The organism is Hyalangium sp. (assembly GCF_045802625.1).
Classification (GTDB): Bacteria; Myxococcota; Myxococcia; order Myxococcales; family Myxococcaceae; genus Hyalangium.
Genome location: NZ_JBJMQP010000007.1, coordinates 115,344 through 171,873, shown reverse-complemented (window position 1 = coordinate 171,873; position 56,530 = coordinate 115,344). Strand labels below are relative to the sequence as shown.

The following is a 56,530-nucleotide window of genomic DNA, read 5'->3' as shown; positions in this document are numbered from 1 at the left end:
CCCTCGGGGAAGCTCGCCTCGGGGCTCGGGGTGGGAAAGCTCTTCAAGGTGGATGATCCGGCGGAGGACATCTATCGCCCAGTCGAAGGCCGCATCGTGCTGCCGGATGCGCCAGGGCTCGGGCTCTCTCGATGATGAACACGTGTCCCGTCCGCGAAGGGACCGCGCGCTGGCCCGAGGCGGAGGCCCTGACCTTCGCTGGACGAAGCTGGACCTACCGTGCGCTGGATGGGGAGATCAGCCGCTGGGTGGCCGCGCTCCAGGCCCGTGGCATCGGAGCGGGGGACCGGGTCGCGCTGCTCTCGACGAACCACGCGAGCTGCGTGTTCCTCTTCTTCGCGCTCGGCCGGTTGGGGGCGTTGCTCGCGCCATTGAATGCCCGGCTCACCGCCTTGGAGCTGGCGCCGCTCAGGGAGGACGTCGCTCCACGCGTGACGTTGGCCTTGGGCTCCTTGATGGATCGTCTGCCGGGCTCCGAACGCCTGGAGACCTGGGCTGACGGTGTGAAGGAGCCCTCGCTGGCCTGTGAGCCGCTGGAGGACTCCGCGCCACGCGTCGTGCTCTTCACCTCGGGCACCACGGGTCGGCCCAAGGGAGCGGTGATCACGGAGGGCAACTTCCGTGCTTCAGCGCGGTGCTCGGCGGCGAACCTCGGGGCCTTCCCGGCGCCGCGCTGGTTGGGCACGCTGCCGCTCTTCCACGTCGGCGGGCTGGCGATGCTCACGCGCTGCGCCTACGAGGGCGGCTGCCTCATCCTGCACGACCGCTTTGACGTGGAGGCCGTGAACCGGGCCATCGACGTGGAGGGCGTGACGCACGCGAGCTTCGTGGCCACCACGCTGGAGCGGGTCCTCAACGCGCGGCGGGATCGCCCTATGCCCGAGTCTTTCAAGCTCGCGCTGATCGGCGGAGGCCCGGTGCCGACGCCACTGCTGGAGCGGGCTCGGGCGGCGAGGCTGCTGGCGCTCCAGACCTATGGGCTGACGGAGTCGTGCTCCCAGGTGACGACGGAGCGCCCCTCCGAGGCGGACGGGCGCACGGCGGGGCCGCCATTGCCCGGGCTGGAAGTCCGCATCACCGGGCCCGAGGGACAGGTGCTGGGACCGGGGAGGGAAGGGGACATCGAGGTCCGTGGCCCCACGGTGATGGCGGGCTACCTGAACCGCCCGGAGGCCACGCGCGAGACGCTGCGAGACGGCTGGCTGCGCACCCGGGACATGGGGATGTTGGACGAGCGCGGGCGGCTGACGGTGCTCTCCCGCCGCACGGACCTGATCCTCCGGGGAGGAGAGAACCTCTACCCGATGGAGATCGAGACGGTGATCGCCTCACACCCCGCGGTGCAGGAGGTCGCGGTGGTGGGAGTGGCGGACGCGCGCTGGGGCGAGGTGCCCGTGGCCTTCGTGGTGCTCCGCTCCGGGCACGCGTTCCCAGAGGATCTCGACACGTGGTGCCGGCGCTCGCTGGCGGGCTTCAAGCTCCCGGCGCGCTTCCTGGCCATGGAAGCGCTGCCGCGAAACGCGATGGGCAAGGTGGAGCGCACGGTGCTCCGTCAGCGCCTCGTGGCCTCCTGAGCTTCGCGGCCGGGCTCGGAGGACTTCAGAAGCAGGATGCCCTGATCCACGAGGAGCTGGAGCAGCGACTGCACCTGTTCCCAGTCATAGGCCGCTCCCGCGGTGCCCCAGCGCAGGGCCTCCTCGGCCTTGAACTGGTGCTGGGAGACCAGGTGCTGGATGAAGGGCCCGGCTCCGGCACCGAGCGTCAGCTCCTCCTCCCCGCAGAAGAGGTGCACGCTCTCCTCGCCCAGGGTGTTCTTGCCCGCGGCGTAGCTGAGCGGGCGCCCGGCGTCGATGCTCAACATGTCCTGGCGTTCGACGGTGCGGGGAGCCGCGCCGGCCTTTGCCATGCGGGGCGGAGGGCCCTGGGCGATGAAGCGCTTCCACACACGCTGAAGAGGGAGCCCACCGGGATCGAGGTTCTCCAGCCAGCCCCGCAGCTCGGCGAGCCGATGCGCGAAGTAGTCCCGGACCTCGGGCGGCATCTGGCCATTCTGGGTGCTGGCCGACAGGACCGCCGCGGGGGGACCGCTGCGCCACTCGGGATGGCTCTCGCCCATGAGCCAGAGGGCCTGCTCCAGGAGGTTCGAGAGGGGCAGGGGGCTGAAGTACAGCACGATCCCCATCGAGCTCCCCGCCGCCTGGGTGGAGTGCCACGTCCCCGCGGGGACATAGAGGACGTCCCCCGGCTCGAGCTTCGCCTCCGCGAAGGAGCCGAGATCCGGCGTGGGCACCTCCTCGAAGGGGACATCCCCCTCGGCCTCCTCGGACCACTCGACCGTTCCATCCGGCAACAGCAGCCCGTTGGCCGCGGGGGACTGGACGGCGGGCTCCTTCGAGAAGAACCAGGTCTTCGAGCCTTCGAGCTGGAGCGCCATCACCGCCTGCGCGTCGAAGTGCGGCTTGAGGCCATGCCCATCCGGCGAGACATAGCAGCTGAAGCGCATCTCTCCCGGGAAGTGGAGCTGCTGCTTCAGGGCGTAGGCGAGCGCCGCCAGCCGCTCATCCCCATCGGAGATGTCATGCGCGCAGACGTTGGCCCCCGCCTCCAGCATGGCGTTGGCCTGGTGAGGCTCCACCTCGACGACGTTCATCCATCCTCCTCCCTGGGAGGGGAACATCGCTCGGATGTGGAACTGGCTCTGCCGCTGCGAGCGCCGCTGCTGCCCCTGCTTCAGCGCGCGGTGGAACGAGTCGCGATCCATCAACCCCTGAACCCAGGCGCGCTTCTCCGGCGTCGCCTTGAGGAAGAGCGGCTTGCGTCCCCAGTGCTCGCGCAGGAAGGTCTCCGGGGACATGGGGGCGAGCAGCCGTGACAGCTCGGTGCTCGCTTCGGTGGACAGGGGCGCACCGCTCTTCGGATCCGGGACAGCGCTCTGCGGGGGCACGGCTCCTCCTCGGGTCTAGAGATTGTGGGGGGGAACAGGGACGGTCTGCTCAGGGGCCGGGTGGCTCAAGGCCTGGAGGCGCTGGCCGGCGGACCGGAAGGCCAGCATGGCGGGAGAGACGCGCTCGACTTCGATCTCGAGCGTGCCCGGCAGCCCGTGCTGCAGCGGGATGGCCGAGCTGGAGCCGGGCGTGATGGCCAGCTCCACGCGGATTCGCCCATCGCGGACCTCTCCGGCCACCTGTGACACCGTGGCGGCCAGCGTTCCGAATTGTGTCCAGGGGAAGGCATCCAGCCGCAGCTCGCCGCGCTGCCCGACCTGGATCCGCCCCAGGGCCGCTGCCGGCGTGAACTCCGCCACGATTCGGAGGTCGCCTGGGGGAATGATCGTCGCGAGGCGATCTCCGGCGCGAACCACGGCGCCCACTTGCAGCGGGGAGAGGTCCGCCAGCGTGCCCGCGCTGGGGGCCCGCAGGGTGCGGCGCTCGATCTCGTAGCGCAACCGAGCCATCTCCGCCTGGCTGGCGAGCTGCTCACCCGGGGAGAGAGTCGTGAGCCGCTGTTGCCGCTCCTCGAGCTGGAGTTGCTCGGCGTGGCTGTCGAGCTCGAAGAGGGGAGCTCCCGGCTGGAGCTGTTGCCCCATCTGGGCGTGGATCGCCGCCAACCGCCCGTCCAGGGGCGTCTGGATCGCGAAGGCCGCGGCCTGGGTCTCCAGGCGGGCGGTGCTGCTGGAGGCGTAGACGGAGACCCGGGCGAGCAGCAACCACGCGGCCCACGCGCCACACACGGCCAGCCCCAGGATGATCCAGAGGGCCAGGTGGCGGAAGCGCTCGGAGCGGAGGGACTGCATCACGCGAGGGAACTGGCTCAAGGGGGCTCTCTTCGCCGCGAGCCGGCGGGGGCTGGCAGGGGCCAGGGCGTCTTCCGGCCCTGGAATATTAGGCGCCTTGGCCAGGCCCCTCAAGCAGGGGCACTCCGTCGGCCAGCAGCGTCGCCCCTTGCAGGGCATGGTCCTCGTTCAGGGTGGAGGCGTTCGCTCCACCCAGGTAGCGGTTCTCCCCGAGCGCGAGGAAGACGGCACCGTGCACGTGCTCGTCCACCAGGGTCCACCCCAGCGGCTGTGGGATCAGCGGATTCAGCCCGATGCCCAGGTGGCCCACCCTCCGCGGCTCGCCTTGATGACGGTCGAGCCTGGCGAGGAACTCCTCGCCTCCCGAGGAGGCCTCCGCCCGAGTGATCCGGCCGCCCTCGAAGGTCAGCACCACCTCGGCCGCCGGGCCCGCTCGCGGCAGGAACACGGTGCCCTCCGTCCGCTCCTCGAGCACGGTGGTGTAGATCGAGCCCGCGGGCAGGTTGGAGACAATCGCGCCCCGCTCCCGGTCGATGGGCTGGATCACGCCGTCATCATCCAGCCAGGGGCGGCCCGTGCGATCCAGGGTGAGGCGGCAGGCTCCGCCCCGGGTCACGAGGGTCAAGGTTCGCGCCTGCCGCGCCGCCCGCAGGAAGGCGTCGATCTCCCCGCGGAGCCTGTCCTCTCCCAGCAGGATCGCCGGGAGCACCCGGGCCTCGAGTGTCTCCAGGGGCAGTCCCAGGCTTCGGGCTCGCGCCTCGTTCGGGATGGCCACCACCATCCAGGGGATCCGCCGCGCTTCCTCGGTTCTCGTGAGCCGGGCCACCGCTCCGGCCCACGCGGACAGCGCGGGCTCCGGGACGCCCTGGGGATCGAAGTCTGCCCCATGGAGCGCCAGGCACCGGTCGATCCGCTCCATCCACCCCTGGCGATGGCGATCCCAGCTCTCCAGCAGCGACGGCTCCACCTGCTGGAGCATGCGGCGCCGGTGCTCGGAGGTGCTGAGCTCGATGAGCGGCGTGGCGCCACGGCGCTCCAGCGCGAAGACCATCTCCTGGAGGACCTCCCAGCGGCCCGCTCCGTCCCGGACGTAGATCAGCTCCCCGGGTTGGACCCCCAGCCCCTCGACGGCCCGCCGGGCCACGTCTGTCCAGCGCTCGTTCATCATGGGTGGGCAATCACCAGGAGCGTGGGAGCGCGTTTCAAGACGGTGTCCAGGCACTGCTGGAGGCTCAGCGGATCCAGCGCGCCGAGGCTCTCGTCCAGGACCAGCAGCTGCGCTCCCTGGAGCAGGGCGCGGGCCATGAAGACGCGGCTTCGCTCGCCATGTGAGAGCTGCCAGCCGGACTCTCCCACGATCTGGAGGATCCCTGCCGGCATGGCCTCCAGCAAGCGCCCCAGTCCCAGCTGGCGGCAGAGATCTCGCGCCGCCTCGTAGTCTTCATCCCGCGGGGGCCAGCGGTGCCCCATCAGCAGGTTGAAGGCGAGGGTGCCCGTGAAGAGGTGGTTCTCGTGGAACTGCGGCACCAGCACCACGTTGCGGCGCCACTTCAGCCCTCCCACCGTCTGGCGATCCAGCCCTCCCAGGAGCACGACTCCCGAGGCGGGCTGGCGCAGGCCCGCCAGCACCGAGGCGAGCGTGGACTTGCCGCTGCCGGAGGCGCCCTGGAGCAGCACGCGCTCCTGGGCGTGGACCTGGAGGTTGCACCCCTGGAGGATCGCCGCGCTCCGGCCCCGGTGTTGGTAGGTCAGGTTGTGCGCCTCCAGCACGGCCGGGGCGGCTCCTGGGGCAGGGGCGATGGTGAGCGGCTTTCCGTGCGCGAGCGGGCGGGCGGCGGAGTGGAAGATCTGCGAGACCTGCTTCCAGGCCAGCCCCGCCCCGAGCAGCGCCGAGAGGGAGTCCGTCAGGTTCGTCAGCCCGCGCAGGCCAAGAAGGATGCCGCCGAGGCTGATCGCGAGTGCGCTCAGGTCCACCTCGCCCCAGACGAAGCCGGGAGCCAGCCCCAGCAGCGCCACGACCAGCCAGCCCCGAGGCCCCACCGCGCGCAGCACCGTCTCGACGGCGTCCATGCGCCGGGCCACGCCCAGGTGGCGCTCCAGCGCGGCGTCCTCGTGCGAGTGCCAGCGCGCGGGCGCTTGCTGGGCCACCCGGGTCCGCTGGCCCACCATCTGCTCGACGAGATCATGGGTCAACTCCATGCGGGCATCGGTCCACCGCTCGCGCTGGCGCAGGCTCACCCCGATCAGGCCACAGGTGGCCGCGATCCACCCCACCAGCAGCAGGGCATGCCACCCGCCGCCAGCGCCCGCCCGCAGCACCGCCACGGCCATGCCCAGCTCGACCAGGGCGAGCACGCCCACGAAGCCCCCTGCCAGCGAGAGCGTCTCCAGGGACTCCGACTCCATGACCCGGCCGAGGAGTTGCCCGATGCCTTGGTGCCGGATCTCGTCTGGATCGAGCCTCAGCGCTCCCGCGAGCAGCCGTTGCCTGAGCAGGCGCCCCGCCTCGACCGACAGGCGGGCTTGAGCCCACAGGGCCAGCAGGCGGAAGGGGATGCTGGTGAGCAGCAGCAGCGCCCAGCCGAGGACCCAGCCGCGCTCCAGGTGTCCGGCGAACGCGCCGCCGCCGAGCACCCACCACGAGAGGACGAAGAGGCCCTCATGCGCGAGCTGAGCCAGGACGAAGGCCAGCAGCCAGCGCCCCGCGCCCGCGTTCTGCAACTGCTGCCGGAAGCGGGTCTCCGGGGCCAGGCGCAGCGACCAGAGCCCCGCCACCTCTCGCGCGCCAAGGCTCGCCCCCAGCAGCGCGGCCCGGGCCCGCTCGCGCAGGGGAGCGGTGACGGCGGCTGTCTCCAGCAGGGCCTCCAGGCCAGGCTGTGCTTCCGAGGGACCGCGGAGCTCCACGGCGAGCCGCTCCAGGGAAACCCGGTGGACGGTGCCGTCCTGTCCCAGAAGAGAGGCGGTGCGCCCTCGGCAACCCAGGAGCAGGTGGAAGCGTTCCCCCTCCGCGGAGCCCATTCGCAACAGCGCTGGGGCTGCTTCCCCCAGCGCGCGCTCCAGTCCGTCATGGCGAGCCTCGACGTGATCCAGGTCGAGTCCCAGGGACGCGGCCACCTGCTCCATCCAGGCATCGAGGCCGTCCTCCCGGGATGGCGGCGGAGTGAGCTCTGGTGAGCCCTCACCCCCGGGCTCCAGCCCCAAGCGTCGTGCCAGCAGCACCAGGGCGTCTCCCAGCCGCGCCGCCGGCCAGGCGGACTCGAGCAGTGCGTCTGTCATGACGCCTCCCGCTGGCGAGGAGCGGCGGGCGGCCCATCTTCTACCCTCAGCTGCCCGCCTTCGACGTGGATGCGAGTCCAGGTGGAGCTGGACCAGACCGTGTCCATCGTGGCCTCCACCTTCAACAGCTGACCGAAGCGCGTCTGCTCCGACTTCACCAGCTCCGAGGGGATGCCGTCCTCGATGACGCGCCCTTCTTCCAGGACGATCACCCGATCAAATGTGAGGGCCTCGTGCACGTCGTGGGTCACGCACAACAGGGTGGCCTGAGCCCACCGCTGGCGCGCGGAGGCCAGCAGGCGATGCCGAGTGGTGCGATCCAGGCCCCGGAAGGCCTCGTCCAGCAGGACCAGCCGCACCTGCTCGCGCATGACGGCCCGGCCGAGCCGCACCCGCTGCCCCTCGCCTCCAGAGACCAGGCCGCCCCCCTCGCCAAGCTCGGTCTGGAGCCCCTCCGGCATGCGCTCCAGCACGCCCTTCAGGTCCGCGCCTTCCACGGCCGTGGCCAGTGGGATGGGCTGCTCCGGGGCTCGGCCAAAGGTGAGGTTGTCCAGCAGGGAGCGGTTCCAGAGCTGGACGCTGGGATCCACCCACGCGGTGACGCTCCTCAGCCAGGTGAGCCGCTCCGGGCTCAGCGGTTCTCCCGCGATCCGCACCACGCCCTCCACCGCGGGGTGCCACCCCAGCAGCAGCCCCACGAGGCTGGACTTGCCTGCTCCCGAAGCGCCGACGATCGCCACATGGCTCCCCGCGGAGATCGACAAGGAGAGGTGCTGGAGCAGCGGGTGGTTGCCCGCGCGGACGCTCACGTCCTCGAGCGAGAGGGACACTCCACCGGGCGGCGAGTCCTGCCCAGGGGCCGGGACAGCCGGCACGTCGCTGGAGGTCCACTGCGGTGCGTCGAGCGGCTCGAGCAGCCGCAGCGCGAGGCTCCGGTTGCGGGGCGTCTCGCGGAGCACCTGGGCCAGTCCCTGTCCGAGCCTGGGCAGGTTGAGCGCCAGGTAGGCCAGGAGCAGCGCCCCGCCGATAGCCTGCGGCCCTTGTTGCAGGTGCCACAGGACGAGCAGCGCCGCGAAGCCGTAGCCGATGAAGGACTGGAGCCCCTCGGTGGCCATGATCGTGCCCTGCAGGGCGTACTGGGCGCGGACCCAGTCGCGCATCAGCAGCCGCTGTTCGTGCCGAAGGCTTCGCTCCGCGCCGTGAGCCCGGGTGGCCACCAGGCCCTGCAGTCCATCCAGGAAGAAGCGGCTGAGGTTGCTAGCCAGTGTCTGCACGCGCAGGTCCCGCTCCCGCATCACCGGCTGGAACACCGCGGGCAGCACCACGGCGCACACCGCCGCCAGTGCCGCCCAGGGCCAGAGGGCTGGGCTCAGCCATGCGATGGCCAGCACCGTGAAGCCCAGCTCGAAGCACGATTGCAGCACCCGCCGCCCCAGATCCGGAAGGAGGCGGAGCCGATGAACGAGGTGGCTGCGGTGGGCCAGATCCGAGGTCAACCGGCTCTGCAGGTAGCGATCCGTCAGCCGGGGCAACTTGTGAAGGAAGGCCACCCGGAAGCGCGTCTCCAGGCGGCGGCCCAGCCAGAGCACTCCCGCCACGACGGGCGCCTCCAGCGCCAGGAGTGAAGCGCAGAAGGTCGCCAGCGCCACCAGAGAGCCCAGCCGCTGGGTGCCCAGGCGTATCTGCTCCAGGACCTCGAGCAGCCCGCGCAGCAGGAGGGTCTCGAGCGTCACGCCGGCCGAGATGAGGAGCAACGCCCCGAGCAGCAGCACCGGCCGCCAGGGACCATCCTCCTTCAGGAACCCGAGCAGGGCCCGGCCCAGCGCGACGGGCCGCTCCGTCAGGGCGCGCTCGATCTCGGGGGAGGCCTCGCGAGGCGGGGAGTCCGGCTCGTGCGCCGCGTCGGCGTGGCGCTCGGGAGCGGGCCCCTGGATGCGCAGCACCACCGCTCCGCGCAGGGCGACCCGCGGCGAGCCATCCTCGGAGGGCTCGGCGGGCACGGCCGACCAGAACCGGCTGGGGATGAGGGCCTCCCCGGAGGGCTGGAGCGCCTGCGTGTAGAGCCGCTCCACCGCCCGGAGCGATTCGCTTCCACGGCGCAGGCTCTCCGCGCCAGCGAGCGTCTCGACCACTCGCACCGCCGCATCCAGCGCCGCCAGCGGCCGCCACTCCGAGCGGCCCAGCGCATCCGCGAGCAGCCGCTGACACTCCCTCCGTGGTAGCCGCAGCGCCCGTAGGCGCCGCTCCAGCGGGGCCCGGAACTCCACGTCTCCGGCCCATTCACGCCAGGCCTCCGCGTCCACGGGCATCTCATGGAGGTAGAGATCCTTGAGGAACTGCTCGCGGGAGGGCCAGGCTCGCCCGCTGTTGGGATCCATGATCTGCAGCAGCGGCCCGTGCCGGCGCCAGACAGTGACGAAGTGCGCCTCGCCGATGGGGCTCTTCACCACCACGATGGCCGGCAGGAGCTGGGCCTCGTCCAGCAGCAGGTGCTCCACCGGGACGATGGCCTGCTCCGCGCCCAGGCCAAGCCGGTGGAGGATCTCCTCCAGCGAGTCGATGGAAGTCCCATCCAGATCGGTCTGGCAGAGCTCGCGCAGGGCCTCGTACCCCACGTCGAGCCCGAAACCGCCCAGGATGCTCTTCAGGGACGCCGGGCCGCAGTCCGTGGTGGAGGTCTGGATGACTTCCGGGATGAGGAGCTTGCGGCGCTGGCGCCGGCGGCCCATGTCGCGCTTTTCCTCGTCGCTCACGTGGGGACTCCGTGGCGGAACGTGGCTCCCCACAGGCGGCTGCCGCCGGCGCTGTCGGAGGCCCGCTGGTGGGTCGTCAGTCCGGGGATGAGGACCCGGACGGCGCTCCACTCCAGCACAGGGCAGGGCAGCTCCGCGACGAGCAGCGGCAGCCGCTGGTCGGCCAGCACGGACAACAGGTGGGCCAGCAGGGCTTGCTCCGAGTCGAACTCCCGCGGCGGGGTGGAGGCCAGCGGCTGGGCCTCGAGGTAGCGAACCAGGGGCTGAACCACTTCCTCGCGCTGCCAATCGGCGTAGGCGTCGTCATCCGCGCTGGCGCCGTTCTCCGCGACGAACTGGTGCTGCACGCGCGTGAGGAGCGCCTCCAGCAGCGCCTTCTCCGCCGCGATGGCCAGGCGCGGCCCCGAGCCGCTCCCACGGCTCAGGTGCCCCCCCTGAGGATCCAGCACGAAGGCATGGAGCACCGGGGCGGCGAAGGCATCTGGGTAGTGGAGCCACCAGCACCTCAGGCCCAGGCCCGCGAGGTGGGCGTACAGCTCCCGCGCCCAGCAGCCCTCCGGCAGCATCTCGGGCGTCAGCAGCACCCCGGGGCGCTGATGAAGGAAGGACGGGTAGAAGTTATGCCGCTCCAGGGTCTCCAATGTGCCCCGGAGCACGGCGCCCTCGCGGGAGGGAAACGCCGCCAGCCCGCACGTGTCGCTCGCGCCGAACTGAAGCGCGGGCGAGGGAGCGCGGTACGGGAAGGGGACGAGGCACTCTGGAACCTCCGCCCAGACCCGGTGGACTTCATCCCAGACGGGGCGCATGGGCACCCGGGGTAGCCCCTGCTCCCGGCAGCGCAGGCAGCCCGCCTGATCCGGGTGGAAGTCGAGCAGCCCGTAGGTCCGCTGGGGAGCGCCGCCGGGGGGCGGCGGGACGTGGTGGGCCTGCCAGGCCGCGAACCGCTCGATGGCCTCTCCTCGGGCGATGCGCTCCGCGTCCTCACGCGTGCGCCCCTTGCCGAAGTTTCCCTCCAGGAAGCCGATGCCTCCCGAGGGCGTCAGGCACGAGGCGATGAAGCCCGCGGCCGTGTCGGCGAAGGGCTCCACCGTCAGGCCGTTGAAGATCCCCTTGGACCAGCGCTGGGAGGCAAAGAGGCTGTCAGGCGCGAGGGGTTGCTCCCTCAAGGAGGTCCACAGCCGCACCTGGCGCTCCTGTTCGAGCAGGAAGCACGAGCCTCGGGGGGCTTGCGCCACCTGGAGGACGGCCCGGGCCACCGCTTGGGGAGCTCGCGCCACGTGCGACATCAACCCCAAGGGCCATTGCGCGCCGAACCCCATGCCGCGCAGCTCGCCCATCGAGGCCCACCCCTGGGTCGCCTCGGTGTAGTCCCGCGCATCCGCTGGGGTCTCCAACAGCGGACCCACGTGCGTGCCCTCGAGGCATTCGCCACACCACACCACCCGTGCGGCCTCGAGCCAGGGGGCGGACGCCTCCATGGGGGAGCCGGGCTCGAGATCTTCCATCAGCAGGACGAGCGGCCGGACGGGGAGGGCAGGGAGCTGTCGAGGCGAGGTGATCAGCTGGACTTCACTGCCCAGCTCGCGGAAGGCCAGCGCCAGCGCCAGGGGCTCCGGACGTGAAGGCTCCGCGCTCACCAGCAGGATCAGGGGGCCAGCCGTGGCAGGGAGCGGAGAGGCAGAGGGCGCCGACGCGATGAGAGCCGGGGAGGGGGGAACCAGAAACCCGCTCTTCACCAGGGTCGCCACGTCCTCCGCGGACAGGCGCTGCCATGCCTCGAGGGGCTCTGCGGTGTGGAGCAGCTCGAACCGGGCGCCGAGGAGCAGGAAGCCATCCCCGCTGGGAGACGGGCGCTGCACCACCGAGCGCGCCACTGTCCACTGACTCATGCCGCGTTTCCTCACCGGCCGTCCGAGCATGGAGCGGCACGCGAGGCTTATCAGCTTTCGAAAGCAACGGTGATGCGAGCCAGGGAGGTACGGCACTCTCCCTGGTTCGCTCGAAGTCGAGCCGGCCTTGGCGCCGGCCCAGGCTTATCAGCCAGCGTAGGGCTTGGACTGAGCGGCCTTGATGTGGGTCTTGAGCTGGAGCTTGCGAACCTTGACCTCCTTGACCTCGAGCTTCGCCTGCTCCTGCTTCTCTGCCTTCTGGATCTCGACCTTCTTCTCCATGGCGCGACCTCGCATGTGCAGCCAGTCTCCGGGCTGGAGCTGGTTCCTGGGCAACCCAGGATGACCAATAAGTAACGTAAAACCGGTTTTACTGTCAATATTGATTTCGCAGCCTGTGCTGATTTTTCATGTGGGCCTGGAAATGCGGACTTCATGCCGCACCCGCGGCGCTGCCGCGTGCAGGGGGTCTCCTTGGAACTCGACGAGCTGGTTCTCAATCCGTACATGGACATCGTGGCGCCTCCGGGAGAGGAGGGGGCGGCCCGGATCACTGTCCAGGCGCCCGTGAAGGGGTATGGCCTGCGGGTCCATGAGATCACCGCCGCGAAGGAGCCCCTGCTGTTCGAGGTGTTGAGCGCGCTGGTGAAGGCCGGCGGCGAGCTGGAGCTGGATGCGGGCCCGGAGGTGGTGGAGGCGCTCCACCGGATCGGGCTGTTGGTGAAGCCGGAGGAGCTCAGCGAGTGGCCTCGCTACCGGGTGGCGGCCGAGCCTGCCGCCGAGCTACTCCCTCTCCGCGTTCGCGAGTCCCGGCCGGAGCGCGCGGACGTCGAGGGGCTGATCGTCGCGCCCTCGTTCCTCTTCCAGCGAGAGTTCCAGCTCCGTCCCGACATCGCCTGGCCTCGGGACTTCGAGCAGGAAGGGCGCCTGCGGTGCTTCGCGGAGGGGCCGGCATTCTGGGTGGAGTACGCCCCCACGGGAGTCCAGACGCCGTTCTGGGTGGAGCCTCGGGATGCCGAGGCGCTCGCGGCCCTCCGGCCGGGCCAGCCTCCGCCCGAGCTGGAGCCCCGGCTTCGAGCCCTGCTCCGCGCCACGGGCGCGCTGATCGATCCCGCCACCCAGGCTCAGGCCGAGCACTCGCGCCAGGCGCTCTTCCGTACGCTGAAGGCCGGTTTCCACGGCGAGGGGTTCTCCGTCTGCCGCGACTTGCTTCACCCCTTCGAGATCGCGGCGCTGCGCATCTACTTCCGCGACCTGCTGGCCGCCGGCCTCATCCAGTACGGAGATGATCCCACGGAGAACCGGTACATCGCGCACAACGAGCCCGTCAGCCGCATGCTGCACGCGCGGCTGAGGCATCTGATGGATGCCGTCGTCGGCGAGCCGGTCAAGCCCTCCTACTCGTTCCTCTCGTATTACCAGAGCGGGGCAAGGCTCAAACGCCACATTGATCGCGAACAGTCGCGCTACAGCATCTCGCTCCAAGTGGACTACCTGCCCGAGCCGGCGGGGCCCACGGGCTGGCCCCTGGGGTTCATCACGGTGAGCGGCCAGGAGGGACTGGCGGACCTGAGGCTGGGAGACGCCGCGGTCTACCGAGGCGTCGAGATCCCCCACTTCCGGCCGGGGCAACTGCCGGCGACGCACTCCTCCTCGCACCTCATCCTGGAGTACGTACTTCGGAGCTTCACCGGCATCCTGGACTAGAGCATCCTCACGTCCGGCACGAGAGCGGGTTCATGGACGACACCATCAGTCTGGCCAGGTTGATCAAGCCGTTGAGCGTCAAGCAGTTCATGACGGAGGTCTGGCCCCATCGCATCCATGTCTCCCATGGGGCCATGGATCGCTTCCCGGAGCTGCTGCGCATCCCGGAGCTTCAGAACCTGGAGGCGCTGGTGCGGGCCTACCCGGAGCGGATCCCCGTCTGGTTCCCCAAGGACTCCATGCGCGACGAGCAGGGGCGCACCTCCTACGGGACCTACTTCGACCCTCGGGATGCGCTGAACCTGTACGGCGTTGGGGCGACCCTGTTCTTCCAGAAGCTGGATACCTACGTGCCGCAGATCCGCGCCATGGCGCGACGCCTGGAGGAGGATCTCGGCTTCCCGCCGGGCAAGACGTTCTGCAGCGGCTTCGCCTCGCGGCGCAGCGCGGGAGCGCTCCCTCACTTCGATCCGGAGCTGAACTTCGCCGTCCAGCTGCGGGGCAGCAAGCGCTGGCGGCTGGCGCTCAACGAGCACGTGAGCTGGCCCCCCGCGGGCTACGGCGTCATCGACAAGACCGTGCCCGAGACGCTGCGCGCGGCCTTGAAGCAGGACCTTCCCAAGGAGATGCCGGAGAACGTGCAGACCGTGGAACTGCGCCCGGGCTCCGTCCTGTTCTTCCCGCCGGGAGCCTGGCACGCCACCGAGTCCGGGGAAGAGTCGTTCCACATCGTCTTCGGGATCTGGCCCCACTCCTGGGCGGACCTGGTGCTGCGCCACCTGCGCACGCGGCTCATGGCCCAGGAGGCCTGGCGTGAACCGGCCGCCGGGATGCTGGGCCCGCGCAGCCAGCGCAAGCAGGCCTCGCAGCACTTGGCAGGGCTCCTGCGCGAGCTGCCGGAGGTGCTGGGCTCGCTTCAGGTGGAGGAGCTCCTGGGAGGGGAGGCCGCTCAGCGCAGCTACCAGCGCAAGGCCACGGCCCGGATTCAGCTCAAGCAGCGCGGCAAGGGGGCAGAGCGCGAGTGGCTGTTGTCCGTCCAGCACAAGGGCGAGCGCTCGGAGGTCTCCGTCGTGCCGGAGCTGCTCCCGCTGGTTCGCTGGGTGCTCGCGCGCCGCCAGCCGTTCGTCGAGGGGGAGGCGCTCTCCGCGGCCCGAGTCCTTCCCCCGCAGGATCTCCGCGAGGCGTTGGACATCCTGGTGGAGACCCACGTCCTGGAGCTGAGTGACGGGCCGGCCTCCAGGGCTCGAGGCTGAGCGCCGTCAGCTCTCCGCGCTCGGGTGCCCCCAGGGGTTGGTGGCCGAGTGCCGCCGCAGCATGGACTGCAGGTGATAGGCCTGCGTCGCGGTGACCTGCTGCTTGGGCAGGCGCTGGGAGACCTCATTCAGGCGGGCGGCCTGGAGCGCCAGCCGCTTGTGCACTTCCTGGGACCACCGGTTGAACTCGAGCCATTCCATGGACGCACCCCCGTTTGGGAACCTTTGAGGCGCGCCATGATGAACTCCGGATCTCCGGAAATCACGACGCCGCGCGTTGAGCCGCCAGAGGGTGACGCCTTCCGGACGTTGTTGATGCTCTGGATGCGATAAGTCAGGCACCCTTGGTCGCTGGCCAAACAGCTTGACTGGAGGGAGCGGGTTCCGGACTATCCGCCCCCCCCGCATACACGGTCACACCTATCCAGGAGCTCTCCCCGATGGCGCCTCCGTCTGGCCAGAAGATCACCCTTCAGAACGGCAAGCTGAATGTTCCGGACAACCCGATCCTCCCCTACATCGAGGGCGACGGCACGGGCCGTGACATCTGGCGCGCCTCGCAGGCGGTGTTCGATGCCGCGGTGGAGAAGGCCTACGGCGGCAAGAAGAAGATCGCCTGGTACGAGGTGCTGGCCGGCGAGAAGTCCTTCAAGCAGGTCAACAACTGGCTGCCGGACGAGACGGTCGAGGCCTTCCGCACGTACCTGGTGGGCATCAAGGGCCCGCTGACCACGCCGGTGGGCGGCGGCATCCGCTCGCTCAACGTGGCGCTGCGCCAGTTGCTGGATCTCTACGTCTGCCTGCGTCCGGTCCGCTACTTCAAGGGCGTGCCCAGCCCGGTGAAGGCGCCCGAGAAGGTGGACATGGTGATCTTCCGCGAGAACACCGAGGACATCTACGCCGGCATCGAGTTCGAGGCGGGCACCGCCGCGGCGGAGAAGTTCCTGGCCTCCTTCCAGAAGGAGTTCGAGAAGGAGTTCAAGAAGATCCGCTTCCCGAAGAACGTGGGCATCGGCATCAAGCCCGTGTCGCAGGAGGGCAGCGAGCGCCTGATCCGCGCCGCCATCCAGTACGCGGTGGAGCACAAGCGCAAGAGCGTGACGTTCGTCCACAAGGGCAACATCATGAAGTTCACCGAGGGCGCGTTCCGCAAGTGGGGCTACGAGCTGGCCGCCCGCGAGTTCGGCGCCAAGGTCTACACGTGGGATCAGTGGGAGGCCACCAAGGCCGCCAAGAACGAGGAGGCCGCCAACGCCGAGCAGAAGGCCGCGGTCGCCGCCGGGAAGATCATCATCAAGGACTCCATCGCGGACATCACCCTGCAGCAGGTGCTCACCCGTCCGGACGAGTTCGACGTGATCGCCACGCTGAACCTCAACGGTGACTACCTCTCGGACGCGCTGGCCGCGCAGGTGGGCGGCATCGGCATCGCCCCGGGCGGCAACATCAACTACATGTCCGGCCACGCCGTGTTCGAGGCCACCCACGGCACCGCGCCCAAGTACGCGGACCAGGACAAGGTGAACCCCGGCTCGGTGATCCTCTCGGGCGAGATGATGTTCCGCCACCTGGGCTGGAACGAGGCCGCGGATCTCATCATCAAGGGCATGGACAAGGCCATCGCCGCGAAGACGGTGACGTACGACTTCGCCCGCCTGATGAAGCTGGAGAACCAGGGCAGCGTGACCGAGGTGAAGTGCTCCGAGTTCGGTCAGGCCATCATCAAGAACATGTAGTGAATCCGGGAGACGATCCACATGGCTCAGAAGAAGAAGATTGGCCTCATCGGCGGCGGTCAGATCGGCGGCAACCTGGCGCTGCTCGCCGTGCAGAAGAACCTTGGCGACGTGGTGCTGTTCGACATCCCCGCCGCCGAGGGCCTGGTCAAGGGCAAGGCGCTCGACATCAACCAGCTGTCCGCGGTGGATGGCTATGACTGCCGCGTGACGGGCTCCACGGACTGGAAGGACGTGGCCGGCTCGGACGTGATCATCATCACCGCCGGCGTGCCCCGCAAGCCGGGCATGAGCCGCGAGGACCTGCTCGACATCAACCTGAAGATCATGAAGGACGTGGCGGCCAACATCAAACAGCACGCCCCCAACTCCTTCGTCATCAACGTGGCCAACCCGCTGGACGCGATGGTGTTCGCGCTCCACAAGATCGCCGGGCTGCCCAAGAACATGGTCATCGGCATGGCGGGCGTGCTGGACACCAGCCGCTTCAAGTGCTTCGTCGCCGAGGCGCTCAACTGCTCCATCCGTGACGTGGAGGCGCTGGTGCTCGGCGGCCACGGTGACGACATGGTGCCCCTGGTGCGCCACAGCACCGTGGGCGGCGTGCCGCTCACCGAGCTGCTGCCCAAGGACAAGCTGGAGGCCATCATCAAGCGCACCCGCGAGGGCGGCGCCGAGCTGGTGGCCCTCTACAAGACGGGCAGCGCCTACTTCGGCCCGGCGGCCAGCTCCATCGCCATGGCGGAGAGCTTCCTGCTGGATCGCAAGCGCGTGCTCCCGGGCGCGGCCCTGCTCGAGGGCCAGTACGGCATCAACGGCTACTTCTTCGGCGCCCCGGTGCAGATCGGCGCGGGCGGCGTGGAGAAGGTCATCACCGTGCAGCTGGATGACTCGGAGAAGGCGGCCCTGGAGAAGTCCTTCCAGTCCGTGAAGAAGACGGTCGACAGCGTGAAGCTGTAGTCCGGCGATTCTGGAGCCCGGCCTGCCCGCCTGGGGACTTCCTGGGTAGGGCGGGCCTTATGCCGGAAATGGCGCGTGCTTATCGCGCGTGCCTCCGCGATTGCGGCGGAGTTCCGCCAAGTTATCTAGCCTGTAGAACCCGCACCGGGGAGTTGGGGTGGTGCGCTCGCCAGTCCTGGCGGGCCAGCGGCCCCCTGGCTCCCGCGCAGTGAAGGAGACGATGCATGGCAGCAGCAGCGCGGTTCACAGTGGTGGGTGGTGGGTTGGCGGGGTTGATGACGACGATCAAGCTGGCCGAGGCCGGCCACCAGGTCGACGTCCTCTCCATCGTCCCGGTGAAGCGCTCGCACTCGGTCTGCGCCCAGGGAGGCATCAACGGCGCGGTGAACACCAAGGGCGAGGGCGATCACCCGGACATCCACGTGAAGGACACGCTGCGCGGCGGCGACTTCCTGGCGGAGCAGGTGTCCGTGAAGGGCATGTGCTACGCGGCCCCGGGCATCATCTACATGCTGGACCGCATGGGGGTGACGTTCAACCGCACCGCCGAGGGCCTGCTGGACTTCCGGCGCTTCGGCGGCACGCTCCACCACCGCACGGCCTTCGCGGGCGCCACCACCGGCCAGCAGCTGCTCTACGCGCTGGACGAGCAGGTGCGCCGCTACGAGGCCGAGGGCAAAGTCACCAAGTACGAGTACTGGGAGTGGCTCGGCACGGTGAAGGACGAGTCCGGCCGCTGTATTGGCAGCGTGGCCTTGGATCTGCGCACCATGGAGATCCGCACCTTCCCGGCCGAGGCGGTGTGCCTGGCCACGGGAGGCCCTGGCATCGTCTTCGGGCGCTCCACCAACTCCATCATCAACACGGGCACCGCGGCGGGCCGCGCCTACATGGAGGGCGCGATCTACGCCAACGGCGAGTTCATCCAGGTGCACCCCACCTCGATTCCGGGTGAGGACAAGCTGCGCCTGATGAGCGAGTCCGTGCGCGGCGAGGGCGGCCGCGTGTGGGTGCCGAAGAAGAAGGGCGACACGCGCCACCCGCGGGAGATCCCCGAGAGCGAGCGCTGGTACTTCCTTGAGGAGAAGTATCCCAAGTACAAGAACCTGGTGCCGCGCGACGTGGCCACCCGGGAGATCTTCATGGTCTGCCGGGATCTGGGCATGGGCATCGGCGGCCGGGACGGCGTGTACCTGGACGTGACGCACATCCCCGCCGCCACGCTCGACGCGAAGATCAAGGGCGTGATGGAGATCTACGAGAAGTTCGTGGGAGACGACCCGCGCCACACGCCGATGGTCATCTTCCCGGGCATGCACTACTCGATGGGCGGCCTGTACGTGAACTTCGAGGCGGATCCGCGCACGCTCACGCCGGCCGAGGGCAGCCCGAAGAACCAGTCCACCAACATCCCGGGCCTGTACGCGGCGGGCGAGGCGGACTACGCCTTCCACGGCGCGAACCGGCTGGGCGCCAACTCGCTCTTGTCCTGCATCTACTCGGGGCAGATCGGCGGGCCGGCGATGGTGGCGTACGCGAAGAACAACGCCAAGGCGGCCGAGGCCCAGAGCGGCAAGTACTTCACGGACGCGAAGAAGTACTGGGAGGACCGCTTCGCCACGATCAAGAAGATGGCGGGCTCGGAGAACCCGTACCAGATCTCCAAGGAGCTGGGCGAGCTGATGACGGAGAACTGCACCGTCGTCCGCTACAACGATCGGCTGAAGAAGACGATCGAGAAGATCCGCGAGATGAAGGAGCGCTGGAAGAGCTGCAACGTGCTGGATACCGGCAACGTGGCCAACCGCTCGCTGTCCTTCACCAACCAGCTATGGAACATGCTGGAGCTGGGCGAGGTGATCGCCACCGGCGCGCTGATGCGGGACGAGAGCCGTGGCGCCCACTACAAGCCGGACGCCTCGCTGCCCGAGCCGAAGTCGAAGGATCCGCGCGAGGATCCGCAGTGGATGGAGCAGTGGAAGAAGCGCCACGAGAAGTGGGCGAAGACGACGATCGCGAAGTACTCGGGCGAGGGGCCGAAGATCTCCTACGAGGACATCGCCACCCCGGTGCTGGAGCCGGAACCGCGTTGGTACGCGTAGTCAGGGGAACTCGACATGGACACCGCACAGGCAAGCGCTACCACCCAGACAGTGACGTTCCGCATCTGGCGCCAGGATGGGCCGGGAGGGCAGGGCCACTATGACGAGTTCCGCCTTCCGTACCGGAAGGGCGCGAACGTCGTGTCGTGCCTGATGGAGATCCAGCGCAACCCCGTCACCGTGGAGGGCAAGAAGGTGGCCCCGGTGGTGTGGGATGCGGCGTGCCTCGAGGAGGTGTGCGGCAGCTGCGCGATGAACATCAACGGGCGGGTGCGGATGGCCTGCTCGGCGCTGATCGACAAGCTGGAGAAGCCCATCACCCTGGAGCCGCTGAAGAAGTTCCCGGTGGTGAGGGACTTGACGGTGGACCGCCAGCGCATGTTCGAGGCGCTCAAGCGGGTGAAGGGCTGGATCCCGGTGGACGGCACGCACAACCTGGGGCCGGGCCCGCGGCAGTCCCCGCACGATCAATCGACGATGTACGTGCTGTCCACGTGCATTACCTGTGGGAGCTGCCTGGAGGCGTGCCCGCAGGTGACGATCGACAACGCCTTCGTGGGCGCGGCGGCGATCAGCCAGGCGCGGCTGTTCAACATGAACCCCACGGGGAAGATGAACGCCGAGGAGCGCACGCGGGCGCTGATGGGCCCGGGCGGCATCCAGGACTGCGGCAAGGCGCAGAACTGCGTGAAGGTCTGCCCGAAGGAGATCCCGCTGACCTCGTCCATCGCGATGATGAACCGCGAGGTGGCCAAGCTGCTGATCAAGGACATCTTCTTCAAGGACGAGGAGAAGAAGGCGGCCTCGGGTCCGGGCTAGAGCGTTCCGGCGATTCGCTGCGTCCGATTCGGCCCTGCACTCGGAGCCTCTCCGGCTCGAGGCAGGGCCGAGTCATGTCCGCTGGTGCCCATTCCGTTCGCTCATGCCTACATCTTGGGTCACCATCAACCCCCTGCCGTGAACGTCCTTGCACTTAGGCCCGTATTGCGCGAATACGCAGCCCGCGCTTGACGCCTCAAGCCATCGCCGTTCAGCCGGAGCCTCGATGAAGATCCACGAGTACCAGGGCAAGGAACTCTTCCGGAAGTATGGTGTCCCCACGCCTCGGGGCATCCTCGCGATGTCCCCCAAGGACGCCGAGGCCGCCGCCAAGGAGCTGGCCACGCCCGTGGTCGTCGTGAAGGCCCAGATCCACGCCGGCGGCCGCGGTAAGGGCGGCGGCGTGAAGCTCGCCAAGAGCCCCGCCGAGGCGAAGGAGCTTGCCAAGGCCATGCTCGGCATGAAGCTCAAGACCATCCAGACCGGCCCCGAGGGGCAGACGGTCCACAAGGTCTACATCGAGGAGGGGCTCGCCATCGCCCAGGAGCTGTACCTGGGCGTGACGCTGGACCGCGCCACCTCGCGCATCACCTTCATGGCCTCCCGTGAGGGCGGTGTGGAGATCGAGGAAGTGGCAGCCAAGCACCCCGAGAAGATCCTCCGCGAGGCGGTGGATCCGGCGGTGGGCTTCCTGGACTTCCAGGGCCGCAAGCTCGCCTTCGGCCTGGGCCTGTCCGGCCCCACGGTGAACAAGTTCGTCCAGTTCTGCTCCGCGCTCTACAAGATGTACATGGAGACGGACTCCTCGCTCGTGGAGATCAACCCGCTGGTCATCCTCAAGGACGGCGGCGTGGTGGCGCTCGACGCGAAGGTGAACTTCGACGAGAACGCGCTCTACCGGCACAAGGATCTGCTGGAGTACCGCGATCTCGCCGAGGAGGAGCCGCGCGAGACGCAGGCCAAGGAGTACGATCTGGCCTACATCGCGCTGGACGGCAACATCGGCTGCATGGTGAACGGCGCGGGCCTGGCCATGGCCACCATGGACACCATCAAGCTGGTGGGCGCCAACCCCGCCAACTTCCTGGACGTGGGCGGCGGCGCCACCAAGGAGAAGGTGACGGCGGCGTTCAAGCTGATCCTCGCCGACCCGGCCGTGAAGGCGGTGCTCGTCAACATCTTCGGCGGCATCATGAAGTGCGACGTGATCGCCGAGGGCATCATCGCCGCCGCCAAGGAAGTGCAGCTCAAGGTGCCGCTCGTGGTCCGTCTCGAGGGCACCAACGTGGAGAAGGGCAAGGAGCTGCTGCGCAACTCCGGCCTGGCCATCACTCCGGCGGACAACCTGCGGCAGGCCGCTGAGAAGGCCGTGGCCGCACTCAAGGGCGCCTAGTCCGTCACCTCCTTTCTTCCGAGAGCTACCCCATGAGCATCCTCGTCAACGAAAACACGAAGGTCCTGTGTCAGGGCATTACGGGCTCGGCGGGCTCGTTCCACTCCAAGCAGATGCTGGACTACGGCACCAAGCTGGTGGCCGGCGTCACCCCGGGCAAGGGTGGCACTGACTTCGAGGGCAAGGTCCCCGTCTTCAACACGGTGGCCGACGCGGTGAAGCAGACCGGCGCCAACACCTCGGTCATCTTCGTCCCGCCGCCGTTCGCCGCGGACTCCATCATGGAGGCCGCTGACGCGGGCGTGGCCCTCATCATCACCATCACCGAGGGCATCCCCGTCAACGACATGGTCCGCGCCAAGCGCTACCTGCAGGGCAAGCCGGGCGTGCGCCTCATCGGCCCCAACTGCCCCGGCGTCATCACCCCGGGCGCCAAGTGCAAGATCGGCATCATGCCGGGCCACATCCACAAGCCGGGCCGCATCGGCGTGGTGTCCCGCTCGGGCACGCTCACGTATGAGGCGGTGCACCAGCTCACGCAGCTCGGCCTGGGCCAGAGCACCGCGGTGGGCATCGGTGGCGATCCGGTGAACGGCACGGACTTCGTGGACTGCCTGAAGCTGTTCAACGCCGACCCGGAGACCGACGCGGTCATCATGATCGGCGAGATCGGCGGCAGCGCGGAGGAAGTCGCCGCCGAGTACGTGGCGCGCGAGTTCACCAAGCCCATCGCCGGCTTCATCGCGGGCCAGTCCGCGCCCCCGGGCAAGCGCATGGGCCACGCCGGCGCCATCATCTCCGGTGGCAAGGGCACCGCCGCGGAGAAGATGAAGGCCATGGAGGCCGCGGGCTTCCTGATGGCCGCGAGCCCCACGGAGCTGGGCACCACGCTCCAGGAGGCGCTCAAGCGCGGCGCCCCCAAGAAGAACCGCTAGCTGTTCCACCTTTCACTCAAGACACGAGGACCACGACACATGGCCATCGAGCGTACGCTGTCCATCATCAAGCCGGACGGGCTGGAGAAGGGCATCATCGGAAAGATCATCTCCAAGTTCGAGGAGAAGGGCCTGAAGCCCGTCGCCATCCGCCTGCAGCACCTGTCCCAGGCGCAGGCCGAGGGCTTCTACGCCGTCCACAAGGCGCGCCCGTTCTTCAAGGATCTGGTGAGCTTCATGATCTCCGGCCCGGTGGTGCTGATGGTGCTGGAGGGTGAGAACGCCGTGGCCGCCAACCGCGAGATCATGGGCGCCACCAACCCGGCCAACGCCGCCCCGGGCACCATCCGCAAGGAGTTCGCCACCAGCATCGACAAGAACACGGTGCACGGCTCGGACAGCCTCGAGAACGCCAAGAACGAGGTCGCCTACTTCTTCCGCGAGACCGAGATCCACTCGTACCAGTACCAGGGCAAGAAGTAGTCCGGCTGCCCGCCTGCTCGAGCCCCGGCCCGGTGTCCGCCTCCCTGGCGGGCCCGGGCCGTTGCTTTCATGGGCCATGGGCCAGCTTCATCTCCAGTAAAGTAGCAGCCAGGGTCTGGAGACTCGGAGGGCACATGAAGGCTACGGTCAAGAAGCCGGCGACCTATGAGGATCTTCGAGCCCTGCCAGAGACGTGGGTGGGGGAGCTCGTCGCGGGTGAGCTGCACGCGGCTCCCCGGCCCGCCGCCCGTCATGTGGTCGTCGCCTCGGCGCTGGGCGGCGAGCTGACGGGACCCTTTCAGCGGGGAAGGGGAGGACCGGGTGGCTGGTGGATCCTCGATGAGCCGGAGCTTCACCTGGGGGAGGAGGTGCTCGTCCCGGATCTGGCCGGCTGGAGACGCTCGCGGATGCCGGTTCCTCCGGATCAGCCCTTCTTCTCCGTGGCGCCGGATTGGGTCTGCGAGATCCTCTCTCCCGCGACCGCGGGGTTCGATCGGGTAAGGAAGATGCCTGTTTACCTGAGAGAGCGGGTGGGACACGTGTGGCTCATCGACCCGCTGGCGCGCACTTTGGAGGTGTTCCAGAACGAGAACGAGCGTTGGGTGCTTGCGGGCAACCACGCCGGGGAGCAACGGGTGCGGGCCGTGCCTTTCGAGGCGGTGGAGCTCGATTTGGAAGCGCTCTGGATGCCCGAGCCGTGAGGCGAGCGCTCCTTTGACTTGCTGCCCCGAGATGTGGGAAGGCTCCCCCACACCTCACCGTTAGCAGACAGAATGATGTCCGAGTCCTCCGTCACCACTCCTGACACCACGCCGCTGCCGGCTCCTGCGCCCGCGAAGCTCGTCGACGTGTCCAGCCTCACGCTGGAGGGCTTGGCTCGCTTCGTCACCGAGCAGCTGGGCGAGCGCGCCTTCCGCGCCGGGCAGATCTTCCGGTGGATCCACCAGCGCGGTGTCCGCTCGTTCGACGAGATGACGGATCTGTCCAAGGCGCTGCGCCAGAAGCTCAAGGAGCGCGCCGAGATCGTCCCGCTCGTGAAGGATCTCGAGCAGCACTCGGTGGACGGCACCATCAAGTACCGCTTCAAGACGCGCGACGGGCGCTACATTGAGTCCGTCTACATGCCCTCCGAGGATCGGAAGACGCTCTGCGTCTCCACCCAGGTGGGCTGCGCCATGGCGTGCTCGTTCTGCATGACGGGCACCCTGGGGCTCAAGCGCAACCTCACCCCCGGCGAGATCGTCGCCCAGGTGCACACCGTCAACCGTGAGGTGCGCGCGCTCGAGGGCCTGGAGACCTACCGCCCGCTCAGCAACCTGGTCTTCATGGGCATGGGCGAGCCCCTGCACAACTTCGAGAACCTCAAGACGGCGCTCTCCATCCTCCAGTCCGAGGAGGGGCCCAACTTCTCGCACCGCCACATCACCGTCTCCACCGTGGGCCTGGTGCCCATGATCGAGCGCTTCGGTCAGGAGACGGACGTCAAGCTGGCCATCTCCCTCAACGCCAGCACCGACGAGCAGCGCAGCAAGACCATGCCCGTCAACCGCAAGTGGAACATCGCCGCGCTCCTGGACGCGTGCCGCAAGTTCCCCCTGCGCCAGGGCCGCCGGATCACCTTCGAGTACGTGCTCCTGCGGGGCTTCAACGACTCGGACGAGGACGCCCACCGGCTGGTGGAGCTGCTCCAGGAGATCCCCGCCAAGGTGAACCTCATCCCCTACAACGAGAACCCCGGCTTGGGGTTCCAGACCACCATGGAGGAGCGGGCGGAGGCCTTCCGCGCCATCCTCGCCGAAGGGCACGTGGCCGCCTTCATCCGCCAGAACCGGGGCCGGGACATCGCCGGCGCCTGCGGACAGCTCGCCAACCGGGGCGAGCAGGATGACTCGAAGGCAACGCAACCTCCCGAGCTTCCTTGACAATCCCGAGGCAGGGACGCTAAGAGCCCGCCCTCGCTCATTTTTTTCTAGCTGTCGCTTTCACTGGAGTCTGTACACATGGCCGTCGTCCTCCGTCTCGCCCGCGCGGGCGCCAAGAAGAAGCCGTATTATCACGTGGTTGCCACCGACTCCCGGAACCCCCGGGATGGCAAGTTCATCGAGGCCGTGGGCGCCTACGATCCGAACCTGAATCCCCCCAAGGTGGAGTTCAACCAGGAGCGGCTCCAGTACTGGCTGAAGACGGGCGCCACGCCCTCCGAGACGGTGGGCGAGCTCATCAAGCGCGCGGCCAAGGCCACGCCCCCCACGGCCTGACGCAAGCCGGTCTGACCGGACGTGGAGCAACTGCTTACCTATCTCGCGCGGGCCCTGGTCGATCAACCGGACCAGGTGGGCCTGCGTGTGTCCGAGGCGGAAGGCGCTCGGCTCTTCGAGCTGAAGGTCGCCCCCGAGGATGTCGGCAAGGTCATCGGCCGTGATGGGCGGACTGTGAACGCCCTCCGGACGCTGCTCAATGCCGCCGCCCAGAAGCAAGGGCAGAAGGTCCGCCTCGAGATCCTCGACGATCGGCGCGCGGCGAGTCCCCCTGGGGCGGCTCCCGCGGCGCCTCCCGCCCCTGACGCCCAGTGACGCCTCGTCCCTTGCTGGAGCTCGGCTATGTGGCCCGGGCCCATGGCATCGGGGGCGAGGTCGCCGTGCGCGCGTTCGAGCCCGGCTCGGAGACGCTCGACGCGGTGGATCGCGTGCACGTGCGCACCCGGGCGGGCCAGGAGCGGGATCTGACGATCGAGTCCGTGCGGCCCACCCCCAAGGAGGACATCGTCGCCTTCGAGGGCGTGGAGACGCGTGAGGACGCCGAGGGCCTGGTGGGCTCCACCGTCTTCGTCTACCGCGAGGACCTGGAGCCCCCGGCCGAGGGTGAGTACTTCCAGGGCGACCTGGTGGGGCTCACCGCCGTGGACGAGGCGGGCAAGGAGCTGGGCAAGGTGGAGGAGCTCTGGGCCACCGGAGAGGTGCCCAACCTGGTCATCCGCGGCCCGGACAAGGCCGAGCTGATCGTCCCGTTCGCCGATGACTTCGTGCCCTCGGTGGACGTGCCCGGCGGGAAGATCGTCATCCGTCCGCCCGAGTTCCTCGGCGAGGAGGGCTGATGTACCCGGTGGAGATCCTCACGCTCTTTCCGGGCATGGTGTCCGGGTACGTGGGCGAGAGCATCCTCGGCAAGGCGCAGGAGCGGGGGAAGCTCTCCGTCACCGCCACGGACATCCGCGAGTACGCCGAGGGCAAGCACCGCGTCACGGACGACACGCCGTACGGTGGCGGCGCGGGCATGGTGATGAAGGTGGAGCCGCTGGTGGCGGCCATCGAGGCGGCGCGCTCCCGCCTCCCAGGCGCCAAGGTGCTGCTGATGAGCCCCCGAGGCCCGGCCTTCAACCAGGCGCGGGCGCGCGAGCTGGTCAGCCACACCCAGGGGCTGATCCTGGTCTGCGGCCGGTACGAGGGCGTGGACGAGCGGGTGATGGCGCACCTGGACGGGGAGCTGTCCCTGGGCGACTTCATCCTCACGGGTGGGGAGATCGCCGCCCTGGCGGTGGTGGATGCCGTGGCCCGCTTGCTCCCTGGAGTGCTGGGCAACCAGGCAAGCCACGTCAGCGAGAGCTTCGAGGAGGGCCTGCTGGAGCACCCCCAGTACACCCGGCCTCCCGTGTTCCGGGGCGCCGAGGTGCCCGCCGTGCTCCAGTCCGGGGACCACGCCCGGATCGCCCGGTGGAGGCGCTGGAAGGCCCTGGCGCTCACCCGGGAGCGCCGGCCGGATCTCTTCGCTCGCCTGGAACTCGGGCCAGCGGATCAGAAGCTGCTCGCCCTGGGGGAGGAAGACCTGTAGCGCCGGGGTTGGACTCCGGAACGGGGGCGCCCAAAAACACCGGACGATCTGCGGACTTGTCCGCCTCGCCTCTCTCTGCTACTAGGCCCCCCTCTTACTGGTCATTCGCACCACAAGATTTCTGGAGTTCGTCATGCATCGCAGCCTCATCGAGTACGTCGAAGCCAAGCAACTCCGCAAGGAGCTGGTCGACTTCCGGACCGGCGACTCGGTTCGGGTCCACTGGAAGGTGAAGGAGGGCGAGAAGGAGCGCGTTCAGGCGTTCGAGGGCGTCGTCATCCGCAAGAAGAAGGGCAACAACCGCGCCAGCTTCACCGTGCGCAAGGTGTCCTTCGGCGTCGGCGTGGAGCGCATCTTCCCGCTGCACAGCCCCCGCTACGAGAAGATCGAGATCCTCTCGCGCGGCAACGTGAACCGCAACCGCCTCTTCTACCTGCGCGCGCTCAAGGGCAAGGCCTCCCGCGTGGATGTCCAGGAGGACTCTGCTCCGTCCGCCGAGGCCAAGAAGGCCGCCAAGCCCGCCACCGGCGCCTAGTTCGCCCAGGCCTCCGGGCCTGTCCTACAGGGTTGTGGTACCGAGAGGAGTGTCCGTTCCTGGACGCTCCTCTCTGCTTTTGTGCGCTAGGATGGGGACGCGCATGCACTTCACCGAGGTCGCCGTCCAGAACGTCCGGGGTTTCTCGGCACAGGGCCGCTTCCCGCTCAAGCCGGGGTTCCTCGTCCTCAAGCCTCCCGCCGCCGAGATCAGTCCGCTCGCGGCGCTGGCCCTGGCACTCCTCTATGCCGATGGGCGGGGCGAAGACGCCCGGTTCTCGGTGCAGGGCCAGAAGGCCGGCAAGACCGCCTTCACCCTGGTGGGCCAGGACAGCTTCACGTACCGGCTGCTGCGTGAGCTGGGCGGCGGGGGCACGTTGCACAAGCAGTCCGCGCCCGGCCAGCCGCCGGAGCTGGTGTCCCAGGACTCGGCGGAGATCGCCCAGTTCCTGCGCTCGCAGGTGGGCCTGCCGTCGCGCAACGCCTGGGAGAACGTGTACTCGCTGATGCCGGGCCAGATGCCCTCGCGCCGGCCGCGAGTGCGCACCTCGAAGCCGGATCTGAAGCGGCCCTCCATGCCCGGCGTGGCGGGGCATAGTCATCCGGGCATGCCGCCGCTGGCGAGCAACCCGTCCATGCCCGGGCTGGCCAGCACCCAGACCGTGGCGCCCGCCGAGGACATCCCCGCCGCCGAGGCCAAGGTCAAGGAGCTGGAGCTGGAGCTGGTGAAGTCGCGCGAGATGGAGGATCTCCAGTTCAAGCTGGACGGGCTCAACTCGCAGCTCTTCGAGGTGGAGCGGAAGCTGAAGAGCACCGAGGGCCTCAAGGTGGCCGTGCGGGACGCGGAGACGGCGTGGAACAACGCCCCCACGCCCGCCTCCCTGGGGCTGCCGGAGGACATCCTCACGCGCGTGGAGCGCTACTCCAAGGCGATGGCCCGGAAGCAGGACGCCCTGGACCGGCTGGCCCAGGAGCGCGAGGTGGAGGCGCAGTCCGTCCCCGCGGCGGTGGAGCCGTTGAAGAAGAGGATGTTCTTCTGGGTGGGGCTCGGAGTGGGCGCGCTGTTCCTGCTGGCGGGCATCATCCTGGGCGCGGCGGTGGACTCGGACTGGCGGTACCTGACGCTGCTGGACATCCCCGCCTTTGGCTGGGCGGCGATGGTGGCGTTGCAGTACGTGGACGATCTGTCGAAGACCACGACCGTGCGCAGCAAGGAGGGCATGTTCGCCGCGCGCGAGAAGAAGATCCTCGAGGAGTTCGAGTCCGAGACCGGGCCGGTGCGCAAGGCGCTCAAGGCGCTGGATGTGGAGAGCCCCGAGGACATCCCCGCCATGTTCGAGCGCAAGGGCCTGCTGGAGCAGCGGCTCAACGAGCTGCGCGATCAGCTCACGGCGATGGAGGCCGATCCGGACTTCGTCGCCGCGGGGACGCAGCGGGACTCGATCAAGGAGCAGATCGAGCAGCTCAACGCGGAGATCGGGAAGAAGGGCTCGTTCGTGCGCGATCTGCGCGAGGTGGAGCGGGAGCTGTCCCGGACGAAGGAGTCCATCGTGCTGGCCAAGTCGGGCCCCGCGCCAGCGGCTCCGGGGGCTCCGGATCCTGTTGCCGCGGCCGCCGCTTCGGGGCCGATGGAGGATCCCTCGCCGCTGGTGATGAAGCTGGCGGCGGATCTGCTGTCCATCGACGTGCTCACGCTGGCGGGGCTGCTGCGGGATCGCTGCACCCAGTACCTGAGCGCCCTTACGGATCGGCGCTACCTGGGCGTCGAGTGGGACAAGGACGGCCAGGGCTCGGTGTTCGTGCCGGGCCAGCAGCTCGGGGTGGGGGAGATCCCTCCGCGAGACCTGGACATGTACTACCTGGCGCTGCGGCTGACGGTGTTGGAGAAGGTGAGCGCCAAGGTGAAGTACCCATTCATCCTCGAGCACCCGTTCGCCGGCATGGACGAGGTGAAGCTGCCGCTCATCGCTCGGATGCTCAAGCACCTGGGCACGCTGACCCAGGTGTTGCTGGTCACCAACCACGCTGGCCTGGCGCAGCTGGCCGAAGGCTCCGTGAACATCTGAGCGGGTTACGGGCTCCCCGTGCTGGCCTGGCGGGCGGGCGCGGGGAGGCACGTGGGGGCCTCGGCGCCGAAGAGCTCGAGCCAGACCTCGCGGTCATGCGCGGGGAGGATGGTGAGCGAGGGATCTCTCTGGTGGAGCTGGTGCAGCAGCGCCACGGTCTCCGCGACCCGCTTGGGATCCCGGTCGGTCACTCCGAGCACCACGCTCTTGCGCGCCGGGCGCTCGTAGCCCTCGCGCACCGCCACGATGTCTCCGACGTGGAAGATGCGCTTGTCCGGACCTGCATTGACGAACACGCCGATGCTCCCCGGCGTGTGGCCGAAGAGGGGCACCACGACGATGGAGCCGTCCCCGAACAGATCAGCGCTCTCGGGGAAGATGGAGTAGGGCACCGGCTTGAAGTGGAGGGGAACCCCGCGCGCCTCGATCGCCTCGGCCTGATCGCGGAACAGGTGGAAGCTGTGGGCGTCCTTCATCTCGGTGACGAAGTTGAGCTCTTCGTTCGGCATGAGCACGGGGACGCCGGGCAGGTCCGCGACTCCGCCAGCGTGATCGCCGTGGGCGTGCGTGAGGAGGATCCACTTCACCTTCGAGGGATCCTCTCCGACCTGACGCAGGGCCTCGGGCGCCTTCGCCACGTCCTTGAGCGGAGCCATGATCTGATCCACGAGGATGCGATCGTAGAGGTACAGCTGCTGCTTCTCCTCCTCGAGCCGGAAGGACTTGCCGGTGTCGATCAGCACGGTGCCCTGGGGGTGCCGGATCACGAGGATGGACGCCGTGGCCTTCCACGTGGGCGTCGTGTGCCAGCCCGCGGTCGCGTAGCCGCCCCAGGACTCGGCCTTGCCGGTCTCGGCCCAGCAGAGCTGCAGCGGCGTGGTGCTGGGCCTGGGCGCGGCGAGAGGCCTGTCGGGAACCTGGGGCACGCCCTTGCAGGCGCAGGCCAGGGTGAGAAGGAGCAGCGGGAGGTGTCTCATGGAGGCCCGAACGCTACTACAGCGGGCGCCGGGGGCTTGGGGCAGCCAGGCAAGCGAGGATCTCGCTGGGAGAAGGTGGGAGGGCGGTGGTAGATGGCTGCCCGGCGCGGGAGTGGAGCGCGGGAGGAAGGCGCATGGGACGGGCGGCGGTGGACAGGCGGGGATATGGGAACGAGGCCGAGTCGGCGGCGGTGCGCTTCCTGGAGGCGCGGGGCTATCGCATCCGCTCGCGCAACTTCCGGTGCCGCTACGGCGAGCTGGACATCGTGGCCGAGCACGGGGACACCGTCTGCTTCGTGGAGGTGCGGATGCGCTCCACGGCCGTGTGGGGAGATCCTTCGCACACGGTGTCCTTCACCAAGCAGCGTCGGGTGGTGAAAGCCGCGCTGCACTACCTCTTCGCGCATGACTTGCGCGAGAAGATGATGCGCTTCGACGTCGTCTCGATTGTGGGCCACGGCGAGCAGGCCACCGTGGAGCACATTCCAAACGCCTTTGACGCGGGGATGTGACGCATGTCCGGGACGCTCTACCTCATCGCCACGCCCATCGGGAACCTGGGGGACATCACCTCCCGGGCGCTGGAGATCCTCCGGCGCGTGGCCTTCGTCGCGTGCGAGGACACGCGGCACTCGCGCGTGCTGCTGGAGCACTTCGGCATTGCTCCGGAGACGGTGAGCCTGCCCGCCTTCGCCGAGGGCCAGCGCGCCGGACGCATCCTCGATCGAATCGCCGCCGGCGAGGACTGTGCCCTCATCACCGACGCTGGCAGCCCGGGCATCAGCGATCCGGGAGAGCGGCTGGTGGCCGAGGCCCTCGAGCGGGGGGTGTCCGTGGTGCCGGTGCCGGGCGCCACCGCGCTGGTCGCGGCGCTGAGCGCGTCCGGGCTGCCCACGGGTCGCTTCCACTTCCTCGGCTTCCTGCCGCGCAAGGGCCCCGAGCGCCGCTCCATGTTGGAGGAGGTGGCCCAGCTCTCCGCCACGCTCGTGCTCTATGAGTCCCCGCGCCGCCTGGGAGAGACGCTGGCGGATCTGCTGGAGGCCTGGGGAGACCGCCGCGCGTGCGTGGCCCGAGAGCTGACCAAGGTGCACGAGGAGTTCGTGCGAGCGCCGCTCTCGGAGCTGTCGGCTCGCTACGCCGCCGAGGAGCCCCGAGGCGAGGTGGTGGTGCTGGTGGAGGGCCGCACCGGGGAGCGCCGCTGGTCCGAGGAGGAGCTGCGGCGGGCGCTGGAGGAGGGGCTGGCGCGCGGCGAGAAGCTCAAGGCGCTGAGCACCGAGCTGGCCCGCCGCGCGGGTTGGTCCGGCCAGGACGTCTACCGCCTGGGGCTGAGCCTCAAGCGGTGAGCCGTCTCAGAACGCGAACGAGGCGGAGAGCTCCAGCCGGAACGTGGTGCTCTCGGTGGCCCGGAAGCGCCGGGTCGTCAGGTCCGTGCGGTAGTCGAAGTTGGGGTTGATGTCGGGGTTGGAAGGGTTCGCCGCCGCGTCCTGGGGCGTCACGCCGAGGCTCTCGTTGGTGAGCGTGTGGTCCGTGTCGTAGAGGAACGTGCCGGAGGCGCGCAGCGTGAAGGCCTCGCCGGCGCTCGCGGTGGCGCCGACCTGGCCTCCCACCTGGAAGAAGTCCGACGAGGACAGCAGCTTGCCCATCGCTGCGCTCAGCTCGTTGTAGTAGCGCCCGGCGGACACGTAGTTGCCGATGGTGCGGATATCGAGCGCGAACTTCTGATCCTTGTTCGTGTCTCGGAACGCGGTGAACTCGGAGCCGAACAGGAAGCTCGCCACCTGCGGCGCATGGATCCCCGTCTCCTTGCGGTTCCATTTACCGACGCCGCAGTTCTCCGGGGTGCCCAGGGTTTCCGGGTGGGCGCAGTTCGAGTAGAAGCCCGGCCCCAGCACCGGCAGGGTGTAGCTCGCCTTGAAGTACGGCTCGGCCACGCCCATCTTCCGCGAGAGGGACGTGTAGAAGGTGTACTTGTGGACGCCGTCTCCCACGTTGCCCTTGGTGTTCGTCACCGCGGTGTTGTCCTCGCTCGGATCGCGCACCTTGGCGGTGGGCGCCTCGTAGTCGAGGCCGACGAGCCACATCGGCTTGGTGTCGTCCCGCTGCTGGTTGAAGAAGGCGTAGGCCATGCCGAAGTGCATGTTGCCCAGGCCGCCACGCTTGCTCGTCTGCGGGATGGTGAAGAGGGAGGACGGGCAGGCCGTGCTGCTCAGGGTGCCGTCTGGGTTCAGGCAGTTGTTGACGATGGTGGAGTTCGCGTCGTTCGTCCCAGAGACGAAGTTGTAGCTGTCGTTCTGCTGGAGGATGAGCGGCAGCCCGAAGGAGAACTCGAGATCCTTGTAGAGCCCGATGGCCAGCTTGAGGTTCAGCCGCGAGTCCACGGCCTTGTGCCAGACCTCCGAGGCCTCCTGAAGCTCGGTGCCCGCGAGCTGCTCACGAACGATCTTCTCGCGGCTCTGGGTCCGCTCGAAGCCGACGTCGATGAACAGATCGAAGGGATCATCCTCGTCGAACGAGGATGCGATGCGAGTGATATCCGCGGCGCTAGCGGCCAGCGGTGCGCCCAGCAACAGCGCGGCGAGAATGGCGCGAAGCCTCAACATCCGACCTCCGAGAAACCCTCTGGTGCTCCCAGGGCCCGCGGATGCCGGCAGCCCCCCTCAGGACTGCGGACAACGGTGGCCTAACCCCTGAGAACTGTTGAGAAATTATCAGGGACGCTAGCCGTCATATACAGGGGTGTCAAGAAATGGGTGGCTCAGTTTCCGGCCAGAGGCGTGCTCAGCAGCGAGTCCAGCCGCCGGATCTCGGCCTCGAGCACCGGGCGCTGCTCCGCGGACAGGGTGCGCCGGTAGGTGCGGTGGCTCTCGAACGGGTCCATCACCCGGTCATCCGGCGACATGAGCTGGTAGTGCAGGTGCGGGGCGAAGGAGTGGCCGCTGTTGCCGCTCTGGGCGAGGGCCTGGCCCTGCGAGAAGTGCGCGCCGACCTGGAGGCTCTTGGGCAGCTCGGACAGGTGCAGGAACAGGGCGTGGCGGTGCTTGCCGCTGGCCTCTACCAGCTCCACGCAGTTGCCGTTGCCGCGGAAGTTCCAGTTCTTGCGTTGAATGACGCCGGCGAAGGGGGCCTTCACCTGCGAGCCCACCGGGGTCTTGAAGTCCACGCCCTTGTGGCCGCGGCCGTCGCGCAGCAGGGACGTCACCTGCTCGTAGTCGTCGAGCGGGGCGCCCTCCAGGCGCTCCTCGAGCTCCTCGCCGGAGGGCTGGTAGAAGCGCGGGTAGGGAGTGCCGGGGACCTGGAAGCGGTAGGCGCGGTGCGTCTGGCCCGTCTTGCTGCTGACGAAGCGCACGGCGTAGACGAGGGGCTCCTCGCCCGCGCGAGGCTGGTAGAGCACGTCCAGGGTGTCGCCGCGGAGGATCTCGTTGGGAACGCGCACCCACCACACGAGGCTGCGCGTCACCACCTGGGCCAGCGCGGGCCCCACCGTCGGGTCCGTGGCCTGCGTGAGCGCCGTCTCCAGGGGGCCGTCGATCTTCACCGAGGCGCGCGCCAGTCCCGCCGCGACCAGCGGGTTCGCCGGAGCCGCCGGAGCCGGAGTGGCAGCCGCCGCGACAGGGGCCGCGCCAGCGTCCTGAGGCCCCGCGGCGACAGGGCCGGTAGCGGGAGCCGTCGCGGCAGCGGGGGGCTTGTCGAATGGCAGCGCGCCCTTGTGCTGCTTCCACCACCACACGCCCCCGGCGGCCCCGCCGAGGATCAGCGAGATGACGACGACAGAGCCGAAGCTGCTGCGCTTTTGAGGTGCACCAAGAGTGGGAAGAGACGGCCGCATGCAGGCTCCCTGTGTCGAGCGGTACGCGGGGCCGAAACCGCCGCCTCCGCGACGATATTTCGCCCCTCGGCGTTCATTCGTCTGGGCCTTCGTCCTTGCCTGGCCCCTCGTCCTTGCCTTCGTCCTTGCCCTCGGGGGCGGTGTCGCGCAGGCCGAACTCCTTCATCTTCGTCTGGAGGGACTTGCGGCTGATCTGCAGCAGCTTGGCCGCTCGCGTGACGTTGCCGCTGGTCTCCTCGAGGGCCTTGGTGATGAGATCCTTCTCCAGCTCGGCCGCCTTCATGCGGACGATGTCCTTGAGCCCCGCCTCACCGGTGGGCGCCTCCACCGCCGAGGAGTTGGCAGGCGAGCTGGCCTGGGGGCCTCCGCCTTGACGGACGGGCTCGGGCAGATCCTTGGCGGTGATGAGCGGCCCGTCCGCGAAGAGCAGCACGCGCTCGATGAGGTTCTCCAGCTCGCGGATGTTGCCGGGCCAGTTGTAGGCCTGCAGCAGCGCCATGGCATCGTCGCCAATGTCCTCGATCTTCTTGTTGAGGCGCCGGTTGTACTTGTCCACGAAGTGCCGGGCGAGCATGGGGATGTCGCTGCGGCGCTCGCGCAGGGCGGGCAGGACGATGGGCACCACGGCCAGCCGGTAGTACAGATCCTTGCGGAAGCGCCCGGCCTCGATCTCCGCCTGCAAGTCCCGGTTGGTGGCGGCGATCAGGCGCACGTCCACCCGCGTGGTCTTGATGCCGCCCACACGCTCGAACTCGCCCTCTTGGAGTGCGCGCAAGAGCTTCACCTGCATCTCGACGGGGATCTCGCCGATCTCGTCCAGGAAGAGGGTGCCGCCGTCGGCCAGCTCGAAGCGGCCGGGCTTGGAGGTGACCGCGCCGGTGAAGGCGCCGCGCTCGTAGCCGAACAGCTCGGACTCGATCAGGTTGTGGGGGATGGCGGCGCAGTTGATCTTGATGAAGGGCTTGTCCCTCCGGCTGGACGCGCCGTGCAGGGCGGTGGCGATCAGCTCCTTGCCCGTGCCGCTCTCGCCGGTGATCAGCACCGTGGAGGGTGTGTCCGCCACCTTGTCGATGATCTTGTAGACGTCCTGGATCTGCGCGGACTCGCCGATGATGGCCGCGCGTGCCTTGATGTCCGGGCGCACCGAGCGCCGAGCGCTCTCGTGGGCCTTGGACGCCTTGGCGATGACGACCGACAGCTCCGCCTGATCGAAGGGCTTGGTGATGTAGTCGAACGCGCCGGCCTTGATGGCCTCCACGGCGGAGTCCACCGTGCCATGCGCGGTGATGATGATGACGGGCACGTCCGGGTTGGCGCTCTTGACGGCGCTGAGCACCTCCATGCCGCCCACCTTGGGCATCACCAGATCGGTGACGATGATGTCCGCGCCATTCTTGTGGAACTCGGCGAGCCCCTGCTCACCGTCCATGGCGACGGTGACGTCATAGCCGTCTCGCCGCAGCATGGCGGCGAGCACCTTGCGCAGGTTCGCCTCGTCGTCAACGACCAGGACCTTGGCCATGCGTGCTCAGGGTCCCAGGGTTACTTGCGCGGCGGAGGGGCGGCGCCCTCGAGCGTGCAGATGGAGTCCGGGTGTTTGATGCGCAGGATGAGCGCCTCCAGCACGCGGAACGGGTGGTTCATGCGAGAGGCGCCCAGGTACGCGGTGACCATGTCCATGGCCACGGCCAGGTCCATGTTCTCGCGGCCGGTGGACACCACTACGCCCGAGTCCCCCCGGAGCCGGTTGGACTGGAAGACGCCGTCGGAGGCCAGCTTGCGGATGGTCTCGATCTCCAGCACGCCGGTCTTTTCATAGATGCGGTGGAGCATCGAATACAGGCGCGGCGAGACGATGACGGCATAGGGGCCGTAGTGGCCGTGCTCGTTGAGCTTGCGGGTGGCCTCGACGATGGCCAGATAGCCGGCGCCCGGGTGCGTCCAGTCGCCGAGCGGCACGGTCAGCCGGCCGGTGGCCGTCATCAGCCCCTCGTGGCCGAGCTTCGGATCGCCGTAGAAGATCAGCTCGTCCTCCTGCTGCGCGCAGAGGGCGGCGGCGCCGGCGGCGGCGGACACATCCAGCGGCATGTTGTGGATGCGCGCGGCCTCGATGTCGCGCCAGTGCAGCAGGAAGTCCTTGTAGATGATGGGGATGGTCTTGAACTTGCGCTGGTCGGTGAAGACGGTGGCCGTCTCCTGCTCGCCGACGACGTCCACCGCGCCCGGGGAGACGCCCTGGTACTCGTCATGGGGCACGGTCTGCACGCCCGCGCCGAGCGGCCCGTAGATGTCCAGGATGCGGCGGCCCACGAGCGAGCGGCGGGCCACCTGGATGACAGTCTCGTGCAGACGCGCCCACTCCTCTTCACGCAGTGGGTTCTCGGCATGTCCAAGGAAGTCAGGCATCAGCGTGCTCCTCTCAGGAGGAAATCGTCAGCGACTGCCACCGCGGCCATCGCCCCCGCCACCAGGACGCCTGAGCGAACCCACGGTGAGCGGGTAGGCGTTCTGGGAGGGAGGTGCGGTGAGGCCATAGATGACGCGTTCAGGGGGAAGGGGAGGGATGGGCTCGGCCGCGGAGCGGCCCCCGCCGTTGCCCAAGGGAGCCGGACTGGGAGCTGGGGCAGGCGAGGGGGCAGGCGAGGGGATAGGCAATGGGCCAGGCGACGGACCGGGCGATGCGCCGATCGCCTTCTGGAAGTGGCCGGGCCCGATGGGGTTGGCGAAGTGGGTGTTCTGCGCGCTGTCCAGCTGGCGCAGCATCTGGGTGGCCTCGGCGACGTGTTCCTTCTCCTCGGTGGCCAGGTGGGCGAAGAAGGCGCGGACCTCGGGGCTCGAGGCGGCCTGGGCGAAGGACTCGTACTCGTTGATGGTCTCCAGCTCGCGCGCCAGCACACGCCGGATGCGCGCGACATCGTTCAGGAGCTCGCTGTCCGAGGGACCCGCCATCGGGCAGGGACCATTGCGGCCCGCTGGGGGCACCGTCAAGGAAAACAGTGGCCGTCTGTCTTCTTGCTTCATGGCTGTGAACGTCCCGCGTAGATTGCGCCGCTCCTTTGACCGCCTCCGTGCCTCGCCAGAGTCCCCCTTCGGAGCCCGACCCCACCGCTCAAAAGGCGGAGCCAGGCAGTGGCCGCGGTGCGCTGTTCGTCGCCGCCGGAATCCTCGCCTCGCGCCTGATGGGCCTGGTGCGCGAGCGTGTCTTCGCGCACTACCTGGGCAACGCGGAGGCGGCGGCCGTCTTCAAGGCGGCGTTGCGCATCCCCAACTTCCTGCAGAACCTCTTCGGCGAGGGCGTGCTCTCGGGCTCCTTCATCCCCGTGTACGCCCAGCTCTTGGGAGAGAAGAAGCAGGAGGAGGCCGACCGGCTGGCGGGGGCCATCTTCGGGCTGCTCGCGGTGGCCACCAGCGTGGTGGTGGCGGCGGGCATGCTCGTCACGCCCCTGTTCGTGGACCTCATTGCCCCGGGACTCGAGGGCGGGTCGCGCGAGCTGGCCATTCAGCTGGTCCGCATCGTCTTCCCCGGCACGGGGCTGCTGGTGCTGTCGGCGTGGTGCCTGGGCATCCTCAACAGCCACCGCCGCTTCTTCCTCTCCTATCTGGCGCCGGTGGTGTGGAACGCCGTCCTCATCGCCACGCTGCTGATCATGGGCCGCAGCAGCACCGAGAGGCGGCTGGTGGAGCTGCTCTCGTACGCGGTGGTGCTGGGGAGCTTCCTCCAGTTCGCCGTGCAGGTGCCGCCCGTGCTGCGGCTGCTCGGACAGTTCCGGCCCTCGCTCTCGGTGGCGAGCGTCCATGTGCGCCGGGTGCTGCGCAGCTTCACGACGGTGGTGGTCGGGCGCGGCGTCGTGCAGATCAGCGCCTATGTGGATACGGCCGTGGCGTCGCTGCTGTCCGAGCGGGCCCTGTCCTCGCTCTTCTACGCGCAGACGATCTACCTCATCCCGGTGAGCCTGTTTGGCATGGCGGTCTCCGCGGCCGAGCTGCCCGAGATGTCCCGCGCCACCGGTGGCGCCGCCCCCGAAGAGGTGAACCGGAAGCTGCGCGAGCGGATCGACTCCAGCGCGCGCCGGGTGGCGTTCTTCGTCGTGCCCTCGGCCGCCGCGTTCCTCTTCATCGGGGATGTGGTGGGCTCGGCGCTGCTCCAGACCGGGCGGTTCACCCCCGCGGACTCTCGCTATGTCTGGTATCTGCTGATGGGCGCGGCGGTGGGCCTGGTGTCCTCCGCCGTGGGCCGGCTCTACTCCTCCGCCTTCTACGCGCTGAAGGATCCGGGCACGCCGCTGCGCTTCGCCGTCCTGCGCGTGGCCCTGACCGCCGGCCTGACCTGGGCCACGGGCCTGTACCTGCCCGAGTGGATTGGGCTGCCCCGCCACCTGGGCGGCTTCTTCATTACGGGCGTCACGGGCGCGCTGGCCTGGTTGGAGGCGGCGTTGCTGCGCCGGAGCCTCGCCCGGCGCATCGGGGGCTATGTAGGCACACCTCCGGGCCTGCTCACGAAGCTCTGGGCCTGTGCCGGGGCGGCGGGGCTCGTGGCGCTGGGCGTCAAGCTGCTCCTGGCCCGGCTCCTGGGGCCCATGGCCGGCGTGGCCCAGGAGTGGGGCGGAAGCGTGCTCGTGCCTCCGGCGATGCACCCGGTGCTGTGCTGCATTGCGGTCGTCCTTCCCTTCGGAATCGTCTACTTTGCCCTCGCCGCGGCCCTGGGGATGCCCCAGGCGCAGGCGGTGTTCCGCCGGGCGAGCAGGCTCCTGGGGCGGTAGTCTGGAGGCGGCTGCGGGAGGGCGGGCAGGCAGTCATTCGTTGGGAAAACAGGGATGGAGTGTCAGGCGCGGCGCGTTAAGCAGGAGATGGGGTGCCCGCGAAAGGCCGCAAGCGACTTCCGTCCGAGCGTGCCGCGTGTGTAGAGTGCGCCGCCTTTTTCAGGAGCCGGGTTTCGCCTGAAACCGGCCAAGAATTCCTTCAGGAAGGGCTCGGCAGTGAGCGACGAGAAGAGCGGTTCTGGAGCAGGTGGGTTTGGCGGCCCCAAGAAGCCTAAGGCCACCTTCGGTGACGTGATGCTCGGTATCCCCTCGGGTCGCGGTGGTGAGCGCGAGGGGCGTGGAGGCGATCGCGGCGGAGACCGGGGAAGTGACCGGGGCCGTGGTGGGCCTGACCGCCGGGGAGGCGGTGAGCGCGACGCGCGTCCGAAGCCCGAGGGTGACACCAGCGGCGCGGCTGCCGCGGGGCCTCGCGAGGAGCGCAAGCCCCGGGGTGATCGGGATCGCGGTCCGCGCGGCGGCGGTGGTGCGGGTGGCGAGCGCAAGGCTGGGGGCGAGCGCAAGCCCCAGGGCCCCATGGTCGTCGTGAAGCGCGCCTCCGGCGTCATCGAGACGCGAGGCCCGGTGGGCGAGCAGCCCTCCGCGGCCACCGAGACGGCTCCCGCCACGGGTGAGGCTGCGGCCGCCGAGGCTGCCGTGACGCCGGCTCCCACGCCGACTCCCACGCCGCGCCCCTCGCCGGTGCCTGCTCCGAGCAGCGCCCTCTATGAGGAGGTGCCCGAGCACGAGTCCTTCGCGCAGATGTTCGAGGCGCAGGTGAAGGAAGGCGGCGTTCCCGCCCGGCGCAGCGTGCGCATCGGCGAGAAGGTGACGGGCAAGATCTTCCAGCTCGGCGCGGACACCGCGTTCGTGTCGCTCGATGGCGTCAAGAGCGAGGCGATGATCGAGCTGCGCGAGCTCAAGGACGACGAGGGGATCCTCCGCTACGGCGTGGGTGATCCGATCGAGGCGCACGTCATCGAGGCGGGCGCTCGCGGCATCCTGCTGAGCCGGGCGCTGGCCAAGGGCAGCGCGAACATGGCCATGCTCGCCGAGGCGCGGGCCTCGGGCATGCCCGTGGAGGGCATGGTGCTGAGCGTGAACAAGGGCGGCGTCGAGGTGGCCATCGGCGACGTGCGCGCGTTCTGCCCCATCAGCCAGCTGGACATCCGCTTCGTGGAGAAGCCGGATCAGTTCATCGGCGAGAAGCTCACCTTCCGCGTCACCGAGGTGCGCGATCGCAACGTGGTGCTGTCGCGGCGCTCGCTGCTCGAGGACGAGCAGAAGAAGCTGGCGGAGCAGACGCGCAAGACGCTGGACGTGGGCAAGATCGTCAAGGGCAAGGTCACCGGCGTGCGGGACTTCGGCGCCTTCGTGGATCTGGGCGGCGTGGAGGGCATGATCCCCGTCTCCGAGATGTCCCACGTGCGCATCGGCCACCCGAGCGAGGTGGTGAAGGTGGGCGACGAGGTGGAGGTGGAGATCATCCGCCTCGAGGCCCCCCAGCCGAGCTCGCCGGACAAGGCCAAGCACAAGGAGCGCATCACGCTGTCCATGCGCTCGCGCCAGGAGGATCCCTTCAAGGCCGCGCTGGCCACCCTCAAGGAAGGCGACCGGCTGCAGGGCAAGGTCGTCCGGCTGCAGGCGTTCGGCGCGTTCGTGGAGCTGCGTCCGGGCGTGGATGGCCTGGTGCACATCTCCGCGCTGTCCGATCGCCGGATCGCTCACCCGCGCGACGTGGTGAAGGAGGGCGAGACGATCTGGGTGGTGATCGAGAAGATCGATCCCAACGAGAAGCGGATCGGCCTGCGGAAGATCTCCGAGGACGAGGCGCAGCGCCCGGCCGAGGAGCGTCCCGCCCCCGAGGCCAAGGCCGCCAAGCCCACCGAGCCCCAGGCGCCGCGCCCGAAGGTGGGCCAGGTGGTGGTGGGCAAGGTCGATCGCATCGAGCCCTACGGTGTGTTCCTGCAGTTCCCCGGCGGCAAGGGCCTGCTCCCGGCAGCGGAGACGGGCACGGATCGCGGCACGGATCTGCGCAAGCACTTCTCGCTGGGCCAGGAGGTGAAGGTGGCCATCCTGGACATCGACGCGTCCGGGAAGATCCGCCTGTCCATCACCGCGGCCGAGCGTGCGGAGGAGCGCGCGGATCTCGAGGCGTGGCAGAAGAGCCAGAAGCCTGCCGGCGGTGGCGGCAAGGGATTCGGTACGCTCGCGGACCTGTTGAAGAACAAGAAGGGCTGAGGGGCGGGCTCCGGAAAAAGGAGTTGACGCACTGGGGGGAGGGCGGTACTTAGCCTCCCGCTTTTGCCGCGGGGTGGAGCAGCCTGGTAGCTCGTCGGGCTCATAACCCGAAGGTCGCAGGTTCAAATCCTGCCCCCGCAACTGGAAGCACCGGAGGCCCTTCCGGAATATCTGGAAGGGCCTCCGTCGTTCTAAAGAAAGTCACCACGGTTATCGCGGGGTGGAGCAGCCTGGTAGCTCGTCGGGCTCATAACCCGAAGGTCGCAGGTTCAAATCCTGCCCCCGCAACTCTCAAGAGGCCGGAATCACCGCACGGTGGTTCCGGCTTTTTGTTTGTCCTCGGCGGGCCTCAGGCCGACAGCGCTCCCCTTCGCTCAGGCGCTCACTTCTCGGGGCGGAAGCGCAGGGCGCTCCAGACGGCGTCGATCGCCACCAGGCGCACTCCTTCGATGCCTTGCTTCTTCAGGTGCTCCCAGAGCACGTCCCGGTTGAGATCCGTCCCCAGCTGCCCGGCCTTGGGGTACGCCGCCCAGGCGAGGCGGTCTTCCTTCGCGGCCTCGATGAGAGGGGCGCACTTCGCATCCACCTCGGCGAGCGTCTTGACGAAGATGAGCAGGGCCTCCGCCTTGGCGGAGGTGGTGACCGCGACGTCTCCCAGGTCGATGTCCGCGGGTTTGCCCACGACGCGGACCTTCATGCCGTCCTTGAGGTTCAGTTTCTTCGCGAGGCTCATGGTGCTCCGCATGAGTCCTTAGCGGGTCTCTTCCTGTCCAGCGATTTTGAGGGCGTGCTCGCGGTCTACCGTGTCGCGGCTTCGCGGTCGCGGTGTTCGTCCAGGTAGGCCGCGAAGCCCGCCTTGGACTGGATCCGGAAGGGAGGAACGCGCGCCAGCGCCTCGGGAGCGAAGGCGTATTGCTCGCAGACGAGGCTCGCTCGGAGCGCTCCTTCCGAGCCGCCGGTGAAGGGCTGGACCTCGTGCTGGAGATCCCCTCGGAACTGCACGAGCAGCCCGGGACGGGGACGGACCTTTCCCACGGGCTGGTCATTCCGCAGCAGGTGCAGCGTGCCGCCCTGGGCTGCGGTGGGCACCTCCAGGTAGAGCACGCTGACGTGCTCGGGGACGGCGCCCGGAACGCCGCTGGGCTCGCGCAGCGTGGCGTCGACGTGCCGCCCCACGCTCTTGCCGGCTTCGAGCAGCAGCAGGTTCAGATAGAAGGCATTGGGCCGGAGGCGAGCTCCGCGCGGACCGAAGAGCCGCTCGCGCCAGGGCAGCAGCCCCCGGGCCGTCGCCGGCTCTTGCACCAGCGAGAGGTAGTCCGCGAGGAAGGGGAAGCGCTCCAGCAGCGTGGCCTGTCCCGCCTCGGTGAAGATGAACGCGAAGCCCTTGCTGGCCTGGAACGTGCCCATGAGCGGGCTGCGCGCCACGAAGCGTGACGCGAGCAGGGCCTCCCGGAGCGCCTCCAGCCGGGGACCTGTCAGCGCGTCGCGATGGGTGACGTACTCGCTCACGAACGGGAGCCTACCGGGTTCGGTTCCAGGTGGGCTCGGGCAATCGGCAGCGGCTTGCCGCTCGTCATCCTGTCTGCCCTGGGGGTGGGGAGCAGCCAGATGACGGCCTGCTCTCTTTTCTCAGGAGAGCGGGCGGCCGGTGGTGGCCTGTGCCAGCCGCACCGCTCGCTCCATCAGCTCGCCCTGGCCCCAGCGTTTCTCGCCGCTGTTGGGCGAGCGCCGGCGCCACGTGCCGTCCGCCTCGAGCGCCCACGCGTGCGTGTTGTCCACGAGGCACCGGTCGAGCACGTCGCGCACCTGGGCCAGGAGCTGCGCGTCCTCCACCGGCGTCAGCGCCTCCACGCGGTGATCCAGGTTGCGCGGCATCAGGTCCGCCGAGCCCATATAGCAGCGGGTCTCTCCGCCCCGCTCGAAAAGGTAGATGCGCGCGTGCTCCAGGAAGCGCCCCAGGACGGACACCACCCGGATGTTCTCGGAGACTCCTGGCACCCCCGGGCGCAGGCAGCAGATGCCTCGAATATTGAGCTCCACCTTCACCCCTGCGCGCGAGGCGTCATAGAGGGCGCGGATCATCACCGGATCCACCAGCGCGTTCATCTTCATCTGGATGCGCGCGGGCTTGTCCTTCGTGTGCGCCGCCACCGTGCGGCGGATCTCCGCGAGCAGGCCCTCGCGCAGGTTGATGGGCGCCACCAGCAGCTTGCGGAAGGACTGCGGGCGGGCGAACCCCGTCAGGTAGTTGAACAGGTCCGCCACGTCCGCGCCGATCTCCGGATCCGTGGTGAACAGCCCCATGTCCGTGTAGAGGCGCGCCGTCTTCGGGTTGTAGTTGCCCGTGCCGATGTGGACGTAGTGCCGGATCCGGCTGCCCTCCCGGCGGACGATCAGGATCGCCTTGGCGTGCGTCTTCAACCCGGGGATGCCGTAGACGACGTGCACTCCCGCCTCCTCCAGCGCCAGCGCCCACTGGATGTTGGTGCGCTCGTCGAACCGGGCCTTGAGCTCCACCATGCACACGGCCTGCTTGCCGCCCTCGGTGGCTCGGATCAGCGCGGGCACCAGCGGAGAGCTGTCCGAGGTCCGGTACACCGTCTGCTTGAGCGCCAGCACGTCCGGATCCTCCACGGCCTCCGTGACGAAGCGCTCCACCGAGGTGGCGAAGGACTCGTATGGGTGGTGGACGAGCAGATCGCCCCGGCGCATCGCCGCCATCACCGTCGTGCCGCCCTCCGCCTCGGGCTCGGGGCGCAGCCGAGGCTGGGTGACGGGCGCCCACGGCGGATCCCTCAGCTCCGCGAAGCCCGGCGTCGCCACCACCGAGTGCAGATCCGCCAGCGCCAGCAGGCCCTGCTCCTCGTACACCTGCCGCGGCTCCAACCCGAGCGCCTCGACCAGCGGCTCGCACAGCTTCGGGTTCATCCCCGCCTGCACCTCCAGGCGGATCACGTCCCCGAAGCGGCGCTGGCGCAGCTCGTCCTGCACCGCCACCAGCAGATCCTCGGCGTCCTCGGACACGGTGAAGTCCGCGTCCCGCGTCACCCGGAACAGGCTGTAGTCCAGCACCTCCATCCCGGGGAACAGCGCGCCCAGGTGGTGGGCGATGATGTCCTCGAGCGGGACGAACGCCGCCCCGCTGGCCACCTTGAGCGGGACGAAGCGCGGCAGCAGCTCCTTGGGCACCTTCACCCGCGCCACGTTCTCCACCTCCGCCACCGGATCCCTCAGCAGCACCGCCAGGCTCACCGAGAGGTTGGAGATGTACGGGAAATGCCGCCCCAGCCCGATCGCCAGCGGCGTGAGCACCGGGAAGATCTGCTCGCGGAAGCGCTGATCCACCTGGGCCCGGGCCTCCGCGTCCAGCTCCTTCATCGAGAGGATGCGCAGGCCCTTCTCCGCCAGCGCCGGCCGCAGCACCTGCTCCAAGCAGGCGTTGTGACGCCAGCCCTGCTCGCGGAGGCCCTCGTGCAGCTTGTCGAGCGTCTCGCCCGGCGTGGCTCCGTCCGGCACCAGGCGCGAGACTCCGCTGCGGTGCTGCTCGTGCAGCCGCGCCACGCGGATCATGAAGAACTCGTCGAGGTTGCGCGCGTAGATGGCGCAGAACTTCAGGCGCTCCATCAGCGGCACCGAGGCATCCTCGGCCAGCTGCAGCACCCGATCGTTGAAGGCCATCCAGGACAGCTCCCTGCTGAAGAACAGGGCGCGGTCCGGCACGTCAACCCCCTCGGGGATGGCGTCCCGCTCGATGGTCTTCCGGCTGCCTCGGCCGTTGGAGGTGCGCTTGGCCATATCCGGCTCCTTGGGAGGAGGGTGGCCAGGGGAAACGCTCTCGCAAGGGGGCTCGCGCTCCGGTCGGGCTCTTTCGTCCAGCGTTCGGATAATGCGCTGGGGGCTTCCTTCCAGTTTGGGACAGAGCCTGTTTGCTGGAGACCACGCGCCACACCTGCGAGTCCCGGTACCGAGGCAATGCGGCTCACACAGTGGCGCTTTCCTTGATCATGTCCAGCAGGGCCTTCTCCGAGCAGTGCAGCTCCGGCCCCTCATGCTGGGCGAGCTCCTCCACGGACTCGAAGTAGCGGCCCACCACCTTGCCCTGCTCGAACATCGCGAGCACCGACGGGTAGATGTACGAGGACTTCGCCACCGCCGGGGTGTTGCCCAGGTGCTCGGCTGCCTCGCGCACCGCGGCCACCATGGTCTTCTTCGCCGCCCTCGGGCCGCCCTCGGCCGCGGCCTGCTTCACCCGCTGCCGGGCCCGCGCCAGCGCGCATGCGCAGATCAGCGTCCCCGCCCACGTCCGGAAGTCCTTGGCGCTGTAGTCCGGCCCCATCACCTCCTGGATGTACTCGTTGAGGTGGCGGCGGCGGACGTCCACCACATGCCCGTCATCCAGCACGAACTTGAAGACGTCCCGGCCGGGCACCTTCAGCAACTGCCGGATGATCGTCGCCACCCGGCGATCCTTCAGCTCGCGGTGCTGCCGCTGGCCGCTCTTGCCCGGGTAGTCGAAGTACACCGTGTCGCCCACCACCTTCACGTGCCGGGCGCGCAGCGTGGCCAGGCCGAAGCTCCCGTTCTCCTCGGCGTACACCTGGCTGCCCGGACGGATGAAGCACGTGCCGAGGATCCGCAGCATGCAGGCCAGCACCTTGTCCCGTCCCAGCCCCTTGCGCCGCAGATCCTCGCTCACCCGCTTCCGCATCCGAGGCAGCGCCCGCGCGAAGCCCATGATGCGCCGGTACTTCTCCTCCTGCTGCCGGCGCGTGAAGGACTCGTGGTAGCGGTACTGCCACCGCCCGGCGCCGTCCTTGCCCACCGCCTGCAGCTTCGACTTCACCGAGGGTGAGATCGCCACCTCCGTCCAGGCTGGAGGGATCTTCAGGGCCTCGATGCGCTCGCGCTCCTGCCGAGCGACGGGGCGGCCGTCCGCTCTCACGTACCGAAACCCCCGCTGGGGGCTGCCCAGCCTCCGGATTCCCTCGTGTTGGAGGCGCTCAATCTGGGTCATGGTCCCCTTGGAATGCGCAGCCTGCTCCCTTGCTGCAAACCGCTACAGGCAGGTGGCACGAGCGGCAGGCAGACAAGCAAGGAGGAGGGCCTCCCCGGTTGCCCCCTGGCTGGACTAGACTTCCGCGAAACTCCCGCCCCGGGTCCGATGCCCTTCCTCGATTCCATCCTGGCGTTCCCCACCGTCTTCTTCACCATCCTCATGGGGGTGGCGTTGACGTACTGGCTCTTCGTCATCGTGGGCGCGGCGGGCATCGACATGCTCGACGGCCACATGGATCTCGCCGCCGGAGCCAAGGCCGCGGGCGGGCTCATCGGAGGCGCCAAGGCCGCCGGAGGACTCCTCGAAGGCGGAGCCAAGGCCGCGGGCGGGCTCGTCGGAGGCGCCAAGGCCGCCGGGGCCTCGATGGACGGGCACCACGCGGGCGGCCACCACGGCCACGATCATGACGCGGATGCGGACGCGGGGCTGCTGGCCGCGCTGGGCTTCTCGGGCATCCCGGTGACGATCTCCGGCAGCTTCGTCATCTTCGCCTCCTGGGTCCTGTCCTTCCTGAGCCGCGACACGGTGTTCGCGTGGCTTGGCTCCATGCTCCCGAGCGTCGTCCTCAGCAGCGGCGTGTTCCTGCTGAGCCTGGTGCTCGGCACGCTCGTGGCCTCTCTTGCCGTGCGGCCGCTGCGGCGTGTCTTCATCGCCACCAAGGCGCCGGGGCGCGACTCGCTCATGGGCCGCGTGTGCACCATCAACAGCGGCAGCGTCACCGGCTCCTTCGGCCATGCCACCTTCGAGGACGGCGGCGCCGGGCTGATCCTCAACGTCTTCTGCTCCAGGGACAACCAGCTCAAGCGCGGCGATCAGGCGCTGATCCTCGGATACGATCCCGCCCGGGACGTCTATGAGGTGGAGCCCGTCGACTTCCTCCTGCCCGAGGAGATCTCCCAGATCCACGATCCGACGAAGGGCGCGGCGATTGCCGCTCGCGCTCGGGATCGGGCGCATTGACGACTTTCGCGGCGCTCAGGCGTCGCGCTCTCGGCACCCGGAGCTCCGTTCGCGGGGGGACTCCGGGGGTGTCATCCCAGGCCCGCCGCTTTCTCACCCCAGAAGGAACGCAATGGATCCAGTCAGCGCACTCGCGATAGGCGGCGGAGCCGTCGTCATCATCTTCGGCACGCTCTTCACCGTCGCCCGCTTCTACCGGCAGGTGGATCAGGGCAAGGTGCTGATCGTCAACACGCTCAAGCACGAGCCCATGGTCACCTTCACCGGCGCGGTGGTGATCCCCATCATCCACCGGGCCGAGGTGATGGACATCTCGCTCAAGACGGTGGAGATCGACCGGCGGGGCAAGGAAGGCCTCATCTGCAAGGACAACATCCGCGCGGACATCAAGGTCACCTTCTTCGTGCGGGTGAACAAGACGCGCGAGGACGTGCTCAAGGTGGCCGGCGCCATCGGCTGCGTGCGCGCCAGCGATCAGGGCACCCTGGAGCACCTCTTCGAGGCCAAGTTCTCCGAGGCCCTCAAGACGGTGGGCAAGCGCTTCAACTTCGAGGATCTCTACACCCAGCGTGACGAGATCAAGGACGAGGTGGTCAAGGTCATCGGGCGCGATCTCAACGGCTACATGCTGGAGGACTGCGCCATCGACTTCCTGGAGCAGACCCCCGTCGACATGCTGGACAAGGACAACATCCTCGACGCGCAGGGCATCCGGAAGATCACCGAGCTGACCACGGTGCAGAACGTCAGCACCAACGAGTTCCGCCAGAGCGAGCGCATGGCCATCACCAAGCGCAACGTCGAGGCGGACGAGGCCATCTTCGCCCTCGAGCGCCAGCGCGCCGAGGCCGCCGCCAAGCAGAAGCGCGAGATCGAGAGCGTCCAGGCCCGCGAGACGGCCGAGGCCGATCGCGTGAAGGCCGAGGAGCATGCCAAGGCGGAACTGGCGCGCATCAAGGCCGAGGAAGAGATCCAGATCAACGAGCAGAACAAGCAGCGCCAGATCGAAGTGGCGGGGAAGAACCGCGAGCGCGTGATCGGCGTGGAGACCGAGCGCGTCGAGAAGGACCGGATGCTGGAGGCCATCAACCGCGAGCGCGAGACGGACTTGCAGCGCATCGCCAAGGAGAAGGCCGTCGAGACGGAGAAGAAGGCCATCGCGGACGTCATCCGCGGCCGCATCGCCGTGGACAAGACGGTGGCCGAGGAGGAGGAGCGCATCAAGGATCTGCGCGTGACGGCCGATGCCAAGCGCCGCAAGGAGGCCATGATCATCACCGCCGAGGCCCAGGCCCAGGAGAAGCTGGTCAAGGACATCAAGGCCGCCGAGGCGAGCAACGAGGTGGCCAAGTTCACGGCCAAGGAGCGGCTCACGCTGGCCGAGGCGGACCTCGAGGCCGCGGACAAGACGGCCAAGGCGAAGATGCGGCTGGCCGAGGGCATTCAGGCCGAGACGGCCGCCCCGGGGCTGGCCAACGTGCGCGTGCGCGAGGCGGACGCCGTGGCCAGCGAGAAGCAGGGCCTGGCCAACGTGCGCGTGAAGGAGGCCGAGGCCGAGGTCATCAAGAAGCAAGGCCAGGCGCAGGCCGAGACCATCCGCGAGCGGCTCCTGGCCGAGGCCGCGGGTGAGCAGGAGAAGGGCCTGGCCAAGGCGCGCATCCAGGAGGCCGAGGCCGCCGCCGTCCAGAAGCGCATGCTGGCCGAGGCCGCGGGCGCTCAGGAGCAGGGCCTGGCACACGCTCGCGCCCAGGAGGCCGAGGCCAGCGCCATCCAGAAGCGCGGCGAGGCCGAGGCGGTCGCGATCCAGGAGAAGCTCATGGCCGAGGCCCGGGGCCTCGCCGAGAAGGCCAACTCCATGAAGGCGCTGGACGGCGTGGGCAAGGATCACGAGGAGTTCCGCCTGCGGCTGCAGAAGGACCGCGACGTGCAGCTCGAGTCCATCCGCGTCCGCAAGGACATCGCGGAGTCCCAGGCCAAGGTGCTCGCCGAGGCCTTCAGCCACGCGAAGTTCCAGATCGTCGGCGGCGACGGCCAGTTCTTCGAGCGGTTCGTCAAGGCCGTGTCCTTCGGCACCTCGGTGGACGGGGCGCTCGATCACGGCGAGGCGCTCCACACGGCATTCCAGGGCTACCTGAACGGCGAGAAGGATCTGCCGGCGGATCTCAAGGAGATCCTCTCCAAGCCGGGGCTGACCAACGACGCGCAGAACCTCGCGGTGGCGGCGCTGCTGCACCGCATGGTGTCCAACGCTCCGCCTCCGCAGGCCGCCGCGCAGCCGGGGCCCGTGGTGGAGGGCAGCGGCCGGCCCGCCTCCGCCGAGAAGTCCCGCGGGTAGCTCCACGCGCTCCCGCGCCGTTCATGCCCCTCGCTTCCTGCCTCTCCTGAACCAGAGAGGGCAGGAGGCGAGGGTGCACCTTTCTCTCGATTTCCTCTCCGTTTCTTCCCGGTGAATCATCATGGCAACTGACGGCGCGAAGCCCGCGGGCACGGCTCCTGCGAGCGAGACGACGCTGGAGGGCGGCAGCTACGAGGTCATCCGCGCCCGTCTGCTGGCTCAGGCTGGAGAGCTGGGCACTCGGGCTGCGGACCTCAACGCGCGGCGCAAGGCGCTCTTCGGCGGCACCGAGCTGACCGTCATCGGGAACGAGCGGGTCCGCACGGAGAACAACTGCGTCCCGCGCGACATCATCAGCGTCGGGAAGTACCTGCTCTTCGGCTACAACGTCTTCCTCGGGCTGAAGAAGGAGACGGCCGTCGCGGACGTCTTCTCGCTGCACAAGTTCGAGAAGACGGCGGAGGGGTTTGATCTCTCGGCGGTGCCTCCTACCGAGGCCGGCGGCTTCCTGGCCGATCCCCGGTTCGTGAAGGACTTCGGGGAGCTGTACAAGTACTACAAGGACGCGAAGCTGCTGCAGCTCAGCCGCAACGAGACGCGGCTGCTGGCCATCTTCCAGACGGGCCTCACGCTGCGGGACATCAAGGTGTTCCGCTTCAGCGTCGATGTCGAGGGCCGCGCCACCTATATCGACAACCAGGGCGAGCGCGATCACGTCTTCCCGCCGTCGCACGACTTCGAGTGGACCGTCACCTCGCGCGAGAGCTACGTGCTGGGCACCCACCCGCACGTCAACATCCTGGATCAGGTGTTCGTCGAGACGGTGAAGGGCGACCTCACCGTCAAGGTGGAGAACAACACCAGCACCGGCCTGGGCATCTACAGCGAGCCGGTGGAGGACGCGGATCAGGCGCTGGATGACGCGGAGATCGCCTACGCGAAGGTGGGCGCCCTCATCCTGCTGCGCGTGCTGCCGTTCCGCGAGAAGACGCACCGCTACCTGGTCTTCAACACGCGCACCCAGCACGTGATCCGCATCGACGCCATCGGGCAGGCGTGCGTGCGGCTGCCGGAGGATCAGGGCGTCATCTTCCCCGGCGGCTTCTACCTGCAGACGGGCGACTACAAGGTCTTCGAGGGCACCTCCGAGGGCATGGAGTTCGCCAAGGCCATCCGCTCGCCCAACGGCGAGGACGTGCTCTACGTCTTCCACCGCCGCGACGAGGGCGCCTACGTCCTCTTCCCGTACAACCTGGTCCGCAAGGAGGTGCAGAACCCGCTGCTCGGGCACGGCTTCAGCCTCTTCGCGGATGGGTGTCTGGTGATCTTCCGCGCCACCTCGAACGAGCCGACGCGCGTCCACCCGATGCAGATCTGGCAGACGCCCTTCGTCTCGGCCGAGCACGCCGCCACCATGCCCGCGGCCCCCGGCTACCTGGGCAAGGTGGGCAACGCGGAGCTGGTGCGAGGCATCTCCGACGCGCTGACGCTCCATCGGATGGCGAAGACGGAGAAGCCCACCCGGCGCACCTACGAGGATCTGATCTCCTCGGTGACTCGCGCGCTGGACGCGTACTACTGGCTGGCCCATGCCGAGGTGGGGCTCCAGGCGCCCATGGAGGCGCTGCGCCGCACCTCCGAGCTCATCATCGACGAGTTCGAGAAGGTCCAGGCGCTCCAGAAGCGGGCGGTGGAGGCCATCACCGGCGCGGACGAGAAGCAGCAGAAGCTGCTGCTGAAGCTGCGCCCGGAGGAGCTGACGAACGCCGAGGCCTATATGCAGGGCCTCACGGAGCTGCGCCAGCAGCGCGGCCAGCTCATCTCCCTCAAGGAGATCCGCTACATCGAGCTGGCCCGGGTCGAGGTGCTGGAGAAGCAGGTCATCGAGGAGACTGATCGGGTCAGCGCCGAGTGCGTCACCTTCTTCCAGAAGGGCGAGGCGCTCCAGCCGGTGGGCACGCGGCTGGACGAGCTGCTCGCGAAGCTGGAGCCAGTGCAGACCACGATGGAGCTGGCCCCGCTGGCCGAGGACATCGAGAAGGTCGGCAAGGGCCTGGAGGTGCTGGGCGAGGTGGTGGGCGGGCTCCAGGTGGGCGATCCGCTGGCGCGTGCGAAAATCCTGGAGGGCATCTCCGAGCTGTTCTCCCGGCTCAACCGGGTGCGCGCCGGGCTCCAGGTGAAGCGCAAGGAGCTGGTGGGCCGCGAGAAGCGCGCGGAGTTCGGCGCCCAGTTCAAGCTGCTCGCGCAAAACATTGAGAGCGGCCTGTCCGTGGCGGACACGCCCGAGAAGTGCGACGAGGGCCTGTCCCGCATCACCGTCCAGCTCGAGGAGCTGGAGGGGCGCTTCGGCGAGTTCGATGAGTTCCTCGGGCCGATCACGCAGAAGCGCGAGGAGCTGCTCGAGGCGTTCGGCGCCAAGAAGCAGGCGCTGGTGGACGAGCGCCAGCGCCGCGCGCAGAACCTGTTCAGCGCCGCCGAGCGCATCCTCGTCGGCGTGCAGCGCCGGGCGAAGTCCTTCAAGTCGGACGACGAGCTGAACACGTACTTCGCGTCCGACTCGATGGTGCAGAAGCTGCGGCAGCTCTCCGACCAGCTCATGGAGCTGCAGGACAGCGTCCGGGCGGACGAGGTTCTCTCCCGAGTGAAGACGGCGCGCCAGGAGGCGCTGCGCGCCCTGCGGGATCGCCAGGATCTCTTCGAGGACGGCCAGGCCGTCATCAAGTTCGGCAAGTACCGCTTCAACGTCAACACGCAGGCGCTGGACCTGACGCTGGTGCCGCGCGATGGCGCGCTCTACATGCAGCTGTCCGGAACGGACTATGCCCAGCGGATCGAGGATCCGGCGCTGGAGAAGTACCGGGAGCTGTGGGAGCAGCACCTCGTCTCCGAGACGCGCGAGGTGTACCGCTCGGAGTACCTGGCCGCGAACCTCCTCGCGGACGCGGAGGAGGGGAGGGGCAGTTTGAGCCTCTCGGCGCTGCAGGAGGCCATCACCTCGGGCACCCTGCTGGAGCGCGTGCGCGCCTATTCCGCCGAGCGCTTCGATGAAGGCTACGAGCGCGGCATCCACGACGCGGACGCGGCGGCGATTCTGGAGAAGCTGCTCTCGCTCCACCGGGGCGCGGGCCTGCTGCGCTTCGCTCCCACGCCGCGCGCCTGGGCCGCCCTCTACTGGGCCTTCGACTCGGATGACGCGGGCCGTGCCATCTTCCACCGCCGGGCTCGGAGCCTGGCCCGCCTGCGCACGGTGTTCGCCAGCGCGGCGGAGCTGACGGTGCTCGGGGACGAGCTGGGCGAGAGCGTGGGCGCCTTCCTCACCGCGAACAAGATCGTGCACTCGCCCGCGGAGGCTCGTCAGGCCGGCCGCTACCTCGTGGAGGAGCTGGGGTCGGATCGGCCTCGCTTCACCACCAGCACGGAGGCGGTGGCGCTGCGGGATGCCTTTGTCGGCCAGCTCGATCGGCAGGGCAACCGCCCGGCCTTCGAGGAAGATCTGCGCGGGCTGGAGAAGAACCTCCCCGAGCGCCTGCGCATCGCCCGCGCCTGGGTGGACGCGTACCTGGCCCAGCGCGAGGGGGGGCCTGGCGAAGCGGCGCACGTGGCGGTGGAGGCCGCCGTGCTGCTGCTCACCGATCGCAAGCTGGATCGCCAGGAGGCCGGCGCGCTCACGGCGCTGGAGGTGACGGGCCTGCTGGGGCAGCACCCGCGCATCACCGACCGCAAGATGACGTTGCGGCTGGATGAGTTCCTCGCGCGGCTGGGCGAGTTCCGGCAGCTCCGCGTGCCCGCCTACCACGCCTACCGCGGCCTGCTGCGCGAGCAACTGGAGCGCGAGCGCAAGAAGCTGCGGCTGGAGGAGCTGAGCCCCAAGGTGCTCAGCTCCTTCGTGCGCAACCGGCTGATCGACGGGGTGTACCTGCCGCTCATCGGCGCGAACCTGGCCAAGCAGCTCGGTGCGGCGGGGGAGAACAAGCGCACGGATCGCATGGGCATGCTGCTGCTCATGTCTCCGCCCGGCTACGGCAAGACGACGCTCATGGAGTACGTGGCGAGCCGGCTCGGGCTGACCTTCGTGAAGGTGAACGGCCCGGCGCTGGGGCACTCGGTGAAGTCGCTGGATCCGGCGGAGGCGCCCAACGCCACCGCTCGGCAGGAGGTGGAGCGCATCAACCTGTCGTTCGAGATGGGCAACAACGTGATGCTCTACCTCGACGACATCCAGCACACGGATCCGGAGCTGCTCCAGAAGTTCATCTCGCTGTGCGACGGCCAGCGCCGCGTCGAGGGCGTGTGGAACGGCCGCACGCGCACGTATGACTTGCGCGGCAAGAAGTTCTGCGTGGTGATGGCGGGCAACCCGTACACGGAGACGGGCGATCGCTTCCGCATCCCGGACATGCTCGCCAACCGCGCGGACACGTACAACCTGGGCGAGATCCTCGACGGCAAGGAGGATGTGTTCGCGCTCAGCTACATCGAGAACTCGCTCACCTCGAACCCCGCGCTGGCGCCGCTGGCCACGCGCGATCCGGGCGACATCCAGAAGTTCATCCGGATGGCGCGCGGGGAAGAGGTGAACTCGGGCGAGCTCTCGTACGGCTACGCGGCGGCGGAGATCCAGGAGATCGTCGCGGTGCTGCAGCGGCTGTTCAGCGTGCAGAGGGTGCTGCTGAAGGTAAATCTTCAGTACATCGCCTCGGCGGCGCAGGATGAGCGCTACCGGACCGAGCCCGCGTTCAAGCTGCAGGGCAGCTACCGCAACATGAACAAGCTCGCCGAGAAGGTCGTGGCGGCGATGACCGACGAGGAGCTGGAGCGGCTCATCGACGACCACTACCAGGGCGAGTCCCAGACGCTCACCACCGCCGCGGAGCAGAACCTGCTCAAGCTGGCGGAGCTGCGCGGGAGGCTCTCGCCGGAGAAGGCGAAGCGCTGGGAGGAGATCAAGCAGGGCTTCGCGCGCGTCAAGCGCATGGGTGGCAAGGAGGACGATCCGGTGGCGCGCGTCACCGGCCAGCTCGGCGCCATCGAGGAGCAGCTCGGCGCGGTGAGCCAGGCGGTGGCGCAGGCGGCGGAGACGGTGCGCAAGGGCCAGCAGGAGAAGAAGCCCGGGCAGGATCCGGTGGCCGCCGTCACGCCTCGTCTGGAGGCGCTGCGAGAGGCCGTGCTGGAGGTGGCCAAGGTGGCGCGCGAGGTGAAGCAGACGCCGCCGCCCGCGCCGGTGGTGAACGTGCCGCCCGGGCCGGACCTCTCGCCTTACCTCCAGCATCTGGCGAAGGTGCTCAAGGCGTTGGCGGAGCGCTCGTTGCAGGCTCCCGCGGCAGCGCCAGCCCCGGCCGCGGATATCGCGCCGTACATGGAGCAGCTCACCAAGGCGGTGGCGGCCATGGCGGAGCGTCCCGTGCAGGTGGCGCCCGCGCTCGCGAGGGCAGCCTCCGCGCCGATGCCGGTGGATCTGCCTCGGCAGGTCTCGCTCATCCAGGCCGCGCTGGAGCCGCTGGAGCGCGCCGCCAGGCACAGCCTTCAGCACGGCGAAGAGGAGCTCAAGGCCATGCAGGTCTGGCAGACCGTCACCGAGGCGCTCGCGCTGGTCCAGGCCATGATTCAGTTGCGCTGAGGCACGGTCCTGGCGGTGCGCGTTGAGCAAAACCTGTCCGACAGTCAGACAGGTTCAGAACCAGCGGGAAACTTGCGCGGCTACGGGCCTGTATCACCATGTGCCTATGCCCACCTCCCCCCGCCCTGCTCGTAACTCGCGCCGCTTCTCGCTTCTGCTCGGAAACCGCGTCTTCGCCCGCACCGCCGACGTCTCCACGGGCGGCTTCAGCGTGGAGGCGCCCTTCGTCTTCATGCCGGGCTCGCTGCTCCACGGCACCTTTGACGTGGGCGGCTGCAAGCTGCCCTTCCGGGGCGAGGTGGTCTGGGCCCGCCCGGCCGGACAGCCCCAGGCGCCCAACCGCATGGGCGTGCGCCTCACCGAGTTCCCCTCCGAGGCCCAGTGGCTCCTCGGGGGGTAGAAGCTCCAGGCTTCAGTCCCTCGTCACCCCCGCGAGCTTCAGGATCCGCAGCAGCTCCTTCGCCTTGTAGCCCTCGTCCGACGCCGCCAGCAGGCTTGCGCATGGGACGCTCCAGGGTGGGCGCCCGAGTCTCGCAGGAATGCCTCGGCGCCTGAAGCCTGCCGCCCGCCCCTCAGTGGATGTCGAAGTCCTTCGGGGGGATCAGCCGCGCATATTCCTGCTGGCGCAGCGCCTCGTGTGCGAGGTCCGTGGAGAAGGTGTTGCGCATGTAGCGCTCCAGGGTCTCCTGGTCGAAGCACAGGTCGCGGTGGATGAGGAAGTCCTGGAGCGCGTCACCCAGCTCGCCCGCGTACTCGAAGCGATCCTTGACGTCCTTGGCGAGCGCCTTGAGGACGATCTGATCCAGCGGCCGAGGCACATACGGGTTGTGCACGGAGGGCGGCGTCACCCGCGCCTTGCGCGTCAGCTCCAGCGTGGCGAGATCGCTGTCCCCCGCGAACGGCCGCTGACCCGTGAGCAGCTCATAGAGGCACACGCCGATGGCGAACACGTCCGAGCGCCTGTCCAGCGGCGAGCCGTCGATCTGCTCCGGGCTCATGTAGCCGATCTTGCCCTTGAGGATGCCGGGCTGCGTCTGCGTCACCCGGCCCGCCGCCCGGGCGATGCCGAAGTCGATCACCTTCACCTCGCCCTCGTAGGAGATGAGCACGTCCTCGAGCGAGAGGCCCCGGTGGATGATGTTCAGCAGCCTCCCGCGCCCGTCCGTCTTGCGGTGCGCGTAGTCCAGGCCCGCGC

General features: G+C 68.9%; 46 protein-coding genes and 2 tRNA genes (2 of these 48 only partly in view). 29 read left to right on the top strand and 19 right to left on the bottom strand.

Translation table 11 applies throughout. The features are described 5' to 3' along the window. Both menC and menE read left to right on the top strand, forming a co-directional pair. A protein-coding gene (gene menC, locus ACJ8AT_RS01475) for an o-succinylbenzoate synthase (protein ID WP_407735710.1) crosses the window boundary here: on the top strand, positions 1–135 show its final stretch. The gene continues 1,005 nt to the left of window position 1, outside the view; the window shows 135 of its 1,140 coding nt (coding positions 1,006–1,140); its start codon lies beyond the left edge, outside the window; its stop codon occupies positions 133–135. Then, positions 132–1,574 carry an o-succinylbenzoate--CoA ligase gene (gene menE / locus ACJ8AT_RS01470; RefSeq protein WP_407735709.1) on the top strand — a complete coding sequence of 481 codons (1,443 nt, stop codon included), beginning with the start codon at positions 132–134 and terminating at the stop codon, positions 1,572–1,574. Before menC ends, menE begins: the two co-directional genes overlap by 4 nt. On the opposite strand, the gene ACJ8AT_RS01465 is transcribed toward menE, so the two are convergent. The 7 genes from ACJ8AT_RS01465 to ACJ8AT_RS01435 all read right to left on the bottom strand — a co-directional run bounded on the left by ACJ8AT_RS01465 (position 1,553) and on the right by ACJ8AT_RS01435 (position 11,993). Continuing rightward, complete coding sequence (locus ACJ8AT_RS01465) at positions 1,553–2,944, bottom strand: JmjC domain-containing protein (protein WP_407735708.1); 1,392 nt, start codon at positions 2,942–2,944, stop codon at positions 1,553–1,555. The two genes, menE and ACJ8AT_RS01465, sit on opposite strands and share 22 nt — an antisense overlap. Positions 2,945–2,959: 15 nt before the next feature. Further along, a complete protein-coding gene (locus ACJ8AT_RS01460; protein ID WP_407735707.1) occupies positions 2,960–3,814 on the bottom strand; it encodes an HlyD family secretion protein in 855 nt (284 codons plus the stop codon). Positions 3,815–3,881: 67 nt separating this feature from the next. Beyond that, positions 3,882–4,961: an aminopeptidase gene (locus ACJ8AT_RS01455; protein ID WP_407735706.1), complete on the bottom strand. Its 1,080-nt coding sequence runs from the start codon at positions 4,959–4,961 to the stop codon at positions 3,882–3,884. Continuing rightward, the gene (locus tag ACJ8AT_RS01450) at positions 4,958–7,069 is read right to left on the bottom strand and encodes an ATP-binding cassette domain-containing protein (protein ID WP_407735705.1); all 2,112 of its coding nucleotides are present in this window, start codon (positions 7,067–7,069) and stop codon (positions 4,958–4,960) included. Before ACJ8AT_RS01450 ends, ACJ8AT_RS01455 begins: the two co-directional genes overlap by 4 nt. Continuing rightward, positions 7,066–9,822 carry an ATP-binding cassette domain-containing protein gene (locus ACJ8AT_RS01445; RefSeq protein WP_407735704.1) on the bottom strand — a complete coding sequence of 919 codons (2,757 nt, stop codon included), beginning with the start codon at positions 9,820–9,822 and terminating at the stop codon, positions 7,066–7,068. The genes ACJ8AT_RS01450 and ACJ8AT_RS01445 overlap by 4 nt, the downstream gene beginning before the upstream one ends. Beyond that, complete coding sequence (locus ACJ8AT_RS01440; RefSeq protein ID WP_407735703.1) at positions 9,819–11,711, bottom strand: YcaO-like family protein; 1,893 nt, start codon at positions 11,709–11,711, stop codon at positions 9,819–9,821. Before ACJ8AT_RS01440 ends, ACJ8AT_RS01445 begins: the two co-directional genes overlap by 4 nt. Positions 11,712–11,858: 147 nt before the next feature. Next, a complete protein-coding gene (locus ACJ8AT_RS01435; protein ID WP_407735702.1) occupies positions 11,859–11,993 on the bottom strand; it encodes a hypothetical protein in 135 nt (44 codons plus the stop codon). 192 nt (positions 11,994–12,185) lie between these two features. Between ACJ8AT_RS01435 and ACJ8AT_RS01430 the strand changes: the two genes are divergently transcribed. Beyond that, positions 12,186–13,418: a hypothetical protein gene (locus ACJ8AT_RS01430; protein ID WP_407735701.1), complete on the top strand. Its 1,233-nt coding sequence runs from the start codon at positions 12,186–12,188 to the stop codon at positions 13,416–13,418. Positions 13,419–13,450: 32 nt separating this feature from the next. Then, positions 13,451–14,671 carry a JmjC domain-containing protein gene (locus tag ACJ8AT_RS01425; protein ID WP_407735700.1) on the top strand — a complete coding sequence of 407 codons (1,221 nt, stop codon included), beginning with the start codon at positions 13,451–13,453 and terminating at the stop codon, positions 14,669–14,671. Positions 14,672–14,677: 6 nt separating this feature from the next. Here ACJ8AT_RS01425 and ACJ8AT_RS01420 read toward each other — a convergent pair whose 3' ends face one another. Beyond that, complete coding sequence (locus ACJ8AT_RS01420; protein WP_407735699.1) at positions 14,678–14,872, bottom strand: hypothetical protein; 195 nt, start codon at positions 14,870–14,872, stop codon at positions 14,678–14,680. A 239-nt stretch (positions 14,873–15,111) separates the two neighbouring features. Here ACJ8AT_RS01420 and icd point away from each other — a divergent pair, with 239 nt between their 5' ends. From icd to ACJ8AT_RS01345, 15 genes are all read left to right on the top strand, one after another. After that, positions 15,112–16,407 (top strand): NADP-dependent isocitrate dehydrogenase, encoded by a 1,296-nt coding sequence (gene icd / locus ACJ8AT_RS01415; protein ID WP_407735698.1) that lies wholly within the window; start codon positions 15,112–15,114, stop codon positions 16,405–16,407. 21 nt (positions 16,408–16,428) lie between these two features. Then, entirely contained in the window at positions 16,429–17,367 is a 939-nt protein-coding gene (gene mdh / locus ACJ8AT_RS01410) for a malate dehydrogenase (RefSeq protein ID WP_407735697.1), read from the top strand. A gap of 224 nt (positions 17,368–17,591) precedes the next feature. After that, on the top strand, positions 17,592–19,469 hold the full coding sequence (gene sdhA / locus ACJ8AT_RS01405) for a succinate dehydrogenase flavoprotein subunit (RefSeq protein WP_407735696.1): 1,878 nt from the start codon (positions 17,592–17,594) through the stop codon (positions 19,467–19,469). 15 nt (positions 19,470–19,484) lie between these two features. Next, positions 19,485–20,288, top strand: coding sequence for a succinate dehydrogenase iron-sulfur subunit (gene sdhB, locus ACJ8AT_RS01400; RefSeq protein ID WP_407735695.1), 804 nt, complete (start codon positions 19,485–19,487; stop codon positions 20,286–20,288). A gap of 226 nt (positions 20,289–20,514) precedes the next feature. Next, positions 20,515–21,681: an ADP-forming succinate--CoA ligase subunit beta gene (sucC, locus tag ACJ8AT_RS01395; RefSeq protein ID WP_407735694.1), complete on the top strand. Its 1,167-nt coding sequence runs from the start codon at positions 20,515–20,517 to the stop codon at positions 21,679–21,681. A 32-nt stretch (positions 21,682–21,713) separates the two neighbouring features. Further along, on the top strand, positions 21,714–22,616 hold the full coding sequence (gene sucD, locus ACJ8AT_RS01390; protein ID WP_407735693.1) for a succinate--CoA ligase subunit alpha: 903 nt from the start codon (positions 21,714–21,716) through the stop codon (positions 22,614–22,616). Between the two features lie 39 nt (positions 22,617–22,655). Next, positions 22,656–23,099: a nucleoside-diphosphate kinase gene (gene ndk, locus ACJ8AT_RS01385; protein ID WP_407735692.1), complete on the top strand. Its 444-nt coding sequence runs from the start codon at positions 22,656–22,658 to the stop codon at positions 23,097–23,099. A 134-nt stretch (positions 23,100–23,233) separates the two neighbouring features. Continuing rightward, positions 23,234–23,800, top strand: a complete 567-nt coding sequence (locus ACJ8AT_RS01380) for a Uma2 family endonuclease (protein WP_407735691.1) — start codon at positions 23,234–23,236, stop codon at positions 23,798–23,800. Positions 23,801–23,875: 75 nt separating this feature from the next. Continuing rightward, the gene (gene rlmN / locus ACJ8AT_RS01375; protein WP_407735735.1) at positions 23,876–25,021 is read left to right on the top strand and encodes a 23S rRNA (adenine(2503)-C(2))-methyltransferase RlmN; all 1,146 of its coding nucleotides are present in this window, start codon (positions 23,876–23,878) and stop codon (positions 25,019–25,021) included. Positions 25,022–25,099: 78 nt separating this feature from the next. Then, positions 25,100–25,357 carry a 30S ribosomal protein S16 gene (rpsP, locus tag ACJ8AT_RS01370; protein WP_224246128.1) on the top strand — a complete coding sequence of 86 codons (258 nt, stop codon included), beginning with the start codon at positions 25,100–25,102 and terminating at the stop codon, positions 25,355–25,357. 21 nt (positions 25,358–25,378) lie between these two features. Continuing rightward, entirely contained in the window at positions 25,379–25,672 is a 294-nt protein-coding gene (locus tag ACJ8AT_RS01365) for a KH domain-containing protein (protein ID WP_407735690.1), read from the top strand. Beyond that, the gene (gene rimM / locus ACJ8AT_RS01360; RefSeq protein ID WP_407735689.1) at positions 25,669–26,193 is read left to right on the top strand and encodes a ribosome maturation factor RimM; all 525 of its coding nucleotides are present in this window, start codon (positions 25,669–25,671) and stop codon (positions 26,191–26,193) included. The genes ACJ8AT_RS01365 and rimM overlap by 4 nt, the downstream gene beginning before the upstream one ends. Further along, positions 26,193–26,927 (top strand): tRNA (guanosine(37)-N1)-methyltransferase TrmD, encoded by a 735-nt coding sequence (trmD, locus tag ACJ8AT_RS01355; RefSeq protein WP_407735688.1) that lies wholly within the window; start codon positions 26,193–26,195, stop codon positions 26,925–26,927. The genes rimM and trmD overlap by 1 nt, the downstream gene beginning before the upstream one ends. Before the next feature lie 133 nt (positions 26,928–27,060). Continuing rightward, complete coding sequence (gene rplS / locus ACJ8AT_RS01350) at positions 27,061–27,462, top strand: 50S ribosomal protein L19 (RefSeq protein WP_407735687.1); 402 nt, start codon at positions 27,061–27,063, stop codon at positions 27,460–27,462. 103 nt (positions 27,463–27,565) lie between these two features. Further along, on the top strand, positions 27,566–29,527 hold the full coding sequence (locus ACJ8AT_RS01345; RefSeq protein WP_407735686.1) for an ATP-binding protein: 1,962 nt from the start codon (positions 27,566–27,568) through the stop codon (positions 29,525–29,527). Positions 29,528–29,532: 5 nt separating this feature from the next. On the opposite strand, the gene ACJ8AT_RS01340 is transcribed toward ACJ8AT_RS01345, so the two are convergent. Then, complete coding sequence (locus ACJ8AT_RS01340; protein WP_407735685.1) at positions 29,533–30,504, bottom strand: MBL fold metallo-hydrolase; 972 nt, start codon at positions 30,502–30,504, stop codon at positions 29,533–29,535. A 134-nt stretch (positions 30,505–30,638) separates the two neighbouring features. On the opposite strand from ACJ8AT_RS01340, the gene ACJ8AT_RS01335 reads away from it, so the two are divergent. Then, on the top strand, positions 30,639–31,016 hold the full coding sequence (locus ACJ8AT_RS01335; RefSeq protein WP_407735684.1) for a YraN family protein: 378 nt from the start codon (positions 30,639–30,641) through the stop codon (positions 31,014–31,016). 3 nt (positions 31,017–31,019) lie between these two features. Beyond that, positions 31,020–31,847 (top strand): 16S rRNA (cytidine(1402)-2'-O)-methyltransferase, encoded by an 828-nt coding sequence (rsmI, locus tag ACJ8AT_RS01330; RefSeq protein ID WP_407735683.1) that lies wholly within the window; start codon positions 31,020–31,022, stop codon positions 31,845–31,847. A gap of 6 nt (positions 31,848–31,853) precedes the next feature. Here the strand turns inward: rsmI and ACJ8AT_RS01325 are convergent, their stop codons facing one another. The 5 genes from ACJ8AT_RS01325 to ACJ8AT_RS01305 all read right to left on the bottom strand — a co-directional run bounded on the left by ACJ8AT_RS01325 (position 31,854) and on the right by ACJ8AT_RS01305 (position 37,279). Next, positions 31,854–33,104: a hypothetical protein gene (locus tag ACJ8AT_RS01325; RefSeq protein ID WP_407735682.1), complete on the bottom strand. Its 1,251-nt coding sequence runs from the start codon at positions 33,102–33,104 to the stop codon at positions 31,854–31,856. A gap of 155 nt (positions 33,105–33,259) precedes the next feature. Then, a complete protein-coding gene (locus tag ACJ8AT_RS01320) occupies positions 33,260–34,330 on the bottom strand; it encodes a M23 family metallopeptidase (protein WP_407735681.1) in 1,071 nt (356 codons plus the stop codon). Between the two features lie 73 nt (positions 34,331–34,403). Beyond that, the gene (locus tag ACJ8AT_RS01315; RefSeq protein WP_407735680.1) at positions 34,404–35,852 is read right to left on the bottom strand and encodes a sigma-54-dependent transcriptional regulator; all 1,449 of its coding nucleotides are present in this window, start codon (positions 35,850–35,852) and stop codon (positions 34,404–34,406) included. A 20-nt stretch (positions 35,853–35,872) separates the two neighbouring features. After that, complete coding sequence (locus ACJ8AT_RS01310; protein WP_407735679.1) at positions 35,873–36,736, bottom strand: family 1 encapsulin nanocompartment shell protein; 864 nt, start codon at positions 36,734–36,736, stop codon at positions 35,873–35,875. Between the two features lie 27 nt (positions 36,737–36,763). Further along, positions 36,764–37,279 (bottom strand): ferritin family protein, encoded by a 516-nt coding sequence (locus ACJ8AT_RS01305; protein ID WP_407735678.1) that lies wholly within the window; start codon positions 37,277–37,279, stop codon positions 36,764–36,766. A gap of 107 nt (positions 37,280–37,386) precedes the next feature. Between ACJ8AT_RS01305 and murJ the strand changes: the two genes are divergently transcribed. The 4 genes from murJ (at position 37,387) to ACJ8AT_RS01285 (ending at position 41,655) form a co-directional block, all read left to right on the top strand. Next, positions 37,387–39,090, top strand: a complete 1,704-nt coding sequence (murJ, locus tag ACJ8AT_RS01300) for a murein biosynthesis integral membrane protein MurJ (RefSeq protein ID WP_407735677.1) — start codon at positions 37,387–37,389, stop codon at positions 39,088–39,090. Positions 39,091–39,306: 216 nt separating this feature from the next. After that, on the top strand, positions 39,307–41,367 hold the full coding sequence (locus tag ACJ8AT_RS01295) for a S1 RNA-binding domain-containing protein (RefSeq protein ID WP_407735676.1): 2,061 nt from the start codon (positions 39,307–39,309) through the stop codon (positions 41,365–41,367). Positions 41,368–41,434: 67 nt separating this feature from the next. Then, positions 41,435–41,508 (top strand) — tRNA-Met (locus ACJ8AT_RS01290). Positions 41,509–41,581: 73 nt separating this feature from the next. Then, positions 41,582–41,655: transfer RNA gene (locus tag ACJ8AT_RS01285), tRNA-Met, on the top strand. 94 nt (positions 41,656–41,749) lie between these two features. On the opposite strand, the gene ACJ8AT_RS01280 is transcribed toward ACJ8AT_RS01285, so the two are convergent. The 4 genes from ACJ8AT_RS01280 to ACJ8AT_RS01265 form a co-directional block, all read right to left on the bottom strand. Then, positions 41,750–42,100 (bottom strand): hypothetical protein, encoded by a 351-nt coding sequence (locus tag ACJ8AT_RS01280; protein WP_407735675.1) that lies wholly within the window; start codon positions 42,098–42,100, stop codon positions 41,750–41,752. Between the two features lie 65 nt (positions 42,101–42,165). Further along, positions 42,166–42,876, bottom strand: coding sequence for a 2OG-Fe(II) oxygenase (locus ACJ8AT_RS01275; protein ID WP_407735674.1), 711 nt, complete (start codon positions 42,874–42,876; stop codon positions 42,166–42,168). 120 nt (positions 42,877–42,996) lie between these two features. Beyond that, on the bottom strand, positions 42,997–45,162 hold the full coding sequence (ppk1, locus tag ACJ8AT_RS01270; protein WP_407735673.1) for a polyphosphate kinase 1: 2,166 nt from the start codon (positions 45,160–45,162) through the stop codon (positions 42,997–42,999). 184 nt (positions 45,163–45,346) lie between these two features. Continuing rightward, positions 45,347–46,381, bottom strand: a complete 1,035-nt coding sequence (locus ACJ8AT_RS01265; protein ID WP_407735672.1) for a DNA topoisomerase IB — start codon at positions 46,379–46,381, stop codon at positions 45,347–45,349. Between the two features lie 147 nt (positions 46,382–46,528). On the opposite strand from ACJ8AT_RS01265, the gene ACJ8AT_RS01260 reads away from it, so the two are divergent. The 4 genes from ACJ8AT_RS01260 (at position 46,529) to ACJ8AT_RS01245 (ending at position 55,735) form a co-directional block, all read left to right on the top strand. Further along, positions 46,529–47,383 (top strand): hypothetical protein, encoded by an 855-nt coding sequence (locus ACJ8AT_RS01260; protein ID WP_407735671.1) that lies wholly within the window; start codon positions 46,529–46,531, stop codon positions 47,381–47,383. Positions 47,384–47,495: 112 nt separating this feature from the next. After that, positions 47,496–49,718: a hypothetical protein gene (locus ACJ8AT_RS01255; protein WP_407735670.1), complete on the top strand. Its 2,223-nt coding sequence runs from the start codon at positions 47,496–47,498 to the stop codon at positions 49,716–49,718. Between the two features lie 121 nt (positions 49,719–49,839). Next, entirely contained in the window at positions 49,840–55,335 is a 5,496-nt protein-coding gene (locus ACJ8AT_RS01250) for a DNA repair ATPase (RefSeq protein ID WP_407735669.1), read from the top strand. A gap of 106 nt (positions 55,336–55,441) precedes the next feature. Next, on the top strand, positions 55,442–55,735 hold the full coding sequence (locus tag ACJ8AT_RS01245) for a PilZ domain-containing protein (RefSeq protein WP_407735668.1): 294 nt from the start codon (positions 55,442–55,444) through the stop codon (positions 55,733–55,735). A 172-nt stretch (positions 55,736–55,907) separates the two neighbouring features. Here the strand turns inward: ACJ8AT_RS01245 and ACJ8AT_RS01240 are convergent, their stop codons facing one another. After that, positions 55,908–56,530, bottom strand: partial view of a serine/threonine protein kinase gene (locus ACJ8AT_RS01240; RefSeq protein ID WP_407735667.1) — the 3' portion only. Its footprint extends 394 nt past the window's final position; 623 of the gene's 1,017 nt are visible here — the last part of the coding sequence; the start codon falls outside the window, past its right edge; the stop codon is at positions 55,908–55,910.

What these genes read in the sequence shown, in the direction of transcription:
- trmD (WP_407735688.1), top strand. Translation starts at nt 26,193, where the DNA reads ATGTACCCGGTGGAGATCCTCACGCTCTTTCCGGGCATGGTGTCCGGG.
- ACJ8AT_RS01260 (WP_407735671.1), top strand. Translation starts at nt 46,529, where the DNA reads ATGCCCTTCCTCGATTCCATCCTGGCGTTCCCCACCGTCTTCTTCACC.
- sdhB (WP_407735695.1), top strand. Translation starts at nt 19,485, where the DNA reads ATGGACACCGCACAGGCAAGCGCTACCACCCAGACAGTGACGTTCCGC.
- rplS (WP_407735687.1), top strand. Translation starts at nt 27,061, where the DNA reads ATGCATCGCAGCCTCATCGAGTACGTCGAAGCCAAGCAACTCCGCAAG.
- rpsP (WP_224246128.1), top strand. Translation starts at nt 25,100, where the DNA reads ATGGCCGTCGTCCTCCGTCTCGCCCGCGCGGGCGCCAAGAAGAAGCCG.
- ACJ8AT_RS01440 (WP_407735703.1), bottom strand. Translation starts at nt 11,711, where the DNA reads ATGAGTCAGTGGACAGTGGCGCGCTCGGTGGTGCAGCGCCCGTCTCCC.
- ACJ8AT_RS01315 (WP_407735680.1), bottom strand. Translation starts at nt 35,852, where the DNA reads ATGGCCAAGGTCCTGGTCGTTGACGACGAGGCGAACCTGCGCAAGGTG.
- ACJ8AT_RS01245 (WP_407735668.1), top strand. Translation starts at nt 55,442, where the DNA reads ATGCCCACCTCCCCCCGCCCTGCTCGTAACTCGCGCCGCTTCTCGCTT.
- ACJ8AT_RS01455 (WP_407735706.1), bottom strand. Translation starts at nt 4,961, where the DNA reads ATGATGAACGAGCGCTGGACAGACGTGGCCCGGCGGGCCGTCGAGGGG.
- ACJ8AT_RS01255 (WP_407735670.1), top strand. Translation starts at nt 47,496, where the DNA reads ATGGATCCAGTCAGCGCACTCGCGATAGGCGGCGGAGCCGTCGTCATC.
- icd (WP_407735698.1), top strand. Translation starts at nt 15,112, where the DNA reads ATGGCGCCTCCGTCTGGCCAGAAGATCACCCTTCAGAACGGCAAGCTG.
- ACJ8AT_RS01435 (WP_407735702.1), bottom strand. Translation starts at nt 11,993, where the DNA reads ATGGAGAAGAAGGTCGAGATCCAGAAGGCAGAGAAGCAGGAGCAGGCG.
- ACJ8AT_RS01420 (WP_407735699.1), bottom strand. Translation starts at nt 14,872, where the DNA reads ATGGAATGGCTCGAGTTCAACCGGTGGTCCCAGGAAGTGCACAAGCGG.
- sucC (WP_407735694.1), top strand. Translation starts at nt 20,515, where the DNA reads ATGAAGATCCACGAGTACCAGGGCAAGGAACTCTTCCGGAAGTATGGT.
- ACJ8AT_RS01345 (WP_407735686.1), top strand. Translation starts at nt 27,566, where the DNA reads ATGCACTTCACCGAGGTCGCCGTCCAGAACGTCCGGGGTTTCTCGGCA.
- ACJ8AT_RS01265 (WP_407735672.1), bottom strand. Translation starts at nt 46,381, where the DNA reads ATGACCCAGATTGAGCGCCTCCAACACGAGGGAATCCGGAGGCTGGGC.
- ppk1 (WP_407735673.1), bottom strand. Translation starts at nt 45,162, where the DNA reads ATGGCCAAGCGCACCTCCAACGGCCGAGGCAGCCGGAAGACCATCGAG.
- ACJ8AT_RS01380 (WP_407735691.1), top strand. Translation starts at nt 23,234, where the DNA reads ATGAAGGCTACGGTCAAGAAGCCGGCGACCTATGAGGATCTTCGAGCC.
- menE (WP_407735709.1), top strand. Translation starts at nt 132, where the DNA reads ATGATGAACACGTGTCCCGTCCGCGAAGGGACCGCGCGCTGGCCCGAG.
- sucD (WP_407735693.1), top strand. Translation starts at nt 21,714, where the DNA reads ATGAGCATCCTCGTCAACGAAAACACGAAGGTCCTGTGTCAGGGCATT.
- sdhA (WP_407735696.1), top strand. Translation starts at nt 17,592, where the DNA reads ATGGCAGCAGCAGCGCGGTTCACAGTGGTGGGTGGTGGGTTGGCGGGG.
- ACJ8AT_RS01335 (WP_407735684.1), top strand. Translation starts at nt 30,639, where the DNA reads ATGGGACGGGCGGCGGTGGACAGGCGGGGATATGGGAACGAGGCCGAG.
- rlmN (WP_407735735.1), top strand. Translation starts at nt 23,876, where the DNA reads ATGTCCGAGTCCTCCGTCACCACTCCTGACACCACGCCGCTGCCGGCT.
- ACJ8AT_RS01325 (WP_407735682.1), bottom strand. Translation starts at nt 33,104, where the DNA reads ATGTTGAGGCTTCGCGCCATTCTCGCCGCGCTGTTGCTGGGCGCACCG.
- mdh (WP_407735697.1), top strand. Translation starts at nt 16,429, where the DNA reads ATGGCTCAGAAGAAGAAGATTGGCCTCATCGGCGGCGGTCAGATCGGC.
- ACJ8AT_RS01305 (WP_407735678.1), bottom strand. Translation starts at nt 37,279, where the DNA reads ATGGCGGGTCCCTCGGACAGCGAGCTCCTGAACGATGTCGCGCGCATC.
- ACJ8AT_RS01320 (WP_407735681.1), bottom strand. Translation starts at nt 34,330, where the DNA reads ATGCGGCCGTCTCTTCCCACTCTTGGTGCACCTCAAAAGCGCAGCAGC.
- ACJ8AT_RS01340 (WP_407735685.1), bottom strand. Translation starts at nt 30,504, where the DNA reads ATGAGACACCTCCCGCTGCTCCTTCTCACCCTGGCCTGCGCCTGCAAG.
- ACJ8AT_RS01450 (WP_407735705.1), bottom strand. Translation starts at nt 7,069, where the DNA reads ATGACAGACGCACTGCTCGAGTCCGCCTGGCCGGCGGCGCGGCTGGGA.
- ndk (WP_407735692.1), top strand. Translation starts at nt 22,656, where the DNA reads ATGGCCATCGAGCGTACGCTGTCCATCATCAAGCCGGACGGGCTGGAG.
- rsmI (WP_407735683.1), top strand. Translation starts at nt 31,020, where the DNA reads ATGTCCGGGACGCTCTACCTCATCGCCACGCCCATCGGGAACCTGGGG.
- ACJ8AT_RS01250 (WP_407735669.1), top strand. Translation starts at nt 49,840, where the DNA reads ATGGCAACTGACGGCGCGAAGCCCGCGGGCACGGCTCCTGCGAGCGAG.
- ACJ8AT_RS01425 (WP_407735700.1), top strand. Translation starts at nt 13,451, where the DNA reads ATGGACGACACCATCAGTCTGGCCAGGTTGATCAAGCCGTTGAGCGTC.
- ACJ8AT_RS01310 (WP_407735679.1), bottom strand. Translation starts at nt 36,736, where the DNA reads ATGCCTGACTTCCTTGGACATGCCGAGAACCCACTGCGTGAAGAGGAG.
- ACJ8AT_RS01280 (WP_407735675.1), bottom strand. Translation starts at nt 42,100, where the DNA reads ATGAGCCTCGCGAAGAAACTGAACCTCAAGGACGGCATGAAGGTCCGC.